Below are 56,963 nucleotides of genomic sequence, written 5' to 3'. Positions count from 1 at the left end.
AATCTCCCCCGCCTTCCGCAGGCCCAGATCGATCGCTTCCGTCGCGAAGTGCTCGATCGCGTTGCCGGCTGGCAGATCAACACCCGCCATCATGCCCGTGACGCCGTGGTGTACATTGCTCGCCTGGGGCGTGAACGGCTGGGCCTGAACAACACGGTCACGATTCTGGAATACACCTGTGGCGCGACGAGCGGTCTGGACGCGTACTCGACGTTTCTCACCGCCGACCAGTTGAACGAAGTCTATTCGCAGATCGAAGGCAACTTCGTCGGTCTCGGTGTCGAATTGAAGGCCAGCGACCGGGCCCTCTTGATCTTGAAGGTCATCACCGGCAGCCCGGCCGAAAAGGCGGGCATTCATGCCGGCGATCGTATCGTGGCCGTGGACGGTCAATCGACCACGGACCTGTCGACCGATCAGGCGGCGAATTTGTTACAAGGCAAGGAAGGGACGTTCGTCGAGGTCACGCTCATTGCTCCCGACTCGACTAACCGACAGCTGCGCATTCGCCGCGAGCAGATCGAGGCTCCCAGCGTCGACGGCGGCCGGATCTTGGACCCGGCGACGGGCGTGGCCTACCTGCGGCTGCATCAGTTCCAAAAGACGACCGTCCGCGAGCTGGACGCCGAACTGTGGCGCTTGCACCGGTTGGGCATGAAGAGCCTGATCCTCGATCTGCGTAACAACCCGGGCGGCCTGCTGGCGGTCAGCGTCGAGGTGGTCGATAAGTTCGTCGAAGGGGGCGTGATCGTGTCGACCCGCGGTCGCGGCCCGCAAGAGGACTATAAGTACACGGCTCACGCCGATGGCACCTGGCGGATGCCGCTGGTGGTGCTGATCGATGGCGATAGCGCCAGTGCCAGCGAGATCGTGGCCGGAGCCATCCGCGACCACCGCCGCGGCATCATCGTCGGCTCGACCAGCTACGGCAAATGGTCGGTGCAGGGCATCTTCCCCTTGAACCAGGCCAACGCCGGCTTGCGACTGACAACCGCCAAGTTCTACTCGCCGCTGAACCACTCCTACAGCGGCATCGGCGTCAAACCGGACGTCGAGGTGCAGCAAGTCGCCAAGCCCGTGATCGACACCTCGGGCGAGGTGTCGCAGGCCGGTGCCGGCAACGACCCGCAACTGGAAGCGGCCCTCCGGCTGTCGCGTGACCAGCTCGCCAAACGCCAGGAGCAAACCCTGGCCGGCGGTCGCCCGCAATAAGGGCGGGCTATAATCGGGACCGGTTCCATCGGTCTCGATTTCCTTGCAGGAAAGCCTTCGTGCCGCCGCCCGCTCGTAATCTGCGCGAGGACGCGCTTGCTATCTGGCGCGCCGCTGTGGCGGCGGTCGATTCGCGCACGCTTGTACGCAAGGCCGTACACGTCGAGAACGGCCAATTACGCATCGCCGACCAGGTGTTCGACCTGGCACGCATTTGCCGCATCATCGTCGTGGGTGCGGGCAAGGCAGGGGCCGGCATGGCGCAGGGAATGGAAGAAGCCCTCGGTCCCAAGCTGCTCGCCGAGAAGCAGGTTACCGGCTGGCTAAATGTCCCGGCCGATTGCGTCCGTCCTTTGTCGGCAATTCATCTGCACGCGGCCCGGCAGCCTGGGCAGAATGAGCCGACGCCTGAAGGGGCGGCCGGAGCCGCGGAGATTCTGCGTCTCGTGCGCGAGGCCTCGGCTGATGACTTGTGCATCGCGCTGATTTCCGGCGGTGGCAGCGCGCTACTGCCGGCGCCGGCCGAGGGGATTACGCTCGCCGACAAGCTAGCGGTCACGAGACACCTGAGTGCCGCCGGCGCCGACATCCGCCAGCTAAACACAGTTCGCAAACAACTCAGCGCGATCAAAGGGGGCGGGCTGCGGCGCGCCTGCCACGCCGGCCACCTGGTCACGCTGATCATTTCGGACGTCTTGGGCGACCCGCTCGACATCATCGCCTCGGGGCCCACGATCGACGATCCGGCGACGCCGGCCGATGCCCTGGCGGTGCTCGAACAGTTTCGCGCCGCCGAGGCGGGGATCGCGCCGGCGGTGTTCGATTTTCTGCGCGCCAAGTGCGTCGAGCCGGCACGCGGCGAAGGCTGCCCGGCGACGAATCTAGTGATCGGCAATAACGCCACGGCCGTTGATGCGGCCGAACACGAGGCTTTGGCGCTTGGCTATCGGCCGCGGATCCTGCCGACCGAAACGCACGAGGGGCTTGCCGAGGATGTCGGCCGCCGCTTGGCCGCCATGACGGTCGAGATCGCGCGGCCGTGCTCGGGCGTCGATTGCCTGTTGAGCGGCGGCGAGCCGGTCGTGCAGTTGGTGCCCGCCGAAGAGCGGGGCAGGGGAGGGCGAAATCAGCAGCTCGTTTTGGCAGCCGCCGAGTCGCTGGCCCCGTCCGGAAGCGGCGATTTCGTGCTCGTTTCGGGCGGAACCGACGGCGAAGATGGGCCGACCGACGCCGCGGGCGCACTGGTCGATCGCGCGATGCTCGACGAGGCGGCCCGGCGCGGACTGTCGATCGCCGATTTTCTCGCCCGCAACGACGCCTATCACTTCTTCGAGCCCCTGGGCGGCCTGATCAAGACGGGACCGACGCATACGAACGTCTGCGACGTCCGCGTGATCCTTGTCGACCGCTCCGGGCATTAAGATGAACGTCGGTTTGCGGTCACAGCTCACAACCGTGATGGGACGATACGACGTATGACGGCAGAATTTCAAAATCGCGTGGCGCTGGTTACCGGTGGATCGCGCGGCATTGGTCGGGCGACGGCTTTGCGGCTGGCCAGCGAAGGAGCCGACGTGGCGATCAGCTACGCCTCGCGCAGGGCGGACGCCGATCAGGCCGTGGCCGAGATCAAAGCGCTCGGTCGCAAGGCCATCGCCGAGCCGTGCAACGTCGCCCGGCCCGAGGACGTAAAGCGGCTGGTCGAGCGGACGCGGGCCGAGTTGGGAACAATCTCGTACTTGGCACATTGCGGCGCGATCAGCAACCTGGCCGACCACAACTCGCTCAGCTATGAGATCTGGCGCGAGATGATCGACGTGAATCTCAACGGCGCGTACCTGGCGATCTTCGCCGTGAAGGATGAGATGATCGCCCAAGGCTTTGGGCGGATCGTGATGGTTTCGTCGATCGCGGCCCTATTGCCGCGGCAGATGCAGATCCATTATTCAGCGTCGAAGGCGGGCGTGATGGCCCTCACGCGCTGCTGCGCTGAAGCCTTCGCGCCGCACAACGTGCGCGTCAATTGCGTGGTGCCAGGGCTGGTCGAGACCGAAATGGCCGACGTGCTACCGCCGGAGCGCAAGGCCGAGGTGATCGCCGCCACGCCGATGCGGCGCATCGGCAAGCCCGACGAGCTGGCCTCGCTGATTCGCTTTCTGTTGAGCGAAGAATCGAGCTACATGACCGGCCAGAGCATCGTGGCCTCGGGCGGCCGGCTGATGATGAGCTGATACAGCTCTCAGCCTTTTCCGACAGCAAGCCAAGGACGTGCCACGGCGCGGGGCGTCCGTGTGGCAGGAGCAGGCGCGCAGAAAAGAGGCCGACCCGTCGCGCGGCGTAGTCGCATCGCCGCACGACGGATTCGGCCCGAGGCTAAAGACGAACAGTACGCTTGCCCTGCTGCGGGCAGTATTTCACAAAGGACCTGCCCTCACGACACTGCCCAACGAACCTCGCCGCCATCGTTTACCCATCGGCAGCGGCACTGGTCACGAGGTCGTCACTGGTCATGATCCTGGAGCACTGTCTCGCAGCGTTTCGTACGTCGCCTTTGCTACTTGATGAACAACATCTCCTGGTAGGTCGGCAGCGGCCACAGGTCGTCGGCCACCCAGCCTTCCATCTCATCGGCATACTTGCGGACGGTGGCCATGGCCGGCAGCACTTCTTCGCAGAAGTGACGGGCTTCCGCCTCCAGGCTGTCGCCGCCGTGATGGCCGAGCGCCTTTTCCAGCACGCCCAAGCTGTCCTGCAGGTTCTTGACAAGGTCGGTGATCTTGTCCAGCGTGTCGGTATCGAACTCGTAGCCGACCAGCTTCAGGTTCGCGCAGGTCGAGGCCAGCTCGTTCTGATAACGAACCACGGCCGGGAAGATCAGCGTGCGAGCCATTTCCATGGTCAGCGCGGCTTCGACCTTTACCGTCTTGCAATACTGCTCGAGGTAAATGTCGAGACGGCTTTGCAGCTCGCGCTCGGACAGCACACCGTACTTGGTGAACAGGGCCTTGATGGCCGGATCAGCGAGCATCGGCAGGGCGTCGATCGAGGTCTTCAAGTTCAACAGTCCGCGCTTGGCCGCGTCGGCGTGCCAGGCGGCCGAATAGCCGTCGCCATTGAAGATGATCGACTCGCACTCGTTGATGATCTCGGTCAATAGCTTCTGCACGGCGCCGTGCAGAGCTTCCGGCTTGCCGGCAGTCATCTGTTCGAGCTTCGTGGCGCACCAATCGAGCGACTCGCACACGATCGTGTTCATCGCCACCAGCGGACCGGCGATCGACTGATTCGCACCGACCGCACGGAACTCGAACCGGTTGCCCGTGAACGCAAACGGGCTGGTGCGGTTGCGGTCGCCGGCATCCATCGGCAACGGCGGCAGGATGTCGACGCCAACGGTCAAATGGCCCTTCGAGATCGAGGAGTTGGCGCCGCCGGCCTTCACCTGTTGGAAGATGTCGGTGAGCTGGTCGCCCAAGAAGATCGAAATGATCGCCGGCGGGGCTTCGTTGGCGCCCAGTCGGTGATCGTTGCCGGCCGAAGCCACGACGGCCCGCAGCAACCCCTGGTACTTGTGTACGGCGCGAATGACGGCGCCGCAGAAGACCAGGAATTGTGCGTTGGTGTGCGGCGTAGCGCCCGGGTCGAGCAGGTTGCCTTGCGAGGCACTGCCCAGCGACCAGTTGACGTGCTTCCCCGAGCCGTTGACGCCGGCAAAGGGCTTTTCGTGCGTCAAGCAAGCCATGCCGTATTTCTCGGCCACGCGCTTGAGCGTGATCATGATCAACTGCTGATGGTCGGTGGCCAGGTTGGCCGATTCGAAGATCGGCGCGATTTCATATTGGCCGGGAGCTACTTCGTTGTGCCGCGTTTTGACCGGCACGCCGAGCTTATAGAGGTCGCGCTCGACTTCGAGCATGAACGCCAGCACGCGCTCGGGAATGGCGCCGAAGTAGTGATCTTCGAACTCCTGCCCTTTCGGGGGCTTGGCCCCGAACAATGTGCGGCCGGCGGTGAACAGGTCGGGCCGGGCGAAGTAGAAATGGCGGTCCACCAGGAAGTATTCTTGCTCGGGCCCGGCGGTCGAGGCGACGAACGCGCCGTCGTCATGGCCGAAGAGCTTGAGAATACGATGGGCTTGCTTGTTCAGGGCCTGCATCGAGCGGAGCACCGGGGTCTTCTTGTCGAGCGCTTCGCCCGTCCAAGAGACGAACGCCGTGGGAATGCACAGCGTGGTGCCGTTGGGATTTTCGAGGATGTAGGCCGGGCTCGTCACGTCCCAGATCGTGTAGCCGCGGGCTTCGAACGTGGCGCGAATGCCACCGGTGGGGAAGCTCGATCCGTCCGGCTCGCCTTGGATCAGGGCCTTGCCGCTGAACTCGAAGATCGCGCCACCTTCACCATCGGGAGACAAGAAGCTGTCGTGCTTCTCGGCCGTCAAACCGGTGAGGGGATAAAAGACGTGGGCATAGTGGGTAGCGCCCTTCGAGATCGCCCAGTCCTTCATGGCCGTGGCCACGACGTCGGCGATCGAGGGGTCGAGCTTCGCTCCGGTTTCGATCGTCGTGACCAGGGCCTTGTAGACCGGCTTGGGAAGCCGCTCCTTCATGACCTTCAGGCTGAAGACGTTTGACGAAAATAGCTCGGGGGCCGGAGTTTCCGCAAAATTCAGCGGCGGAGAGATCGGTCGCCACGTCGTTACCGCGGCGATCGCTGCCGTGCGGGCCGAGCCGCTCGCCGAAGGCCGAGGCGTCGCCGCCGCAGCTGCTGAACCCTTGCCATTAGATGACACGCCACTGAGAACCTGTGTACCCACGGATCATTCCTTCCAAAAAAACAGTCCGCCGCGCTGTAGTCCCCCACGTGGGGACTTCGAACTGCCAGCGAGTCGAGGGAGTGTGCGATCGCCGTCCGTGGCAAAGAATACGGCAACATCATGGCCGTTGCTCGGCGTTTAGGCAATCGGCATGCCGCGGCGGGCAAGAATGTTCATTGCCTCCCGCGGCGGTAACAAAAGTTCCATGAGGGAAGCGACTTACTGCTGCAGCAATTTCTTACGAGAGAGGAGCACTGTCCGCCGATGCACGGACATTTGCAGCCTGGCTAGGCAACGCCTGCACGCCACCCGGGCGTCGATGTCGCGGCGTTTTCCAGGCCAAGAAGATCCGGCGTGGGGGGGGCTAACAGCCTGTTGAAAAAAGCCCTCGTGGCTTTTTTCAACCTCGCCAAGTGCGAAGCAAAGCTTCGCACGGCTCGCAAAATAACGACTTACGTCGATATTCTGCCATCGCATCCCTGCGATGTCGCAGCCCGTTGAGTTCTTCAACAGGCTGCTAAGCGCGGGTCAGCTCGTGGAAGCGATCCTTCAGCTTCCTGGTAATAGGTCCTGGCTGGCCGGATCCAATGACCCGCTGATCGACTTTGACCACCGCAATGACCTCGGCCGCGGTGCCCGTCAAAAACATCTCGTCCGCGACGTAAACGTCATGGCGTGTCAGTGGCACCTGGCGGACCGTGATGCCGTCCTTTTCGGCCAGTTCGATGACGGCTTGCCGGGTCACGCCGGCCAGGATACCGGCGTCGGTCGGCGGTGTGGAAATCGCGCCGTTGCGCACCAGGAAGATGTTATCGCCGGTGCATTCGGCGACCTCGCCCTTGTGATTCAGCATCAAGGCTTCGATGCAACCCGCCTGCAGGCCTTCGATCTTGGCCAGGATGTTGTTCAGGTAGTTGAGGGATTTGATTCGGGCATTGAGCGCGGCGGGATGGTTGCGCTGCGTGCTGGCCGTGATGATCTCGAGCCCTTTGTCGTACAGTTCGGGCGGGTAGAGCTGGATTTTATCGGCGATGATGATGACTTGCGGATCGCTGGTACGATTGGGGTCGAGCCCGAGGCTGCCGGCGCCGCGCGTGACGACCAGGCGGATGTAAGCATCGCTCAGGCCGTTGATTTTCAAGGTTTGATTCACGGCATCGGCCATGGCGCGCTTGGCGATGGGAATCTCGAGCCAGATGGCCTTGGCCGAATCGTACAAGCGGTCGATGTGCTCCTCGAGACGAAAGACGCGGCCGCCGTAGCTGCGCAGACCTTCGAAGACGCCGTCGCCGTAGAGCAGGCCGTGGTCGTAGACGCTGATCTTGGCGTCTTCCTTGTCGAGCAGTTGGCCGTTGATGTAAATCTTGAGCGACATGCGAGCGCAACCGCCTCGATGGATGTAGCGCAGGCGCAAGCGCGCAAGCGCGAAAAAAAGACAAGCCCGACCCCCAGCGGATCAGGCTCCTGCGACCCCACCTTCGGTCAATCGCACGATGCGGTCGGCCTCTTCGGCGATTGCCAGGTCATGGGTCACCATGACTATAGTGAGGTTCTGTTGAGCATTCAAGCTTCGCAGAATGCGCAAGATTTCCCGTCCCGTGGCCCGATCGAGGTTGCCCGTCGGTTCGTCCGCCAAGAGGACCTGCGGCCGCATCACCAGGGCGCGGGCGATGGCGGTCCGCTGCATTTCGCCCCCGGATAGTTCGCGCGGCAGATGCCGCAGGCGATGGCCGAGGCCGACGACGTCGAGCAGATCCTTGGCTTCCTGCGCCAGCCGCCGGCGGTTGCGCAGATAGCTCAGCGTGCCGGCGGCGATCATCTGCGGCGCGAGCACGTTTTCCAGCATGCTCAGCTCAGGCAGCAAATGATAGAACTGGAAGATCATGCCGAACTGCCGATTGCGCAGCGCATCGCGCCGCCGCGCGGGCAGATTATCGATTCGTGCACCGTCAAAACGCACTTCGCCCACGTCCGGTCCGTCGAGCAGCCCAAGCAGGTGCAAGAGGGTGCTCTTGCCCGAGCCGCTAGCGCCGATGATCGAGACGAACTCGCCGGGCTGGACATCGAAATTCACGCCTTTGAGAACGGGGATTTCGACTTGCCCCTTGCGGTAGCTCTTGCGCAAACCCACGGCCTGCAAGCGTGGCGGCACGGTGGCGGCAGTCTTGTCGAATGCTGATTGCGGCGCGTAGTGAGGAGTGCCCGGCGGCGCTCCGCGATCGCGCGTTGCCGAGGGCCCGGCGGAGTTGATGGCAACAGGATTATTCATAGCGTAGCGCCTCCACAGGATGCAGGCGTGCCGCGCGGCGCGCCGGCAGAACGCTTGCCAGCACGGCGATCGCGAGCGCCCCGGCCACGATCCAGGTCACGGTTCCCATTTCGACGATCGTCGGGATCTGCTGGAAGTAATAGATCGAGGGATCGAACACCTCTTGCCCCGTGATCATGCCCAGCAGATCGGCGATTTCATTGATGTAAGCGACGAACAAGAGGCCAATGATCATGCCGGCGCCCGCGCCGACGACCCCCAGCGACAGGCCATACCCCAGGAAGATTCCCAGGATCCCGCGCCGCGAGGCGCCGAGTGCCTTGAGGATGCCGATATCGCGGGTTTTCTCGACGACGATCATGAAAAAGATCGCCAGGATGCCGAAGCCCGCGACGGCAATGATCATGAACAAGAGCACGTTGAGGATCGCCGTTTCCATCTGTACGGCGGCCAGCAGCGGGCCTTGCTTGTCGCGCCAGGTCGAAATGTTGTAAACCTGCGGCGCGAACGCGGCCCGCAGCATGTCGCGCACCTTGTTACCGTCGGCTCCCGGCTTGAGTTTGATCTGGATGCTCGTGGCGTAACCAATCTTGGTCTCGGGATCGAACATTCCGCGGTATTGTTGCAGGACTTCGATCGGCACGAACACGAAGCTGGCGTCGTACTCGCTCATCTTGCTTTCGTACAAATCGACGACGGTAAACGACGCGTGGCTCACCTCGGGCGGCGTGCCCGCGGTGGGAAAGCTCAGCCGCACGTCATCGCCAGGCACGGCCAGGAAGAGCGTCTTTCCGGCGGCCAAAGGATGCGTCACCGTGGCGATGCCCAAGACCGCGCCCGGATGCTGCTGCTTCAGCGGATCGAAGGTGTCGGCCGGTTGCGGCTGCCCGGCGAATGGATCAGCCGGTCGTGGCGTTGACGCGGCATTTTCGTCGGAGGGCGCGGCGGTCGATTCCACGGCGGCAACGGCCGCTTCTTCGATCGGTACCACCGCTGCGTCTGTGGGTAACGAATCGTCGGCCGCGGTTTCCAGGGCCGGCGGCTCGGAAGCATCAGGGATTATGTGGCCGATACTTTCGCGAACGATCGTACCCTCGGTGCGAACCGCCTCCGCGGCGGCAACACGGAGCGGGTTTGCGCCGTCGGGCGCTTCTTCCAACTCGGGCGGCTCCGCGCGACTAAGCGATTGCGCGTCGTCGCGCTCGGATGCCTCGCGAATGGGTACGCCGGCCGCGGTCAGTTGCACCGGTTCGGCGAACGGATCGTGTGAGCCCGCCGCGCCGCGGTCGGCTTGCGGTTGCATGGCGTCGAGCATGCGCTGGCGCTGGACCGATTTGCGGCGATGGGCCCAGCCGGCCTCGGCCATGTCGGGCCGCGGCTGCGAGGCGGGGCCCGCTTGATGATCGTTGACGTCGTAGCCGCTCTCGCGGAGCTCGAAGCTGATTTTTTCGCGATTCTTCGGGTGCTGCAGATAGTTACAGAAGTCTCCCACCTGGCTTTGCGTGCGCTCGTCGATGCCGATCAACTGCACGGGGCGCGTGATCGAGCTGCCGTTGAATTCGTAACTGAGCATCGCCGGTACGACGACCGTGGGGGTCATCCCCTCGATCTGGTCGCCCGCGACCTGGCGAATCTGCTCCATGTGCCAGTCGGCATCGTAGAAGCCGGCCAGGCTGTTCGATTCGAAGACCAGGTCCGAAAGGATGCCGTGGATGCGCGATTGCATCTCGTTGCGAAAGCCTTCCATGACGCTGTTCACGACGATCATCGTGGCCACGCCCAGCGTGACGCTGATGATCGAGGCCAGCGCAATCCAGCGCGTTCGCAGATACCGCCAGCAAAGCAGTAGTTTGTACATGCTCAGTCCTTTGAGCTGTTCGTCGACGCGCGGGGGGCGTCAGGTTGTTTCGGGCCTCAATAGCGGGAAGAGAATCACGTCGCGAATCGATTGACTGTTCGTCAGCAGCATCACCAGGCGGTCGATGCCAATGCCCATGCCGCCGGCCGGCGGCATGCCGTACCGCATGGCACGGAGGAAATCGTGGTCCATTTTGGCCATTGACTCTTCTTCCGGCAGCCCGGCCAGTTGCGTGCTGAACAACTCGGCCTGCAAATCGGGATCATTCAATTCGGTGTAGGCGTTGGCCAGCTCCATGCCCTCGACGATCAGCTCGAAGCGTTCGGCCACGGCCGGGTTCGACGTCTTGCGTTTCGTCAGCGGGCAGATGCTGGCCGGATAATCGGTAACGAAGATCGGGCCGATGAGCGCGTCCTCGACCTTGGCCTCGAAGATCTCGCTCTTGATCACGTCGGGGTGCTTGCCGGCAATGTCGATGCCGAGCGATTGGGCCAGCCGCTTCATGGCCGGCTCGTCGGTCGCGGAAATACCGGCGTGTTCGGTGAGTAGCTCGTCGTAGGTTTTGCGGGCAAAAGGAGGCGTGAAATCGATCGTCTTGTCGCCCCAGGGCAATTGCAGATTTTGCCCGGTCGAGCGAATCGCGTCGACGATCAAGTTCTCGGCCAGGTCCATCATCGTGCCGTAGTCGCCGTAGGCCTGATAAACCTCGAGCATGGTGAACTCGGGATTGTGCCGTTGGCTGATCCCTTCGTTGCGATAAACGCGCCCCAGCTCGTAGACACGTTCCACGCCGCCGACGAGCAGCCGCTTCAAATGCAACTCGAGCGCGATCCGTAAAAACAGCGGAATGTCGAGCGCATTGTGATGCGTCTTGAACGGCCGGGCCGCGGCGCCACCGGCGATCGAATGCAAAGTCGGCCCTTCGATCTCTACATATCCCTGGCTGGCCAGCGTCTGACGAATCGAATGGACGATCCGCGTGCGATTGACAAACCGGTCGAGCGAGCCTTCGGTGTGGATCAGGTCCAGATAGCGCTTGCGCTGCCGCTGCTCGGGATCGGCCAGGCCGTGGTGCTTGTCGGGATGCGGTTCGAGCGACTTGGTGAGGAAGAACAGGCGGGCGACAAAGATCGTCAGCTCGCCGGTGCGCGTGTGCTTCAGCTCTCCCTCGACCCCGATGATGTCTCCCAGGTCGAAACACTCGGTCAGCGCCCAATTCTCGTCGCCGACTTGCGACTTGCCGATGAGCAGTTGAATCTGCCCTGACCAATCGGCAATGTTGGCAAAGATCGATTTGCCGCCGTGCCGCATGAGCATGATGCGGCCTGCGGCGCGCACCGTAGGGCCGTGCTCCTCGGGCCCGCGCTCGCCTTCGGCGGCCGGCCTGGATTGGATCTCGGACTCGCGGCGGCGGATTTCCCCGATTCGTTGATGGTCGTCGAAGCGCTGCCCCCAGGGGTCGACGCCAAGCTCGCGAAGCTTGCGCAGCTTTTCACGCCGCGCGGCCTGGTGCATCGTCAGGTCGGCGGCTGCTGCGTCTTGGGGCGCTCGATCGCTCATCGTCGATTGGTTCATTGCTCTGCTCTACGGCAGACAAAAGATTCCCGTGCAGTGTTCGGTCACTCGGCTGTCAGGCGTAACGCGTGCAGCCTGTCACGGCGCAGGGAAACTGATTGTGGTTGACCCCCACCGAGAAACAATAACCTCAAAGAGCGCAACATTTTAGTGGAACAGCGGATAGGGTCAATGTCAGACTGGTTGCGGGCAAAGCTTCGCCTCGCTCGCGATTTCCGGCCGAAGTCTTCGCTGCCGCCCCCTCGGAGTTCCCGCGGTTGCGATGCCCGCGATTTCCGGTCTCGTGCGAGGGTCTGTGCGCCACTTTTGGCGCTGCGGCGATTCATGGCCTTTTGCCAAGGCTTCTGCCATACTGACTTTACGGAAGCTCGCGCGAACCGCCTCGCTTGGGAAAACGGGGAACTTGGCTCGCCGGGTCAAACGCGGAACAGACGCCTCATTTGCACGAAGGATGCTTTGATGGCCACGTGGGATTTTGCGCTTGTGCTGCCAGGATCGGCGGCGCGGCGGTATGCGGCAGTTTGCTGCACAGCGGTCTGTGGCTTGTTCGCGATTGCCGGCTGTGGGGGAGGCGATTCGAAGGCGACGTCGCCAACGGCAGCGCCAGCGGCTCCCGCCCCCGCTCCAGCGGCCGCCCCGCCCGCGGTTCCTACAACGCCGACTCCTGCCAGCACTCCAGCTGCAGCGCCCAGTGCAGGCGCGGCTGCCCCAACGGCTACCGGGCCTGCGCCTCCTGGCGGTGGCAGTCCTCAAACAACTGCGGCGTCCACCTCGCCCGCCGGCGGCGCGACGCCCGCCAATCCCAGCGGTGCCGCGGCGCCGATGGCGGGGGGCAATCCGAGCCCCGCGGGGAACATCATGGCGGCCGTTCCTCAGCAAGCGCTGCAATCGATTCCTGGTCTGTCGGGCAGGACTGTGGGAGCGGGCGGCCGCAGCAACAATCTCGGCAGTTGGAAGCCGGACGACTACCGCCATGCCCGCGCCGAAAACGATCCGCGCCTGGTCGCGGCCGTGGCACATCTAGGGCCGTCGAAATCGAGCAGCGAAAACGCGGCTCGTTTGCTGGTCGAGTTGCTGAAGGCGCCGGCGGGCGCGGGAACACCCGCCGCGGCGATCCCGACACCCCCGGCAGATGCCGCAGCGCCGGCGGCCACTCCCGCAGCGGCTCCTGCGGCACCGGCAGCCGGCGCGGCTCCGCCAGGTTTGCCACCGGGTGTGCCTTTGACGCCGGACGGAAAGATCAAGTTGCCCGACGGCTCGACCGTTGATCCCAACGATCCGCAGGTCCGCGCGGCCATCGCGCGCATGCAGGCTGCTGGGGCAATTCCGCAGTCTTTGCCGCCTGTGACGGAAGATGCCGTCGTCGCGGCCATTATTACGTCGCTCGGCGGCAATCACACGGCGACGGCGCGCGGAGCCTTGAAGCGACTTTTGCTGGGCGAATTGAAAACGGCTCTTCCCGACGTGGCCGTGACCGGCCTGGCGGCGCGGGCGATTCTGATCAAGCCCTCGAAGGACGAGCAAGACATGCTGCTGGCAGCGGCGGTGAATAATTCGCTCCTGCGGCCCGGGGGCGCGGCGGATCCGGCCTTGCAGGCGCAATTGCTCGCAGCGATCGACGAGACGGCCTCGAGCGAGGTGCGCGCGGCACTGGCCGACGCAGCCTTGCGCAAGGCGGCCTCGGCCGACCAGCGCGCGGCAGTGATGGCCTTGATCATGAAGCCGCAGCCCAGCAATCTTCCGGCGCAGGCCAAGCTGTTCAACAGCACGAAGCTCGACGATAGTTCGCGCCAAGAGCTGGAGCGTCGCTTCGTGGGGATGAGTGCCGCGGCGGTCGACCAATTGCTGGGCTTGAGCTCTGGCGGCTCGTCCTCGGCCGGTGCCGCGACGAGTGACGCCGGTGCCGGAGCGAACGATTCGGCGGAAAGTGCCACGCTGCGCGCGGTGATCAATGGGATATGGAGCGAGGACGTCGTGGACAGATTGAGCAAATCCGCCGAGGACGCCGAAGATTATGCCGACTTCACCGACGGCCTGCAATTGGCCGTCTCGATTCCTCAGACTGCCATGCGTACGGCTTTGGGCGAATTGAACCAAGAATGCTGGGGCGACGGTCCCGAGGCAACCAAACTCGGCGCCACGTTTGGCGACCTGATTCATGACCCCGGAGCCTTGGTGCTGGTAAAGCGCATCCCGCGCAAGGAAGAACCTCCCAAGCAGCAACCGCGCACCAAGCGTGGTAAGCAAAACGCTGACCGCAAGCAGAAAGGAGCAGGGGGCAAGGAGAAGTGGTCGGAAAAGGAGGAAAAAGCCCGCTATGCCTGGATGAAGGCCACCGAGGATTTCGTGAAAATTCTCAACAGTCGCTTCTACGCGGCGGCGCAGGCGGGGGTCGGCCACGAGCATCTGATTCACCGCTCAAGCGCGAGTAAGCCAGCAACCGCGAGTGTGGCCGGCAAAACGTCCACAGCATCAAACGCCGATGCCGAGGTGAGCGTGGCGAGCCGTGCGGGCAGGTTCCCGCTCGAACTTCACGAAGGAGCGCACATCGTCGCCGAATATCACATGTGCTGGCCCGACGACTTGCCCAAGCGGCTGCGCGCGCTGGACGTGGCGCCGTTGGCGGTGCATTACGTGCGCATGGAAGACACGGCCAGCCTTTACAAACTGAATACTCACTATTTGAAGCAGCTCAAGGGCGTCACCAGCCGCCCGCGGCCGTACGGACGCTGGATGGACTGGATGGGGCAGGGGGTCGAGCACGGGCAGGATCGCACCGTGGATGTGATGTTCACGCGACATGAGGATGCCGCGCCTGAGGAGGAAGAAAACGACGACGGCAAATCAACCGATCGCCGCGAGTTGGAAAAGCTCGAGCCGCTGACGATCGAGATTCTGGTCGTCGAGATTCCGGAATACCGCGCACCACCGTCAGAAGACGGCGAGAGTTCCAAGCGCAAATGGAAAAGAGGCGGAGCGGATAAGGAGTATTGAGACGCCGATCGATGGCGTGTAAGGCTGCCGGCAATCTTTTAAGTAACTGGCGCGGCAAGCAGTCACAGTCTGCACGTCACTGCGGCGTCACACGTTTTAGCGCTCGGGGCGAGGCGCGCTTGGACGGCTTCCTGACACCGTTCTCGCCGTCGGTTGCCATGCTGCCCGAACCGACGGCGGTCCCGCCGTGTTTCACGAGCTGTGCGTTCAGTTTTGCCAAGAGTCCGAGCTTGTCGAGTCGATTGAACTCGGCTGCCAGCTGCGCGCGCTGGCGGTCGGTCGTTTCCTTGGCTTGCAGGTAGCGATTGGCCTGCTCGCCGACGAATTCCTGCCCGGCCAGGTTCTGGACCTCGGCTTCACGTCCTTGCCACATTCGCGCCATCGTGGTCCAACTGGAACCCTTTTTCTGTAGCGACTCGGCGTCGACGATCAAGCGCGAGCGGTCGAGTAACTGGCTCTGCAGCGACGCCAGGTGATTGAGTAGCGCGACGTGCTGGAAGGCCCTGGAATCGTGCGACGCCCGGTTCTCCGGCGTATTGCCCGCCTCGCCGCTGAGCGTCGCAGCGGGTTCTTGCGGCGGGAGCGCCTGAGGCAACGCGCTCGGCGCTGAGCTAATGTCCGAAGCGCGCGGCACGGGCGCGGCGCCGTGTTGCTCGACCGGCGCGACCGGTTGCGGCGGTGCCACGGGCGCCGGCGGCGCGTTTTGTGGGCCGAGCTGTTTTGATTGTTCCACGGCGGCCAAGAGCGCGCGGCCGTCGGCCGTCTTCTTGAGCGCCTCGCCAAGTTTTCCGGTCCGGTCGCGGGTCAAAACTTCCGCCAGGGCATTAGCTATGATGGCAGGGACACCGGGAATCGTCCCGCATCGCATTGATTCCTGCTTTAACTCGGCTGCCTTCTGACGCATTCGTTCGGATAGGCCGGCGAATGTTTGGGGAAGCAGTGCGCCAGCAGCCTGGTCGTGCAGCTCGGTGAACTTTTGCTCCAAGTCGGTGGCATGGAGCAAAAGTTCGATATAGGCAGGCATCTGCGCTCGCGCCGACTCTACGTCGTGAACTTGGCGCAGTGTCTGCGTTAACTTTTCGGTTTCCTCGATCAGCTCTTCGGCAAGCCGCATCATTTCTCGCCCCCGGTCACCGCCGATCGCTGGCGCAAGGTGCTTGTCGAAATAAGGACGAACGTGATCGCGATAAAGTGCGGGCGCCGACATCGCAACCCAGACGAGCAGCAGCCCCAAAAGCGTGCCCGCCGCCACCAGAGCGGTTGACCAGGTCAAGAGCCAGTGAGGCGGACGGTTCCGGCGCGATGCGACATTCGTTTGGCCGGTGAGAAAAGGCGAAGCGGCGGGTGCCCTGGCTTCGGCCAGGTCGACGTTGTCGAGCGCGTCGATCAAGCTATCGGAGCTGCCGCCGAGCGCACGCCGGTCGAGGGAGTGGGGCGGCGTTTGATCCAGCCGAGCGCTCGCCGTATCGGCATACCGCTGCTGCCCGGCCGGAATGCGTTGCTGGGTGTGGCAAGAGGGGCAGGTCACGAGCCGGCCTGCGGACGCAATCGCGGCACTCATTTTGGTGCCGCAACTGCCGCAGAAGAATTTCACGCGCCCCTCGGGCGTGGTCTCTGGCTGCCGAGGCTTCTGCCCCGGCGTCTCGGTGGCGGCGCCGCGCGTGGGGCGCAAATGGGCCTGCCAATCGTCGAATGGAGGCTGCGCCGCAGCAGACTGCTGAGATGCGGCAGGCGCCATGTCGTCGCCTGTCGCCGATTCGTCCACGTCCGGAACGACCATCAAGCCGTGGCAACGCGGGCACTTGACGCATTCGCCCGCGTGCCGGTCCTGCAAGCGCAGGTCGGTCAGGCAATTTGGACACGTAAACGCAATCGTCATGAATGCCCCGGCCCTGAGCGTGCCACCCTCCGTACCCCACGTTAGTATGCCCGACCGAGAGGGGAAACGCAAAGCGAGACTTAAGGGGCCGGCCGGACTTAATGAAAGTCGCAAACCGTGCTGACTTTGCCTATTGAAAAACACTAAGCAGCGACGGGATTAATGTTTGGCAGCGGTCGCCAAAGCCGTCATTTAGCGGCGGGATTCGAAAACCTATAGTTATCCCCCAGGATGGATCGTGTCATGAAGACGATTTCCTGGGTGTGGCCGGTCATGTGCAGGAGCGTGTGAAGGATGACCCCGAGCACGTTTAAGTCGAAGCGTTGATTGATGCCCTCGTAGGAGCGCGGTTCGAGCAAACGCCCCGGCGACAAATTGACAAGGATGCCATCGCACTGGGCGACAACTTGTCGTAGTCGCTCGAGAAGCTCGTTGCGCGGGATCGGTCCGCGTTCGGCGAATTCCTGTGGACGGTTTCGCCGGCTCGACTCACCGCCAACGAGGCTCACGATTCGTTCGTGAAGGTTGCCCGTAATGTGCAATAGCAGGTTGCCGATGCTGTTTTGACTGTCACGGGGGCGCCACCAGATTTGCTCATCGTTCAGTTGGGCGGCGCAATGTTGCAGTAGCGCGTGCGCCGCCGCCAGGCGGTCGCGCGCCTCGGCAAGAAACGCCGCGCCTATCGCAAAATCGTCGATCGTAGCAGCGGTCATAGGTTTCGCCGCAAATGGGCTTCGCGATCAGGCCAGGATGTCGCTGATGACGTGGCCGTGAACATCGGTCAGGCGGCGATCGGCCCCATTGTGCGTGTAGGTCAACCGCGTGTGGTCCAAGCCCAACAGGTGCAGGATCGTGGCGTGAAAATCATAAATCGTCGTTGGCTTGTCGACGGCCCGATGGCCAAATTCATCGGTGGCACCGTGGCTGTAGGCGCGCTTCACGCCTGCGCCGGCCAGCCACGTCGTGAAGCCATCGGGATTGTGATCGCGCCCTTGTGCGCCCTGTTGGAACATAGGCATCCGGCCAAATTCCGTCGTCCATACGACGAGGGTGTCTTCGAGCATGCCGCGAGCTTTCATATCGCGCAGCAGCGCCGCGGCCGGTCGATCGAGGATCGGGCCGTGGCGATCGTAGTCGCTTTTGAGCTGCTTGTGACCGTCCCAGTTGCCGACCCCTTCGCCCATCGCGTACGAGCCGTTGAACAGTTGCACGAACCGCACGCCGCGTTCCAGCAGCCGGCGGGCCAGCAAGCAATTGCGCGCAAAGCCGGCCAGAAAAGGGTTGGCATCGTTCACGCCGTACATCTCGGCGGTCGCCGTGCTTTCGCGCGACAGGTCGCTCACCTCGGGCGCGCTGAGCTGTAGCCGGGCCGCGAGTTCGTAGCTGGCGATCCGTGCGGCCAGTTCGGTGTCGCCGGCGTGCTGGGCCAGGTGGCGATCGTTCAAGAATCGTGCAAAGTCGCACGACGCGACGTCGTCGCGCGCCGACAGACCGGGCGGGGTCGCCAAATGCGTGATCGGCTTATCGGCCGTGAAGCTCGTTCCCTGGAACACCGCCGGCAGAAAGCCGCTCGACCAGTTGGCCGGCCCCGTCTGCGGCACGCCGCGCGGATCGGGAATGGCCACGAAGGCGGGCAGGTTGTCGTTTTCGCTTCCCAGGGCGTAGCTCACCCAGGCGCCGATGCTGGGAAAACCCTCGATCGTGAAGCCGGTGCTCATCTGGTTTTCGCCCGGCCCGTGCGTGTTGCTCTTGGCCGTCATCGAGTGGATGAAGCACATGTCGTCGACTTGCTCGGCTAGGTTCGGCAACAAGTCCGAGACGTATTTGCCAGACTGACCGCGCGGGCGGAACGCATAAGGGCTCTTGGTCAAGTTGCCCGAGGGACCCTGGAAGGTGACCAGCTTGTCGAGGCCGGGGTGCGGCTGACCGTCGCGCTTGATCAGCTCGGGCTTGTAGTCCCAGGTATCGAGCTGGCTGCACGCTCCCGAGCAAAAGATCATCAGCACTTGCTTGGCGCGGGCGGGAGCATGCGCCGGTCGCGCGGCCAAGGGCGCGTCGGCCCGGATCGGCGCGGCTAGCGCGTTGCGCTCGTTCGTGGCCGCGAGCAAGCCGTGCTGCTCGAACAAGCTCGAAAGCGCGATCGCTCCCAGCCCGCCCGCGGCACTGCCGAGAAACGAGCGGCGATCGAGCAGGCCGCGGCCGGCGTGGGTCAATCGCGTGGCGTCAGTTGTGTTCGGCATAAGCGATCAATCCACGTAAAGGAATTCGCTCGCGTTGTAGAGGGCGCGACAAAGCGCTTGCAGGCCGTGCCCTTCGATCAATGCCACCGCACGCGCCGTCTCTGCGGGGTCCGGCGCGCGCGCGAAGGCTAGCTGGAACGCCCGCTGGGCCTGGGCTTGCGCATCGGCACCGGCTTCGCCAGCGACGCGCGCCGCGAACTCGCGCGCTTGTTCGACCATGAACGGACTGTTCAGCAAGTTGAGCGCTTGCATGGCGGTCGTTGACAGATTGCGGCGCGGCGTGACCTGGCTGGCGTCGGGGCAATCGAACACTCCGAACGTCGCGTCTTGCAACACGCGCGGCTTCAATTGATACACCATGCGACGCCATTCAGCCGGGCCGAACGATTGCTTCGCGATGTAGATGTGTACGTAACTATCGTCAGGCTCGAAGGGGTCGTAGCCGGGCCCTCCGCGCGACAGGTCGAGTTTCCCGCTCACGGCCAGGATCGCGTCGCGGATCGGTTCCGCTTCGAGCCGTCGCGGTCGGTAGCGCCACAGGAGGCGATTATCGGCATCGATCCCCGCGGCTTGTTCGTTCGCTGTGCCCGCTTGCCGATAAGTGGCCGAAAGCATGATGAGTCGGTGCATCGCCTTCAGGCTGCCGCCGCGCGCGAGAAACTCGCTCGCCAACCAATCGAGCAGGGCAGGGTGCGACGGACGGCCCCCATGAAAGCCGAAATTGCTGGGCGTGCTCACCAGCCCGTGACCAAAATGGTAATGCCACAAGCGGTTCACCAGCACGCGTGCCACGAGCGGATTCTGCGCGTCGCCTAGCCACCGTGCCAGCGCCAGCCGGCGCTCGCGCTCCGGCGCGTCGGCCGCCAACGCAAGCGACTGACCAACTGCCCGGATTGCGCCCGGGCTTACTTCTTCGCGTGGCTGCATCGGGTCGCCGCGGTGCAGACGATGGGTCGCCTTCGGCTCTTCGAACGTGCCGGCATAGATTTTGCGCATGCCCGCGGTTGGCAGCCGCGCGAGCCACTTGTCGCGGTCGGCGACAAGCGTCTTGAATTCCTCGGCGCGCTCGGTGGGAACGGTATCGGCGGTAATCGACTCCGGTTTCGCATCGGCCGCGTAGGGGCGTCGATCCTCGCTCGTGGCCACGGTTTGCCACTGGTCGGAGGCGACGGCCACTTCCACCTTGTACTTCGTGGGCAACCGGTCGGCGTACTTTCCTTCGCGATCGCGTGCCCAGGCGACGCGCGCGATCTCGACCGGCTCCGCCAGTTCGACCATCACCCAACCGGCGCCGCTCTCGGAGGAAATCCAGCTACGCCCGTTGCCGTATTGTCCATCGTTGACGTGTTCGAGCTTGTGCAGCGGCGAGGTGCCATTGGAGTACACGCCCGAGGCCGATGTCTTGGCCCCCGCCGAGGCCAAGGCCACGTTGCGCGGACTGGCCTCGGCCGTGTAAATCTCGAGCTCGTCAAGGCACGGTTCGAGGTTATTCGTCGCCTGCACGGTGAAACGCACGAACCGGGCTGGCACGGGCGAGAACCGATCGATATTGCCCGTGGCGTGTACCGGCGGACGTTGCGGTGTTGCAGTCGCCACTTGCGCGAGCGGCTCGAACTCGGCCAAGCGCCGCTCGATGGTGGCCAACTCGCGACGCACGTTCGGCTCGTCGCGCAACCGGTCTTCGTAGTCGACAGGCTTCAGCTCGCGCTCGCCATGGCGCACGCCGGCGAAGATCGCTTGCAGCGAGTAATAGTCGCGCTGCGAGATCGGATCGAACTTGTGATCGTGACAGCGGGCACAGCCGACGGTGAGACCCAGGAAGGTCGTGGCCGTCGTGCTGAGAATATCGTCGAGATCGTTGGCCCGCTGCTGCAACTGCCCCTCGATATTCTGGATCCCGACGACGTCGTGCGTGCCGCCGACCAGAAAGCCGGTGGCGGCGTCGGCGCCCACCTGGTCTCCCGCCAGTTGCTCAAGAATAAACTGCGCGTACGGCTTGTCTTCATTGAGTGCGTCGATCACGTAGTCGCGATAAGGCCAGGCCGTGCGGCGCGGCTTGTTGGTCTCGTAGCCGTCGGTTTCGCCAAAGCGCACGACGTCCAACCAGTGGCGTCCCCAGCGCTCGCCATAATGCGGCGAAGCCAGCAAACGATCGATCAGTTGCTCATAGGCGTCCGCCGACGTGTCGGCCAGGAACTGCTCGACTTCCTCGGGCGTGGGTGGCAGGCCCAACAGATCGAACTTTGCTCGCCGCAGCAGCGTGCGCCGATCGGCCGGTGGCGAGGGCTTTAGACCCGCGGCTGCCAAGCGCTCGTCGACGAAAGCATCAATTGGATTCCGCCCCCAATCGCCCCGCGCGCTGGGTACCGCCGGTCGCACGAGCGGCTGCAAGGACCACCAATCCAGGCCGGCACGCTTCTCGGTGGTGAATTCATACGGACTCAAGACGCGATTGTCGGGCCAGGTCGCGCCCGCGGCGATCCACGTTTTCAAGGCCGCGACCTCGCCCTCCGTCAAACGTGGTCCCTTGTCCTCGGGAGGCATCTCGCCATCGCGCACGCGAGCCAATAGCGGGCTCTCCTCAGGCTTGCCCGCGACGATCGCCGTGCCGCTTTCGCCGCCCGCCAGTGCGTGGTCGCGGCTGGTGAGGTTTAGTCCGCCCGCCGGGTCGGCGCCGGCATGGCATCCGAGGCAGCGCGATACGAGCAGCGGAGCGATTTCCTTCGCGAAGGTCGGAACCGCGGCCGCCGCGTTCGGTATGGACGCTGGCTCGTCAGCGGCCCGCAATCGCAGACTCAAAAGCGACCCGAGCAGCAAGGCGAGCAGCATCGCTTGCACTAGCTTGCGTCGCCGGCCGGGCGTGTCGGGACGGGCCATGCGGACCTCGGAGGCGGGATGCGTGCGGGGTTCCGGTCCGGCGTGGCCGCGACCGGGAGTTTGCTGGCGGCCGATGTCGCGCGGCGGCGGTGATTCGCCGGCCGGCTGCCACACAAGTTGGACCTACGAAATTCTAACAACGCCGCGAAGCAGGAACAATCTTTGCGCGTCGCGTCCCGGCGCTTGCGGATCAGGCGGGGCACTCACCGATTGCCGTTCCGTCAAAGCACTTAGCCCGTTATGATTCCGGCCCGCCATGCTGGCGCCGCGAGGTTTTCGCGCGCTCGAATCGGGAGCATCGGCCGGACCTTGCAGGCACAAGGGGCGGTCACGAACCCGGAGCCAACTTGCGATGCGGATTTGCCTGTATACCGAAACCGCGCTACCGAAAGTCGGCGGCCAGGAGCTGGTGATCGATGCCCTGGCGCGACAATATCTGGAGCTCGGGCACGAGCCGCTCGTTTTGGCGCCGCCGCCCAAACGGCGCCGCGTGAAGGCGCACGACGCGCAGCTTCCGTATCCCGTGCTGCGGCACCCGCGTTTTGTCTCGACGCGTTATTTCGTGGATTGGTATACGACCTTTCTGCGCCGCGCGTGGCGCCGCCATCGCTTCGACGTTTTGCACTGTCACGCAATTTATCCGTGCGCGTACCTGGCGGCGATCTGCAAAGACGACCTGGGCGTGCCCATCGTCATCACGAGTCATGGCGGCGATGTGAACGAGCACGGGCGCCGGCTAGCCAAGCGCGGCTTTCCGGCGCGCTACGCGCGCGGGCTGGCCGCGGCCGACGCCCTGGTCTCGATCAGCAAGTTCACCACGGCCGGCTACCAGCGGCTGTGCCCGACGGCGACGAACATCGAAGCGATTCCCAACGGCGTCCACTTGGCGCCCTTTGCCCGAGCCGCCGAGCGGCCGGAGACTTTGGACGCGCGCGTGTGCGCGAATGAGTACATGCTGTTTCTCGGTCGATTGAATCGGCGCAAGGGGGTCGACGTGCTGATCGACGCTCTGGCCCAACTTCCGGCGGGCGAGGATGCGACGCTCGTGATTGCCGGCGACGGCGACGAGCGCGCCACGCTCGAGACGCAATGCGCGGAGCTGGGCCTGGCGGATCGGGTGCATTTCGTGGGAGCGGTCGCCGGCGCGACGAAAGTGTGGCTCTTGCAAAACGCTCGTTTCGTCGTGATTCCCTCGCGCGACTGGGAGGCGTTTCCGCTGGTGGTGCTGGAAAGCTTTGCCGCCGGCAAACCAGTCGTGGGCACGATGATCGCCGGCCTGGCGGACTTGATCGAGCCTGCGCGCACGGGCTTACTCGTGCCGCCGGAATCTCCGCGAGCATTGGCCGGGGCGCTTGCCTCCCTGCTAAGCGATAACTCAGCGGTGCGCGCGATGGGCCGGCATGCGCGACACGTTGCAAGAGAGTTCGACTGGCGCAACGTTGCGAAACAGCATTTGCAGCTGTACCGGCGACTGTGCCATCTGCCGGAGGGCGAATCGCCTTCTACGGCGGCACACGTCACATCGCCGGAAGCGTTGCCCCTCGCGCAGAGTCGCTAAGCCGTTCTTTTCAGGCAACTGCGCCCAGCGCCGATCGAAGAACCTATCCGCGCTTGCGGCGCAAAAGTCCTGCTATCCCCATGCATGCCAACGTGGCGCCGGCGAGGATAAAAGTGCTCGGTTCGGGCAGGACGGTTACGGTTTCGTACGCCGAGGCGTTGAAAAAATTGGCGTGGATGTTGTAAATCGCATCCGGCTCAACGACAGTCGTCGAACTCAGAAAGGGCGTTAACCGCGTCAAGCCGCCTCCCCGAAGCGTGATCGTGTCCTGCTGCAAAGCGGCGTGGGAAACGGTGTCGTGCATGTCGTCGGTGATCTTATAAAAGTCGGCCGGTAATAAGGAAATGTTGCCATGGGCGGCTCCCGCCGATATGAAGTTCCCGGACGGGTGCGCCCCGCTGGGGTATTCCCATTTGACGTTGAAGGAGTTCGGGACGACCGAGCCCGGCGCGGGATAGATGAGCACCGGAACTTCATGAAAAATGGCGTCGAGCGGAAACGGGTTCAGCGTAAAGGTCGTGGGTGTGCTGGCATCGGCAATTGTCCACGTGCCCATGAATCGTGCCTGCAAGTCGGCAAAAGATAGATGGCTGACCGTTACAAACTTCGATGGGTCTAGAAGGGCGAATAGCTCCGCGGGGAACTGAGTGCCATCCGGCGCCTGGAGCGTCGCTTCAAGCGTGTGGGATTGAATGGAATAACCGACGCTGCCGTCAGGTTCCACGTCCTGATAGATATCCAGTTCAACATCCACAATCGGGGGCAGTGGTTGAGCTTGCGCCCACGAACAAAAGAGCGCAGCGGCCAGAGAGGCAGCTAGGATGAGAGCGACTTGCCGGACTGGCTTTAGCGAGGCTGCTGTCTGTCCTAAGTGATCATTCGTGCGGAAGTAGTCGTGCAGATTTGTAATCGGTCGTGGTTGATGCCAATACATTAGCTTGTGCCCCTAAGATTAAATAATTGGTGAATGCGAGATGTGGACGGCATCCTTGTGAAGGGATGCGTGAGCGCGAGGCGTATCAGACGCGGGACTGCGCTCGGCTTGCCGGGTGAGGATGCGCAACGTCGCAATCGTGTGCGGCGCTGGCTACCGGTCTAAGAGATCACTGGCGTGTTCCTGAGACGCGCGATTGAAAAGGCCTAAGGTAGTGGACCTGGAAATCGCAATTTCTCAGTAACAAAATAGTTCCAGCCGCCAATCCAGGCAAGCAAAAGCGTGCGACCTTTGCCGCGGCGCGCGCTGGCCCCTACCGGTGTGCGTATTGGCCGAGTCGCGCCTGCAGGCAGCTTCACGCCACCTTGTCCGGCACCGTGAACGGTGCGCGGTAGTTGCGGGTCAGCATCGCTACGGCGTCGGAATTGTTGGTGATCGTTTCCTTGGCCGCGTCGACGTCGAGCTTCCGGCCCAGGCGGTACTTCAGGCCTTCGAGCGGGATTGAGTTCGTCTTGGCCAGGTACTCCTCCATGCGGCCGAGCGTCTCGTACGCTTCGGCGTTGTCGCCGAAGGCCTTGGTCCGCGGCACGAAGGGGACTTCTTCGCCCAGCCGGTACGACATGTTGGCCAGGTGGCACAGGGCGCTCGAAAAATGCCCTTCGAGAATGTCGGCGTTCAGCTCGGCCTGGTTGCGGCTGCGCATGGCGGCGATGAAGTTCTGGAAATGACCGCCGCCCGGGCCACGCGGGGCGCTGGCAATCGCGACCGGTTCGGTGCTCCCCTTCGGGTAGAACTTGCCTTCGGTGACCAGGCCTCCTTCGCAGTGGAAGAAGTTGCCGATCTTTTCGCCGTGGTAGTCGGGCGTACGCAGGCCGCGCACCTCGAAGATCAACTGCGGGCCGCCGAAATCCATAATTGCAATTTGCGAGTTCGGCGTTTGCCCCTGGTCTTCATAGCCAAAACGGCCGCCGAGGCTGACCACGCTCTTGGGCAGCGTGGCGCCCGGGATGCCCCACCGAGCAATATCCATCTGGTGCACGCCCTGGTTGCCGATGTCGCCATTGCCGGTGTCCCAGAACCAGTGCCAGTTGTAGGGAACGAGGTTCTTGTGGTACGGCTGCTCGGGGGCGGGACCGAGCCACAGGTTGAAGTCCAACTGCGGCGGCGGATCCGAAGGCTGTTGGAACTTGATGCTGCCGCGCCCCTTGTAGCACAGAGCGCGGGATACCAAGAGCTTGCCGGCGGCGCCGCTCTTGATGAAATCGACGGCGCCGGCCCAGCCCGCGCTCGAGCGGCTTTGCGTGCCATGCTGCACGATGCGATTGTGCTTGCGCGCCGTTTCGACCGCGATGCGCCCTTCGTGAATGTTGTGGCTGCACGGCTTTTCGACGTATACGTCCTTGCCCGCCTGGCAGGCCCAGATGGTCATCAGCGAATGCCAATGATTGGGCGTGGCGATCGTGATGGCATCGACGTTCGGGTCGTCGAGGACTTCGCGAATGTCCTTGACCAGTTTGGGCGTGACGCCGGTCTTGTCTTTGATCGTGTCGGCCGGCACGGGTGAACCGGGAATGCGCGTGCCGAAGGCCCGTTCGTCCGGATCGACGAGGTACGTGATCTGGACGTTTTCCATGTTCGAGAATTGTTTGACGTGCTCGCGGCCGCGGCCGTTGAGACCCGCAATCGCGATGCGAATGGTGTCGTTGGCGCCCAGCACGCGCCCCGAGGCCTTCGTGCCCGCGATGGCAAAGGCCGACGTGCCGGCCGCGGCAGCCAGGGATTGCTTCAAGAACGTACGACGGCTGGAAGACGTCATGGCCGAGAACCTTTCATAAAGAAGGCGGGGGCGGCAAGGGCCGCCAACGGGTGTGCGCGTTTCGGTAGGGGCCGGAACCGTGTCTTCCGGGCCAGGCGGGTACCGAGCGGGCGGAGACGGTTCGGTACGGACGGCGGACTAAACCGTAGGCTACCCGCCCCTCCCCCGACTGGCAACTATTTCGCGGTTTCCGGCGCGCCAGGTGCTGTTTTTCCCGGGCCCTGGAGGGCACCCGCTAGCTTTCACCAAATACTCGCCGCGGGCTCACGATCGGCTCATCCAGGCCCGCTATCGTGCCCCCGACGGCGCAAGACCGCGCCGGTGGTCCCTGTCAAAGTCTTGAAGGGAGGAGACCATGCTCGTGCTGACGAGAAAATCCGGGGAAGCCATTCGGATTGGCGAAACGGTAACGATTACCGTGGTTCAGCTCAGCCGCAATCGGGTGCGCATCGGCGTTGCCGCTCCGGGCGAGGTCGCGGTCCACCGCGGCGAGATCTACGATCGCATTCAGCAAGGTCTGTTGGCCGAATCGAGCGCGCCGGCCGGTGCCGCGCCTGCCTGCCGATAAGGCGTCCACGCCGCCGCAGTCGCGGGCGAAGCAGCTTACGCCCTCGCTCGTGCGTAAAACCTGCGGCGTGGGAGTGGGAAAGCAACTCCGGGACGCGATCCGCGCGGCTGCACGAGAGACTGCTTCACGAATCGTCGCGAGTGTCGGCTGGCGCTACGTCAGCCCTTTACACATGGCTCTTTGCTAGCGGGCGTTTTTTTCGGCGACTTTGCCGATCGTGCGGGTTGCGCGGCCTCGCTGTTACGGTCGTAGTGGTGCATTCGCCCCACGAGTCGCGCGAACGCTGCACGCAAGCGAGCGAATCTCTTGATCGCTTTGCAAGAGCTGTTAAATTCAAAGTTCAAGGCACGCGATCAGCATCTCTAGAGCGCAGGCTGGGTCATCCACACTATGGCCGAAGTCCCCCTTTCACGACCGGACGACGTCGAACACCTGTTGCGCAATGCACAGCTGCGCGATGAGCTGGAACCGTTTCTCGACGACTCGATCAGTCAGCTCAACGTCGGTGAGCTGCCGACGCGCGTCGAGAACGAATACCTGGCCAGCATGCTGGCCTGGGAGCGGGCACCGGTGTTGCCGATTTGCGAGTGGTTCGAGCCGAAGCTCGAGCTGCCTCGCCCCGACACCCTCACCGACGAGCAGTTGCACGACCTGTTGTGGGACACGATCCAAAGGTTGTACGACAAGCGGATCGTGCTGGACTTTACGGATCACTTATCCGATCGGCAGCTTTATTGCCTGATCTACCGCGACATCCTGCCATCGCCTGAGAAGAAGCTGGACCGGGCGGACAATTATCTGCACTGGGACTGCGCCGATGCCGGCGGTGATCCCGAGGTATGGCTGCGTTATTACGCGAGCGAAGAGGATCGCCGCGGCTGGAAGGAATCGGGCTCGGGACCGCTGCCGCCGAGTGCTCCGCTGCCCTACCCGCGACAACTTCCGCGCCGGCCGTTGTAAGGGCGCTGCTGCGGAAGCGCCGCTCAACGCGCGCAGATGTTATTTCGGCTTGCGGGCCGTTTCGGTTGCCGACTCGCCGGGATGATAGGGGCGCCGGCAAGCCGCCTTTACGTCGTCCCAGTAGAACAGGTGCGGCTTCGTTTTGCATTCGCTCAAGAGCTTTGCCTGGTCGAAATAGTGGGGCGAGTTCGGATCGCCGCTGGCGCCAAACTGCACCAGCGTGCCGCCCGTGATCTTGTCGCCGAACTCGAACACGCCCAGGTACGTCAATCCCACGACGCCGTAGTGCTTCTTGAGCGACTTGACGAAGGGGATCTGGATCGTGGGCGTGTAGTATTGCGTGAAGACCACGCCCATCGGCCCGTGCGAACCGATGCACGGCAGGCTGGGGAGCGCGTCGTCGAAGGGAATATCGATCAGCTCGGCGACGTTGGCGTGCCGTTGAATGCGATAGATATCACCGTAGGCGACTTTCCAATTGCCGTACGTTGTCTGCAGCTTCGAAGCCGCTTGCACGAGCGCCGTCAACTGCAGCGCCACGTTTCCCCGATAGGCGGGCTTCAGCGTTTCGCCGGGATAGTTGCCGCCGTACAGCTCTTCGTACCACTCGACGCACAACGGGGCCTGCGTCGATTCGAGCGTCACGCGGTAATCCCAGTCCAGCAGGTGCGCCAGATACGGCGCCACGCGTTCGGCGATTTGTGGATCCGTGGTTTTCAGTTGTTCCAGGGCTCGCTCGTAGCGGGGCAGCTCGACCTGCGCCCAGTACAGCGTGGTATCAAAGGCGGCGCGCTCCAGGTCGCCGAGCGTTACGTCGTGCATGCTGCGTAGCAATTGCCGCGATATCTTGGCGCGCCGCTTATCGTCGTTCTGATCTTCGGCGAGATAGATCGGGAAATCGCCAAGCGAAGCGTTTCCTTCGTCGGTCACGGTGAAGGGGCTGGAGTTGCAGTTTTGCACGAAGCCCGATTTCGGATTCAACACCTGCGGCAGATCGTCGATCGTGTGATAGCCTTGCCAATCGGTGCGCGGATCGCTGCCGTCGACCGGCTGGCTCCAATGGAATTGCGGGTCGCGCCGCGGAACGATGCCGTTGTACAGGTAAAAGATGTCCCCGTGCCGATCGGCGTAAATCGCGTTCATGATCGGGAAATTCAGGGTCCCCATGCCGCGGCGGAAATCCTGCACGTTCTTGGCCCGCATCAACATGCTCATCTGCCGCAAGAGCATGGCGTCGTACAGCTTGCCGATTTGCGCGGTGAGTTGAATCTTTCCTTCCTTGGCCACCACCGGCCCGTGATGCGTCTTGCGGAAAATGTAGGTCTTGTCTTTGAGCGTCGTCCCTTGCCGTACGCGCAAGGTTTCCTGCCATTCGGTGGCGCGCCGATAGCCGTCGCCGTAGCGGTACTTGAGCGGGTCTTGCGGATCGTCGAACGTCTCGCGCCACACGTCGGCGATGTCGGGTTCGTTGACCGTGAAGCTCCAGCCGGCATGCTCGTTGTGGCCAATCGTCGGTAGCGGGCTGCCGTAGAACGTTGCACCGCTGAAATTCCAGCCGTCACCGCTGCGCAAATGCGCCTCGAGCAACTGGCCGAATCCGAACCACGGCTGGTGCGGATTGGCCATCAACATGGCGTGGCCGTTCTTGGTGCGGCTGGGAGCAATCGCCCAGGCGTTCGAGCCGACGGCCGCCGAGATCGAGGGCGCTGTGCGCGGCATGAAGTTATTCGTCAGCCGCGTGTAGCGAAAGCACATTTCCAGCGTCAGATGCCGGCCAAAAGCCAACACGTGCCACGGCTCGAATTTCGTGATCAGCCGCGGTTTTACCTCGGGATGCGTGGCCAGGTAGTAATTCAAGCCGGCAACGAACGATTCGCAGATCATTTTCACGTCGGGCTCGAGCTGGTCGTACTCGGCGAGCGACCGCGGCACGATTTCAAACGCGTGGTTGAGCAAGTCGGAATTCAGCCCCTTGGGACCAAGCACCTCGGCATAGCGCCCGAGAGCCAGGATGTATGTGTCCTCGATCTGCCAGAAGAAGTCCTCCGCCTGGGCGTAGGCAAAGCCGAAGACGGTGGCGGCGTCGTTGGCGCCGTCGATGTGCGGCGTGCCGTAGCCGTCGCGATAGATCAACACTTTGCCGGCCAGCTGCGCGGGATCCGTCGAAGGACCGGTCGCCTCGGCGCCGGCCACGTTGCTCGCCAAGAGCGCCAGGCAGGCAAAGAATCGCAGTAGCGCTGCGAGGCGACGGGTCGAGCGATGTCGGTGCGTTGCACTGGACGAGAATCTCATGACCAAACCCTCTGGCAAACGATGGAAAAACACGCCTGGCCGTCAGCAGCGACGAGCGTGCGAAAACCCAGAATTGAAAACGCTCTGATCGCTTGCCCGCGAAAAGAGAGCGAGGGAGGCAGCGCGGCCGTGATCGAAGCTATCGATGAGAAGGGGCAAGCTGCGGCAGATCGACCGGATCGTCTTTTCTGCTTCACCATCCGTGCGCAGCTCCTGTCGCCTTGGCGAGCGCCCCCCTGCGCCCGACGACTGCCAAGAGCCTAACAAACGAAGGCAATAGTGCCTAGCTGCGGCATTTTCGCGCGATTCGTCGCATGGTTTCCGCGTTGCCGCGGGATGGTGTTTTTACCTGGCGCACCGTTTGCATCGGCACTGGGGAGCACCTGCGATTGCCACCCTGCGGGGCAAAACCTATACTTCTTTCGGCCGAGCCTGCCGTGACGCCACTCCCCGCCGATCCCGGCTGGTCGCCTGTCCGACCGGTCTTACCTGGTCGCCTCGCTTCTCCCAATGTCCCAGTCCAAGTTCATTCCGGTTGACCAGGCTCAGGCGCCTCTGTTCGTGGGGGTGGATTTAGGGGGAACCAGCATTAAGGTTGGCGTGGTCGATGACCTTGGTCGGCCGCTATCGTGGCTTAGCGTCGCGACCGAGGCCGAAAAAGGACCCGAGGATGGCGCCCGGCGGATGGGGGCCGCGGTTCATGAAGCGATCGCCAAGGCCGGGGCGCGACGCGACCAGGTGGCGCGCGTCGGCCTCGGTTCACCGGGGACCATGGATATTCCGGCGGGTCTGCTTTTGGATCCGCCGAACCTGGCGGGCTGGACCGATTTTCCGATCCGCGATCGATTGTCGGCGCATGCCAACCTGCCGGTCAGTTTCGAAAACGACGCGAACGCCGCCGCTTACGGAGAGTTCTGGGTGGGCAGTGGTCGCACACTGCGCAGCATGGTCATGTTCACTTTGGGCACCGGCATCGGTTGTGGCATTGTCGTGGACAATCTCGTATTGCGCGGAGAGCACAGCCACGGCGCTGAATGCGGACACATCATTATCGATTGCCGGCCGGACGCGCCGATCTGCTCGTGCGGCCAGCGCGGCCATCTGGAAGCTTTTTGCAGCGCCAAGGGAGTGGTCCGCCGCGTGAACGAGGCGCTCGGCGAAGGACGCACTAGTTCCCTGAACGCGCTGGGCAATGAACCGATGACACCGCTCGCACTGGCCGAGGCGGCCGAGGCCGGCGACGAGCTGGCCCTGGAACTTGTCCTGGAGACGGCCCGCTACCTGGCCGTGGGTGTGGTCAATTTATTGCACACGATCGACCCCAACGGAGTCGTGCTGGGCGGGGCGATGACTTTTGGCGGCCACGATCGTCCCTTGGGCAAGAGCTTTCTGGAAACCGTGCGGGCCGAAGTTCGCCGCCGCGCGTTTCCCGTCCTCGCCGAAAAGACCACGATCGACTTCGCCTCGCTGGGAGGGGATGCTGGATTCATCGGCGCCGCGGGCGTCGCGCGGCAGGAGCACTTGCGCGGCGCTCGGACATGACGGCATGAGAGGGCAGTTCCTCGACGATTGGCGATACGCCGGCCGCGATTCGCTTCATCGACAAGCACCAATACACACAATCGTTCAGGGATGAACAGGGATGGCCACGTTGGCAAAGCTCGACTGTAAACACATCCGCAACTTTTCGATCATCGCCCACATCGATCACGGCAAGAGTACGCTTGCCGATCGATTGCTGGAGGTGACGGGTACCGTCGCCAAGCGCGAGCTGCGCGAGCAAACGCTCGACGACATGGAGCTCGAGCGCCAACGCGGCATCACGATCAAGGCTCGCGCCGTCGCGATGCGCTTTCGTCACAATGGCGAGACGTATGAACTGAACCTGATCGACACGCCGGGCCACGTCGACTTCCAATACGAGGTCTCTCGCAGCCTGGCCTGCTGCGAGGGGGCGCTGTTGCTGGTGGACGCTTGCCAGGGAGTCGAAGCACAAACCGTGGCCAATGCCTTGGCTGCCATGGCCAGCGATCTGTCGATCGTGCCAGTGCTCAACAAAATCGACCTGATCAACGCCCGGCCCGACGATGTCATGCAAGAGATGGAAACCGTGCTGGGCATCGACGCGGCCGAGGTTTTGCCGGCCAGCGGCAAGACAGGGCAGGGGGTCGAGGCGGTGTTGGCCGCCGTCGTCGAGCGCATTCCGCCCCCCGACGGTGACCCGCAAGCGCCGCTGCAAGCGATGGTCTTCGACTCGCACTACGACGAGTTTCGCGGCGCCATCACCTACGTCCGCTTGATGAACGGCACCGTCCGCAAGGGGCAAAAGATCCGCTTCATCAAGACGGGCTACGTCCACGAGGTGCTGGAGCTGGGCCAATTCGTGCCGCAGCGCCGCTCGTGCGACGAGTTGCAGGCCGGTCAGGTGGGCTACTTGATCTGCAATATCAAGGCCCTCAATCAGGTACACATCGGCGACACCGTGACCACGGCCGCCGAGCCGATGGCCGCGGCGCTGCCCGGTTATCAAGAACCGAAGCGAATGGTCTTTTGCGGCTTGTACCCGTCGGACGGGCAGGATTTCGAAGAGCTGCGCGACGCACTCACGAAACTGAGCATCAACGACCCCAGCTTCGAGTTCGAGCCCGAGACGAGCGACGCGCTGGGCTTCGGATTTCGTTGCGGCTTTCTGGGGCTGTTGCACATGGAGATCGTGCAGCAGCGGCTCGAAGGGGAAGCGAATCTGGACCTGGTGCAAACGGCGCCGAATGTCACCTACGAGATCCTCACGAAGAATGGCGAAACCCTGCGGATCTACAACCCGCAAAAGGTTCCCGATGCCGGTGAGATCGAAGAGTTTCGCCAGCCGATCGTGCGCGTCAGCTTCGTGCTACCCAGCGAAGTCATCGGCCCGGTCATGCAACTCTGCAATGATCGCCGCGGCATTTACGTCCGCACCGAATATCTGTCGCCGACCCGCGCGATGCTGGTCTATGACTTGCCGCTGGCCGAAGTGATCTACGATATGCACGACAAGCTGAAGAGCTGCACGCGCGGCTACGGCACGATGGATTACGAGCTATTGGGTTATTACCCGGCCGACCTGGTAAGAATGGATATCCTGGTCGGCGGCAACCGCGTCGACGCACTCTCGATCATTTGCGATCGCAAAGATGCCGACCGGCGGGGCAGGGCAGTGGTCAAGAAATTGCGCGGCGAGATCGACCGGCATATGTTCGAAGTCGCGATTCAGGCCGCCATCGGCAGCCGGATCATCGCGCGGGAGACGATTTCGGCGATGCGCAAAAACGTGACCGCCAAGTGCTACGGCGGTGATATTACCCGTAAGCGCAAGTTGTGGGCCAAGCAGCGCGAAGGAAAGAAGCGGATGAAATCGGTGGGCAGCGTCGACATCCCACAGAAGGCATTTCTAGCCGTGCTCGATACGAGCGGCGAGTAGCTGACACGCGACGAGGGCGGCGCCTATTTCGCCGCGGCGGAGCATGCGACATCGGGGCTTGCCTGACCCGCGGACCAGGCCACGGCGAAATGCCGGTTTCCGTTCGTGTTGCTTATCATCCCTGACGGCGGCATGTTTGTTTCTTCTTGTGATCGCATGCACGTCGATCACAGCACGGGCCGCGGAACCAGCTCCGAATTCACCGAAGTTCTTGTGCGAATGGGGCGGCCAAGGCGCTAGCGAGGGGGAGTTCAACTTTCCGATCGGCATCGCTATCAATCGTGCCGACGAAGTTTTTGTCACCGATTTCTATAACGCCCGCGTGCAGAAGTTCTCGAGCGACGGCAAGTTCCTGACCGCGTTCCCGGTTTCAGCCTTCCCGGGCGGAATGGCCTTCGACCGCGAAGAGAACCTGTACATCGCGCACGCCGGCATTCCGCCCTCGCGTTATGAAGAAGCGCGGAAGCGCGACAAGATTGCCGTTTTCACCACGGCCGGTGAGCCGCTGCGCGAATGGGGCAAATTCGGCCAGGGGGATGGCGAGTTTGACATGCCGGGCGGGCTGGCCATCAGTCGCGACGACCGCGTTTACGTCGCCGACCAGTGCAATCGCCGTGTTCAGGTTTTCGACACGCAGGGAAAGTTCCTTACGAAATGGGGACGCAAGGGATTCGAGCACGGCGAATTCGGCGGCAACCCCCACCCGAAGGCATTCTTCGCCGGCCCCACGTTCGTGGCCGTCGACGAGCAGGGGAACGTCTACACGACCGAGGCCGTGCTGGGCCGCGTGCAGAAATTCAGCCCGAACGGCAAGTTCCTAGACGCCTGGGGTGATAACGAGGTTGCGCCGGGCAAATTCGGCGGGTTCTTTGGCGCCTTCGAGCAAAAGAATATGCAGGGGCCGACGGGCCTCGCCTTCGACACCAAGGGGCGACTATGGGTCAACGCGATCGGCGGCCGCATCCAGCGTTTCACAGCCGATGGCGCCTACCAGGTTGGCTTCGGCGAGGAGGGAACGAAGTCCGGCCAGTTCTACGCCCCGCACGGCATAGGCATCGACAGCCACGGCTGCCTGTACGTCGTCGACGCGTTCAACCACCGCATTCAGAAATTCGCCGCCACGCCGTAGGCGAGGACTTCATTTCTCTGCGGCCTTGTAAGCTGCGTTGACAATCGGTCCCACGATCTCGTTCCAGATCGCATAGCCTGCGTCGTTCATGTGCAGGTTGTCGGCGCGCAATAGTTCGGGGCGTGGCCCGCCATCGGCGGCTGTCATACGGGTGCGCGTGTCGATATAGCCAAGGCGCGGATCGGACTTGGTGAACTGTTCGATCAGCGTGTTGACCTGCTTCATCTTGTCGTCGAGTTTTTGTCTGGCAACCGTGGGAAACAATGACACGAAGTAGATCTTCGTCTGGGGCAGGGCGACGTGTACTTTCTTCACGAGCGCCTGAAAATCGTCGGCTACCTGCTCGGGCGATTTGCCCGCGGCAATGTCGTTTCCTCCGGCGTACACGACCACAACGCGTGGCCGATAGGGGATGATGATGCGATCGGCAAAGTAGGCCGAATCGGCCATGTGCGACCCGCCGAAGCCGCGATTCACGCACGGCAAATCAGGCAGCCCCTTTTTCAGGTCCCACAGTCGGATCGAGGAGCTACCGATAAAGACGATTCCCTCCTGGGCCGGCGCTGATTGCTTGTCCTGTTCCTCGAAGGCCGCGATGGCCTTTCCCCAGCGTTCGGCACTTGGGTCGGCCGCAAGCGCGGCCGTTGTAAGCAGCAAGGCAACAAGCGTTGCCACGGGACCGGGATTTAAGTATTTCATGACGGCTCGATATCGAAAGGGCAGGGGAGTGAGTGCGGCGGATTGGCCCCAATCGTACAACCCCGACCAGCAGAAAGCGAGTCGCCTGATATTGGGTGGTGGGTGGTTAGTGTGTGCGCGCGAGGGGCGTCATTGAGGTTGTGTGGTGCCAATTGGGAGTGGTGCATCCGACAGAATCCGTGTCCAGGATTTCTGTTTCTGCTCCTAACCCGCGCGTTGCGAACTCGCTCTCCCTCCGGGAGACGGCCGGGGTGAGGGGCTCGGCAATCAGCGTCGACCTCGAATGTCCCTCACCCTAATCCTCTCCCGGAGGGAGAGGGGACCTTTCGCTCGGCCAATACGACACACGCTAGTTTCCCACGACGTGATATCGCGACTCTACAGCCGGGGCCTGTGACCGCGATAGCCGCACGATCAATCCCGGCCTCGCAGAGGCCGGCCACAGAAGAAACTTTTCAGCGCCGCAAAAGTTTCGACCACAGGGCGTCGCTCACGAGCAGCCCCGCGCGCGAAAGCCGCAACGTGCGGCCGTCGTCTTCGATCAATCCGTGCGCCGTAAAATCAGTGAGCGACGCGCCGCCGAGCGCACCGATGGAATAGCCAAAGCGGGCGGCGAATTCGTCGCGGGCGATTCCCTCGCGCCTGCGCAAAGCCAGCACCAGCCCCTCACGGGCCCGATCTTCGGGTGAAAGCGTTTCCGATTCGGCCACCGGCGACTCGCCGGCCAGCACGCGTTTGATCCAGGTCGTCGTGCTGCGGTGATTCATTTCGCGGCGGCCGCCGACGTAGCGTGCCGCGCCCGGCCCCGCGGCGTAATATTCTTCGCCCGCCCAATAGACTTCGTTGTGCCGGCAGCGGTGGCCGGGCCTGGCGAAGTTCGAGACTTCATAATGTTCGAAGCCCGCTCCGGTCAGCGTATCGATGGCGGTCAGGTACATGTCGCGTTCCAACTCCTCGTCGGCAGATCGCAATTCACCTCGCGCGCGGCGGCCCCAAAAGGTCGTGCCGCGTTCGAACGTCAAGCCGTAGGTCGAAACGTGGTCCGGCGCGAGCGCCATGGCCTGAGCCAGATCATCTTGCCAGCCGGCGAGCGTCTCACCAGGAGCCGCGAAGATCAAATCGAGCGATACTTGTACGTTGGCCGCCCGCAGATCTTCGACCGCGGCGCGAATGGTGTCGGGCCCGTGGTCGCGTTCCAGCACTTTTAGCTTGTCGGTGTTGAACGATTGCGCGCCGAGGCTGACGCGGGTTACGCCATGTTCGACCAGGCCCCCGACGATTTCAGGCGAGATATCAGCCGGGTTGGCCTCGACCGAGAATTCGCCTCCGCCCGCCAGCGCGAACCAGCGACGGATGATTGCCAGTAGTTTGCCCAGCGCCGGCGGCGGCAAATGCGTCGGCGTGCCGCCGCCTATAAACAGCGTGTCGACCGCGCGCGGTGTCTCTAGAACGGACAGCTCGCGCTCGATCGCGGCCAGGAACTGCTCGATCAGATCATCGCGGCCGGCCACGACCGTGAAATTGCAATACCCGCAATGATGCCGGCAGAACGGGACGTGAATGTAAGCGGCGCGAGGGGGCATTCGAGGCAGGTCAGCTCGACAAAGTACGAAGCAGACGAATGCTCCATCTTAGTCGATGCGAGGGGAATAGCTTACGTCACGGCCGCGCGCCGCCAGGAGAACTGCAAAGTCGAGATTCTGCGCGCGTATCTTCTGTAGCCGGCCTCTGTGAGGCCGGGATTTCACGTGCGGCTTCCGGCCACAGACCCCGGCTGCAGGCTTTGCAGTTCTCCTGCGCGCGCCGCTTCACACGCGACGCAGCGGGAACACTTCCACCTCGACGCCGGGGCAATACGCGGCGTGGCAGGGCAGGGGGGCACCGAAAATCCCGTTGGCGGGAAGCAGCGTTTGCCGACAGGCCAGCAGGCTCGCCTCGTGAATCACGTACGGCGCGTGGTGCACGATGCCTTGGTAGAGTGGCCCGTCGCCGGCTTGCGAGTACAGGATGTAGCGATCGAGCAAGAAATGTTCGAGCGTGCCCGGCAATGTGCGGCCCGGCGGCAGCGGGCGGTCGCGTTCATCGGCGCCCAGGAGCGGGCCGATCTCGGCCACGAGTTGTGCGCCGGCCCGGCGGCCGCCGCCGCGGCGGGCCGCTTCGTAATGCGCCACGGCGCCGGTGACGCGCACGTTCATCGCCGTGCGGTGATAGTTCAAGCCCCACCACCAGCGAGCCACGCGCACAGCCAGAGAGTTCGTGGCGTCGAGGCTGAAGAACCACACGCCCGGATCGCGACCGCGGTAATGGACGTAGGTGCGGACGTTGATTTCGTTGAATGCGCTCACGCCTGGCAGTGCGGGAAACCACCACGGCCGCAGGCCAGAAATCGAAAACGGCACCAGGCCGACCCAGGCACTACCGTCGAACGTGTCGAGCGTCACGCCGCGCGGCAGCAGCGGTGCTACAACGTCTGGCTCGACGCGCCAATGCACGAACAGCAGATCATGCCAATGGTGATAGCCCGCCAGGCGTCCGCCAGGGCGCTCGGCGGGCGCGGCACGATCCATTTCCTCGACAATCGTCGCCATGGTTGGCCCCCTTCCGTGTTTGCATCGCCGTGTGGACGTCTGCGGTGGTGTAACCGCAGAGAAAGCGGCGAATTAACCGCGCGGCGAAAGGGCCTGATCTGCGCGCACTAAGGGCGCGTCCGCGGGCAGATAACACGAGATGGCCTGTGGCGCCATTTCGAAGTGAAAGTTTTCGGCCTGCAAGGGCTCGCCGTCAAGATTCATGGCCAGCCCGGCCGTAGAAGATATCTCGACCCAGGGGACCTGCCGATAGATCACGCTTTGATAATTCGTGTGGGGCGGCGGCGACAGCAATTCACGCAGCAGGTCGAGTGCCTGATCATAGGGAACGTCGGGCACGATCATCAGATCCAAAAGTCCGTCGTTGAGTAGCGCGTGCTCGCACATCTGAAAGCCGCCGCCCGCCTGCCGCCCGTTACCGACGGCGAACACGTACGTGGCGCCTTGCCACTCGAAGTCGGGCGCGCGGACTCGAATCGTCCGCGCCTGCAGCCGGCCGATTGACACCACGCCGGAAACCAAATAGGCCACGCGCCCCAACAGGCGTTTCACTTCCGGCGGAGTTTCGACCGTGACCTGGGTGCCAAAACCACCCGTGGCGACATTCACGAAGGTCCGCCCGTTGACGCGGCCCGCGTCGATCGGCGTCGCCACGCCCTCGGCCACGTTCAGTAGCGCTTCGGTCAGGTCATCGGTCGGTACGCCGCAGCCGCGGGCAAAGTCGTTGGCTGTGCCCATCGGGACGATGCCGAGCGCCGGGAGCCGGTTGGGTGGCGAACTCGATTGTGAAAGACCGACGAGGCCTGAGACGACTTCGTTGATCGTGCCATCGCCGCCAGCGGCGACGACGCCGTCGGCACTCGCGATGGCGGCAGCGCCGACCAAACTCGCCGCGTCGCCTGCTTCCCAGGTTACGCTGACGCACACTTGATGCCCACGCTCGCGCACCACGCGCACCGCTTCGCGGAGGCGCGGATCGCCGGCGATTTTGCCGTTGGCGATAACGTGCAGCGTGCGCGGCTGGGATCGGGAGCTATCTGCCATCGGCCGTGGGTTGCCTCGTTCCGCGTGGCAACTCGGAATGCGGGGCGGGTACGCTCGAAGCGGGTGCTCCGGCAGCGTCGGCGCGCGCACGCGCTGCGATGGGCAAGCGGTTGCCATTGGCCGCGGCCCGTCGCGCCCCGGCGTTCATCTCGCGCTTGAGGTGCGCCATGAAAGCGTCGAAATCGACCTGCATCGTGTGCCGTTTTGATTTCACGTAGCGGCGGAACATGGCCTGGCGATCGGTTTCGATCGCTTTCTGCATGGCGTCGGCCGTGGGAAGCGCATAACGCCCGCACAGGTATTCACCGGCCAGGCACGCCTGCTTCTCGGTCGCGGGAAAGATCGCGCCCAGCGGCTGGAACAGCCCCATGAAGAACAGGTTATCGATCTCGGGCTTGAAGATCCGCAAATACAAAGGCAGATCGTTGTCGGGCGCGGAGATGAAGTCTTCGTCGAAGAACGGAAACGACACCTTATAGCCCGTGCAGTAAATGATGGCATCGACCGGTTCGCTCGAGCCGTCGACGAAGCGGACGCGTTTTCCCTCCAAGGCCGCGATGTTGGGCTTGGGGACGATGTCGCCGTGGGCGATGCGGTCGAGGATCACGCTCGACACGCTCGGGTGCGCCTCGAAAAGCTTGTGATCGGGCTTGGGCAGCCCATAATCCTCCATGCGACCGACCTGCAATCGCAAGAGCGGCGCAAGGAACTTCCGGCCCAGCCACCACGGCAGCCAGGGTATGACCCACTTGTCGGCGGGGCGACCGAGCAGGTACTTCGGGATGATGTGGGCTCCGCGCCGGGCGGCGAGGAACACCTTGTTCGCCACATAGCTGCACTCGACCGAGATATCCATGGCGCTATTGCCCATGCCGAGAATGAGCACGTTCTTGCCGCGGAAGTCCTCGGCGTCGCGATAATAGTGCGAGTGGATCGCCGCGCCATCGAAGGTGCCGGGAAAAGCCGGCTCGGGCCAGCGCGGATCCCAATGATGCCCGTTGCAGACGAACAGCGCGTCGTACCGTCGCTCTTCGCCGGTCGACAAGCGCACGCGCCACAGTCCATCGGGATCGCGCGTGGCATGCTCCACGCCGGTGTTGAAGGTCACGCGCTTGCGCACGCCGAAATGGTCGGCATAACTGCGAAAGTAAGCGAGTACCTGCGTGTGATGGGCGTAGTTCGGGTAGTTTTCCGGCATCGGAAAGTCGGAGTACTGCATCCGCGACTTCGACGTGTCGATGTGCAACAACCGATAGGCGCTACTGACCTGGTTGGGATTGTTGAAGTACCAGTTGCCGCCGACGTCGTCGCTGCGGTCGAAACAGTCGAAGGGCAAACCGCGTTCGAGCAGTGCCTTGGCAGTCGTAATGCCGCTCGAACCCGCGCCGATGATGCATGAATACGGAAGTTGGCTCATGAGATCACCACCTGAGTTCATCAACCGAGTGTGCTACTGGCAGCTTGTCGACCAGTGCCTGCGGCGTGTACTTCACTGGTGGGCAAGCCACCCGTGGCACCCATCCGACCCTTTGAAATGGCAATTATCATCCGGAGACACCTACGTCACTCCGCCACGCTGGTCGCGACAGGAGCCTTGCGATAATCCAAAGGAGGCTTTTGCCCCGGCACGAGCAGCGTCTGATAACCCTCGGCGCCGACGCGCCGCGCCAGCTCGTCTTTCGCGGCCGCCACCGCTTCGGGATTGGTGCTCAGGTCGTAAGCCGTGGCCGCCAAGACTTTCGCCGCCAGCAGCATGCCTTTGCGTCCGATCGTCGTTCCGCCGGCGGCCGTCGCCTGCCAACTGTGGCCCGGCGTGCCGGGCACCCAGCAGACGGTCGAAAAGCCGGTCGTCGGCACCACGCAAGAGACGTCGCCCACGTCGGTCGAACCCTTGTTCTGGCCTCCTTTGAAGTCGGTCACCTCGCGCAGGCCATCGAGCGGCGCCGGTTTCGCGAGCGTCGTGGCTATGCGGGCCGCGAAAAGCTCCTCCTCGGGCGTAAAGCTCAGGTCGTTCAGCTCGCGCAGGTTGGCGAGCGTAATCCGCGACAGGATATCGTTCGGCACCAGCTCGTGCGTACCTCCCAGGTAATCGACTTCCAGCTTCGTTTCGGTGGCGAGCGCTCCGGCTTCGGCACACTTCAACAAGCGTTGATAAACCGATTTTGCAACATCGGCCTGCGGATGCCGGACGTAAAACCACACTTCGGCAAAGTCGGGCACGACGTTCGGCGCGCCGCCGCCGGCCGTGATCACGTGGTGAATCCTGGTCAGGTCGGGCGTGTGTTCGCGCAACAGCTCCGAAGCATGATTCGTCAGCTCGACGGCATCCAGGGCCGAGCGCCCCTGCTCGGGCGAGGCCGCCGCGTGGGCGCTTGTGCCGCGGAAACGAAATTTCGCCGCGATGCGGGCCAGACACGTGGCGTCGCCCGCCGCGTTACGGTTGCCGGGGTGCCAGTGCAGCGCTGCGTCGACATCGTTGAACAAGCCGGCGCGAACCATGAACGTTTTCGCCGCGCCCCCTTCCTCGGCCGGGCAACCATAAAAGCGCACCGTCCCGGATAGCTTTTCTTTCTTTAGTTCCTCGGCCACGGCGATCGCGGCAGCGGCCGAGGCAGCGCCAAATAGATGATGCCCGCACGCCTGGCCGTAGCCGCCCGGCACGCGCGGCGCTCGCTCGGGCACGGCTTGTTGCGACAAGCCCGGTAGGGCGTCGTACTCGCCCAGGATCGCGATCACGGGGCGCCCACTGCCGGCCGTGGCCGTGAAGGCGGTGGGAATTCCGGCTACGCCGCGTTCGACCTCGAAGCCCTCGGCCTCGAGCATGTTGGCCAACAGGGCCGAGGATTTTTCTTCCTGGTACCCGGGCTCGGCCCATTCCCAGATTTGCAGGGCGGCCTTCCAGGTGGCGTCGGCACGCCGATCGATGGCCGAGGGGAGGGCGGCCTTGTCGGCGCGGCTGGCGATCGTGTTGCCAAGCAATGCGGCGGCAAGAATGGCCACGATCAAACCAGCCCGGGCGATGCGGCCGTGAGCGGTGGATTCTTTCATGGCCTCCAGTGTACACGCAGCGGGAATCGCAGCCAAAAAACGGGCGATGATCTTGTTCACCCGCCGCGCCCCGGCGGTTGTGCTACGCTTTTGCAACCCCGTGCGCGCAAATCCCCTCCTGGCCGCAATAGTTGACGCCCATGCATTTCGATTTGGAGACGGTTCGCCGCGTGCTCGAGCCCGACTTCGGGATGGGGTGGAACGCCGTGCTGGCCCTGGTCCCTTTGGCGCTGGCGATTCTGCTGTTTCCGCCGCGCTGGCGGCGCGGGGTCCTGTGGTGGCTGGGGGTTGTGGTGTTTTGCCTCTTTCTGCCGAATTCGGCCTACACGCTGACCGACGTCTTGCACCTGGTACACCGTATTCGCCGTGAGCCGTACATTCCCGTGTGGAGCGTGGCGCTGGTACTGATTCCGCAATACGCGGTCTTCATGCTGGCCGGCTGGCAGGCCCATGTCCTATCGATCATGCGCGCGACGGACTACTTGCGCGCCCTGGGGCGCACGCGACTGGTGATACCGAGCGAGCTGACGCTGAACCTGTTGGTGGCGCTGGGGATTTACCTGGGGCGCTTTCAGCGCTTCAACAGCTGGGACGTCGTCGGGCGGCCGGAGAAGCTGGCCTTTACGACAATCGACGATTTCACGCGCCGCTACCCCTGGGAGCTGATCTTGGCAACTTTCGGCGTGCTGTGCGTGTTGTACTACGCCACGAAAATCATCGACCGGGCACTGATCGAATACGGCCAACAACGCTTTTAGCTACTTGTCGTCCGTGACAGGCTCGGCCGCGGATGGCTTACCCTTCTCGGCCTTGGCTTTCGCTTCGGCCGCCAGGTCCTTGCCCGCCAAGAGCGCGTCCAGCTCCTTGCGCAGTTGATTCTCCAGATCGGGCAGCAGGCCGACGTGAACAACCTGCACGGTACCGTTCTTGCCGACGAGCACGGTCTGCGGAATGGCCTGGGCTTGATAATCACGCGCCGCGGTTCCGGCGGAATCGAGGGCAATCGTGGCGGTAATGCCCGACTGCTCGGCGAAATGTTGCACGTCTTCCGCAGATTCTTCAAGGTTCACGGCGTAAAGGCGGACGCCCTTTTTCTTATATTCGTCGGCGACTTTTTCAATGATCGGCATGGCCCGTTTGCACGGTCCACACCACGTGGCCCAGAAGTCGAGGATCACGATGTTCTTGTCCTTCAGACTGGCCAGGTCGAGCTTGCCGCCTCCGAGCAGATCGAGATTGATCGGCGGCGCCACTTTTCCCAGCAGCGGGTGCAGCGGCTCGACCTGGTCGGCCGGGTTATCGATCTTGACGGCGCCCAGGGGTGGGCTGAAAGCGAAGGTGTCAGCCGCAAGCGTGGGGTTCTCCTTCCAATCGGTAAAGACGGACGTCGATTTGATGCGCAAATCGGCCGGCGCCTGCCTGCCTTGTGCCGCGGCCAGTTTCGCCATGGCCTTGTTCAGGTCGGGAACGAATTGGCGCAAGAGCGGCTTAGGGCCGGCGTCGATCCACAGTTGCCAGTCTGTGTCCTTGCCGACGGCCTGGATCAGATGGCATTTCGTGCCGTCGAGCATGACCTCGCCGCCGTAGGTGGCTGATTCAATGGACGATAGCAGCTTCGCGTTTGGGTCGTCCGCGAACAGCGCGGCCATGATGGCGCCTGCGTTCCCTTGCGTAATGATGGCGGCGGCGATGGGATTCTCCAGGATCTTGGACCAGCTGCTGACGCGTTCTGCCGTTTCGTCGATGAAGTACTTCTTGGCCGTGGTCAGCGACACCGTAAGCGATTTGCCATCGCAAACCAGGTCGGCCGAATCCTGACCGGTTTTCAAGTTGAGAGAAAGCTTGTTGGGACGCTGCGCCGTCACTTGCGTGGTGACTTCGCGCTCTTGCGACAATTCTCCTTGCCGGGCCTCCATCGAAGCCTTGATCGTCGCGCTAAATCCTTGCAACTGGGCCGTGTACTTGCCCCAGTCGCTCAGGACCTTGGCTGCCTGGGGATCGATGGCCGGGGCGGCGGGTTGTTCTTCGGCCAGAACGCGCGCGCAGGTGGCGACGAGGAGTAACAGGCTGGCGAAAAGGCTCAATGCCTGGTGATTCCAACGCGGGTGCATGGCGCACTCCTTAAGAGTTGAATTACAAGACATCGGGCCAGCGACTCCCCCGATGCGCAGAGGGTGTGTGGGAATTATAGGTGCTGGGGCCGTGGAATGCGAATGTGGCCCGTCCGGGGCAGATTGCGTCGCGCGCGATCCGACCCGTGGCGATTATTTCGCCTCACCTTGAACCGTTAGCGGTTGGTGAGCTTGGGCGGCGCGCTCCTCTTCGCTGAGCAGGCCGCGCATCAAGATTTCCAGCAGCGACTGATACTGCTCGTTCAGCGAAACCGCTCGGCCGACGAAATGGTTCGTGAACATGGTGCCGTACAGCAAATTGCCGATGGCGTCCATGATGCGCTCGACGGGAATGTCGCCGCGATAACGCCCTGTGGCGATCATTTCTTCATGTACCGGTCGCCACTTTTCCCGGTTCTGGTCGCGGTACTCGAAATACGTGGGCCGGCTGCGGCCCTTGAAATTCGCCCGTTCTTGAATCAACAGCTCGACGTGCTCGGGATGGTCCTCGAAGAATTGCAAATAAGCGCGAATGCCTCGGGCAATTCGATCGACCGGATTGTTCGCTTCGTCGGCCGCCTGCAACACGGCGCTTTGCATCTGCTTCATGCCGGCATCAACGCAGGCGTAGAAGAGCGCCTCCTTGCTGGAAAAGTAGAGATACAGGGTTCCCTTGGCGATGCCCAGTTCGGCGGCGACGCGCTCCATTTCGCAAGCCGTGTACCCCTGTTCGGCAAAGAGGCGGGCCGCGGCCTCGATAATGGCCTGGCGACGTTCCTCACGTTTACCCGGTGCGCTGTCGGCGGTCGCGGGCGTGCGGGTGGCCGCTTGTTCGGCCACCTTTTGAGTTGTGGTTGACTGTGCTGGCATGGAATCGCTCGCCGAAAAGCCCCTGAGTCCCCCGACCCCTCGCTGATTCCCCACCCCTTGGCCGCCGGGCTCCCCCGCGAGGCGGACTTTGATGCTTGAACCCTCCTGTCACTGGAAATGTCTTGGCAGGCAGATATTGCAGAAGGAGTGGCTCTGCCTATAATCTACCAACGGGGCTACTGACTGACTAGTCAGTCATCCGTAAAATCCTGCCGTTGCCCCGCTAGCCTGCATTCAACGGCTGCCAAGAGCCGGCGAAACATGCCGCATATAGCATCGTCCCGCGACAAATTGTCGACTTTCGCCCACCCGCTGCGCGCGGCGAGTGTGGTGTTTTGCCTCATCGCGATCGGTCTCTTGGCGGCGGGGTGCAATCGCAAGCCGGCCGGACCGCCGCCACCCAAGGTGCAGCAAGTCCTCTTTACTCATCCCACCGAAGAGACGGTGTCGGAGTACGAGGAATTCACGGGCCGCACGGCTGCCATGAAGACGGTCGAGATTCGAGCTCGGGTCAGCGGCTACCTCGACAAGGTCCTCTTTGCCGACGGCGCCGAAGTGAAGGCGGGCGACATGTTGTTCCAGATTGACCCGCGCTGGTTCCAGGCGGCCGCGGATCAAGCTACGGCCAACGTGAGCCAGTATGAATCGCGCATCGAGCGGTTGAACCGCCAGGTGGCTCGTGCCACGCCGCTGATCGAAAACCGCGTGAAATCGCAGGAAGAGTTCGACCAGTACACCTTCGACCACGCCGAAGCAAAATCCACGCTCAAGGGAATGCAAGCCGCGAAGGAATTGGCGGATTTGAATCTCAGCTACACGCGCGTCCTTTCGCCGATCGACGGACGCATCAGCCGACGCATGGTCGATCCGGGCAACCTGGTGCGCGCCGACGAGACGATTCTGACGACGATTGTTTCGATGGACCCGATCTACGCGTACTTCGACATTGACGAACGCACGGTGTTGAAGCTGCGCCGCCTGGTCCGCGAAGGGCGTATCAAGTCGCATCGCGAGACGCAGATCACCGTGCAGGTGGCGCTCGCGGACGAAGCGGAGTTCAACCTGTCAGGCGTAGTCGACTTTGTCGACAATCAGATCGACCCGACGACTGGTACGCTGCGCTTGCGGGCCGTGATCAACAATCCTGCCCGGTTGTTGTCACCCGGCTTGTTCGTGCGTATCCGCTTCCCGGTGGGCGATCCTCATCCGGCCTTGCTCATTCCGGAAGAAGCTCTGGCGACCGATCAGGGCCAACGGTTTGTGTATGTCATCGATGACAAGAATCATGTCGTCTATCGCCGCGTGAAAGTGGGAATGTTGCTGGCCGGCCGCCGCGTGATTACCGAAGGACTGGCGCTCGACGATCGGATCGCCGTCACCGGACTACAGCGTTTGCGGAAGGATTTGGAAGTCGATCCTCGCCCGCTTGAGCGTGATACCGTGGCCAGTGCCCCGCGTCCCTCGGCGGAGGGGCCGTCGGCGGCGAGTCCGTCGGTGGCGGGTCCGTCGGTGGCGGGTCCGTCGGTGGCGGTGGCGGAAGCCAAGGCGGCCTCGGCGCCGCCGCCCAGTGCTCCCACAGCCCGCTAGTCACGACCCGGAGCGCGCGGCCGCTCCTGCTGGTGAGCATCGACCGAGCAGCGTGCCGGGACCAGCAACGCCCGAACCTCGCGGGCTGGTGACGATCGTAATCAAGTGAGCGACACAGCGTGTTCTCGCGATTTTTCATCGACCGGCCCATCTTTGCCTCCGTGCTGTCGATCCTGATCACGCTGGCCGGCGGCATCGCTTTCTACACGCTCCCCTTGGCGCAGTTTCCGCCGGTCACTCCACCAACGGTGCAGGTCGACTGCAACTACCCTGGCGCCAGCGCGCAAGTGGTGGCCCAGACCGTCGCCGCGCCGATCGAGCAGCAGGTCAACGGCGTGGAAGACATGCTGTATATGGCTTCGCAGAGCACCAACGACGGTTCGTACACGCTTACCGTAACGTTCAAGCCGGGGGTGAATCTGAACCTGGCGCAAGTGCTCGTGCAAAACCGCGTGGCGCTGGCCATGCCGCTTTTGCCCGAGGTTGTGCGGCAAACCGGCGTGACGACGCGCAAGCGCTCTCCCGACATTCTCCTGACGGTCAGCCTTAACTCGCCTGACCGCCGCTACGACCAGCTTTACCTCAGCAACTATGCGCTGATGCGCATTCGCGACGAGCTCTCGCGACTGCCGGGCATCAGCGAGGTGCTGGTCTTTGGTCAGCGCGATTACAGCATGCGCATCTGGCTCGACCCCGATAAGCTCGCCTCGCGCGATCTCGAAGTCACGGACGTGGTCAATGCCATCCGCGAACAGAATATGCACGTGGCGCTGGGGCAGATCGGCCAGCCTCCGGCCGTCGACGGCCAGGTCAAGCAGATGCCGCTCTCGGTGCGTGGGCGGCTGACCGTGCCCGAGGAATTCGAAAACATCGTCATCAAGTTCACGGCCGACCGGCGCAGCGTGCGGATCCGCGACGTGGGCCGCGTTGAATTGGGGGCCCGTAGCGAGGACATCAGCAACCGTTTCGACGGCAAGCCGACCGTCGGCCTGGCCATCTTTCAGTTGCCCGACGCCAATGCGCTCGATACGGCCGACCATGTGAAGGCCAAGATGGCCGAGTTGTCTCACGATTTTCCGGACGGCGTGGTCTATGAAATCGGTTACGACACGACGCCGTACATTCGCGAGTCGGTGAGCGAAGTGTTCAAGGCGCTGCGCGATTCGGTGTTCTTGGTCGCGCTGGTGGTGCTGGTTTTCCTGCAGGGGTGGCGGCCCTCGATCATTCCGCTGATTGCGGTGCCCGTGGCCATCGTCGGAACGTTCGCCGCGATGGCCCTCGTGGGTTTCAGTCTCAACAATTTGACACTCTTTGGCCTGGTGCTGGCCATCGGCATTGTCGTCGACGATGCGATCGTGGTCGTGGAGGCCGTCGAATATCACATCGAGCATGGCCTGCAGCCGCGCGACGCCGCGATTCGCGCCATGGACGAAGTGGCCGGACCGATCATTGCCGTGGGCCTCGTGCTGTCGGCGGTGTTCATCCCTTGCGCGTTTATTTCGGGCATCGTCGGACAGTTCTTCCGGCAGTTTGCCTTGACGATCGCGATTTCGACCGTGATTTCCACGATCAACTCGCTAAGTCTCAGCCCGGCCTTAGCGGCGCTGTTGTTGCGGCCGCGTGAAGGAAAGCAGGATGTACTGACGCGGTTGCTCGACTTGCTATTTGGCTGGTTCTTTCGGTTCTTCAATTTCGGCGTGCGCACCTCGACGCGCGGTTACCTGGGCGTGGTTGGCGGCTTGCTGCGCGTGCCAGTCATCGTGCTGGCTATCTATGGCGGCCTGCTCTGGCTGACCTACTGGGGCTACGGCCAGTTGCCGGCCGGTTTCATTCCCTCGCAGGACAAGGGATATCTCGTCGCCAGCGTGCAAATGCCCGACTCGACGAGCCAGGGACGCACCTCGGACGCGATGGCCACGATCGAGCGGATCGTGATGGAGACGCCGGGCGTCAAGAACGTGAACTCGGTGATCGGCAATTCCTTCATGCTGAGTGCTTATGGCTCGAGCTTTGGCTCGATGTTCATCATTCTCGACGATTTCGACGAGCGACAATCGCCCGATCTGACCGCCGACGCGATCATGGCGTCGCTGCGTAAGCAGTTTGCGGCCGAGGTGCGCGATGCCTTGGTGAATGTTTTTCCGCCGCCCGCGGTGTCGGGCTTGGGGCGCGCCGGCGGTTTCAAGTTCATGGTCGAGGACCGCGGCGACCTGGGGCTCGTCGAGCTGCAGCGCCAGACCGACAACATGGTGGCCAAGGGTAACGAGACTACCGGGCTGGCCGGCTTGTTCACGGTCTATAAGACCGATTCGCCGCAGTTGTACATCGACGTCGATCGCAAGGCCTGCCTGTCGGCGGGTATCAGCCTGGCCGAGTTGTTCGATGCGTTGCAGTCCTATCTTGGCTCGCGGTACGTCAACGATTTCAATCGCTTCGGGCGCACCTGGCAGGTGATCGTGCAGGCGGACACGCATTTCCGCGACCAGGTCGAGGACGTCAAACGGTTGCGCATTCGTAATCCCTCGGGAACGATGGTGCCGCTGGGAACATTGGCGCAGGTGTCGTCGGTCGGCGGGCCGCTGGTTCTTACGCGCTACAACATGTACCCGGCCGCCGGCATCAACGGCAACGCGGCCCCCGGTTTCAGCACCGGCCAGGCGATCGCAGCGTTGGAAAACGTCGCGCAGCACGAACTGCCGAATTCGATGTCGATCGAATGGACCGAGCTGGCGTACCTCGAGCAGCTTTCGGGCAACACGGGCATGGTGGTGTTTGCGTTCTCGGTGGTGTTCGTGTTCCTGGTGCTGGCCGCGCTGTACGAAAGCTGGTCGATGCCATTGGCCGTGATCCTGGTCGTGCCGATGTGCGTCCTGTGCTCGATCGCCGGCGTGGCGATCGCCAACATGGACATCAATATCTTCACGCAAGTCGGCTTCGTGGTGCTCATCGGGCTGGCTTGTAAGAACGCGATTCTGATCGTCGAGTTTGCCAAGTACCGGCGCGAAGAAGGCATCGTGCTCCGCGATGCGGTGATGCAGGCCTGCCAACTGCGTCTGCGCCCGATTTTGATGACGTCGTTCGCCTTTATCCTTGGCGTGCTGCCGCTGGTCGTGGCCACCGGCGCTGGCGCCGAGATGCGCCGCGCTTTGGGCACGGCGGTCTTTTCTGGCATGCTGGGCGTAACGTTCTTCGGGATTTTGCTCACGCCCATATTCTTCGCGGTGATCGACCGCATGTCGCATTGGCACGTTTTCACGCAAGGCCCGCTGGCACGCGCCGCCGCCGGTGCACTGGCCGTCTTGCAGCCGCGGAGCTGGTGGCACGCCGGGCGCTGGGCTGCCACGCGCGTGATCCCGCGGCGCAAGTTGGCGGTGCGACCGACGACACGTCCGCCGGCATCACCGGCAGCCGACCCACGGCCGGAACGTGCGCATTCTACGAAGGACGCGGCCGTGCCGTCTGCGAACGGTCCGTCCGTGTCGCCCAGCAACGGTGCGACGCCGCATGGTCCGCCCCAGCAAACGCCTCATCGACGCGAGACGTGAGAATCCAGGACGTCCCGCTACGGAATACCGCATTAACAGTCCCCACCTACTGACGACGAGCGACCGTGTTTTCTAAATTCTTCATCGATCGACCGATTTTTGCCACGGTGTTGTCGGTCGTGATTACGCTGGCCGGCGCCATCGCGATTTTCGCTCTACCGGTTACGCAATATCCCGAGATCACGCCCCCCACGGTCGAAGTTTCGACGACTTATCCCGGCGCCAACGCGCACGTCGTGGCCGACACGGTCGCCGCGCCGATCGAGCAGCAGGTGAACGGCGTCGAAAGCATGATGTATCTTTCGAGCCAATGCACCAACGACGGCAACTACGTGCTGACCGTCACGTTCGAGCCGGGCACCGATCTGAACATGGCGCAGGTGATGGTGCAGAACCGCGTTTCGCTGGCCGAGCCGATTCTGCCCGACCTGGTCAAACGCCGCGGCGTGACGGTCAAGAAGAAATCGCCCAGCGTGCTGATGATCGTGAACTTGTTCTCGCCCAACGGCTCGCGCGACAATCTTTATCTGAGCAACTACGCCACGATTCAGCTGCGCGACGAGCTGTCGCGTCTGCCGGGCGTGGGGGCGATCGCCTTTCTAGGACAGCGCGACTACAGCATGCGCGTCTGGCTCGACCCGCAGCAGATGGCCATGCGCGGCATCAGCTCGGCCGACGTGGTGCGGGCGATCGAACAGCAAAACACGCAAGTAGCGGCTGGGCAAATCGGCCAGCCGCCGGCTCCGACGGGCCAGGTCTTTCAGTACACCATGACCACCCTGGGCCGACTGGCCGAGGAAACGGACTTCGGCGACATGATCCTGCGGGCCGACACCGACCGGCGCATTATCCGCTTACGCGATGTGGCGAAGATCGAGCTTGGCGCGCTGGCGTACGACCAGATCTGCACGCTCGACGGGCAGGCCTCGGTGGCGCTTTCGATCTATCAGCGCCCGGGCTCGAACGCCCTCGATACGGCCGAGCAAGTGCAGAATAAGATGGAGGAACTGAAGAACAGGTTTCCCGAAGGGGTCGACTACGCGATCGTCTACGACACGACGCCATTCATCAGGGAATCGGTCAATGAAGTTTTTCTAGCGCTGCGCGACGCCGTGGTGCTGGTGGCCATCGTGGTGCTGGTCTTTCTGCAAGGTTGGCGCGCCGCGATCATTCCCCTGGTGGCCGTGCCCGTGGCCATTGTCGGCACTTTCGCCGCCATGGTCGCTGCCGGCTTCAGTCTCAATACGCTGACGCTGTTCGGCCTCGTTTTGGCGGTGGGCATCGTCGTGGACGACGCCATCGTGGTGGTCGAGGCGATCGAGCATCACATCGAGCACGGTATGTCGCCGCGCGACGCCGCCGTCCAGGCGATGCAGGAGGTGGCGGGGCCGGTGATTGCGGTGGGACTTGTGCTCACGGCCGTGTTCGTGCCGTGCGCGTTCATCTCGGGGGTCATTGGGCAATTTTTCCGGCAGTTTGCGGTGACGATCGCCATTTCGACGATCATTTCCGCGTTCAATTCGTTGACTCTCAGCCCGGCGCTGGCCGTGCTGTTGTTGCGGCCGCGATCGAGCGGCCACGGCGAGGCGCTGCCGCGTATCGGCCTGGCCCTTGCCGGCGTGTGGGCCGGCAGCCAGTACCTGGCGCCGTGGTTGCCGATTTGGTTTCCGGCCGCTGTCCTGAATGATTTGCCTTTGGGGCTTGGTTCCCCTTGGCCGTGGATCGGCGGGGCGGTCGGGGGCGTGGTGATATGGTTCGCGGCGGGACTGATCAATGCCGCGCTCTTGTTCGTTTTCCGCGTTTTCAATGCCGGCTTTAATTTGCTGACCGGCGGCTACGTGGCCACCGTGGGATTCATGCTGCGAACGAGCCTGATCGTGCTCGTCCTGTATGGCGGGCTGATGGTGCTTACCTACAAGATGTTTGCCGAGACGCCGACCGGCTTCATCCCGTCGCACGACAAGGGCTATTTGATCGTCAACGTACGGCTGCCCGACTCGGCCTCCTTGGCGCGCACCGAAGAGACGATGCACGCCATTGAAGAGCTCGCTGGCAAGGTCGATGGCGTCAGCCACACGGTGGCCATCGCCGGGCAGTCGCTGCTGATGGGCGCTAATGCGCCGAATTTCGGCTCGATGTACGTCATGCTCGACGAGTTTCACGAGCGCGCCCCGCATCATCTGACGGCGGATACGATCGCCGATGAGCTGAAAGTGCTGTTCGAAAACGAGGTGCGCGACGGCGAGGTCAATATTCTCGGCGCTCCGCCGATCGACGGGCTGGGCACCGCCGGCGGATTCAAGATCGTGATCGAAGATCGCGCCGATACCGGGCTGCCGGCCTTGGAAGCCGTCAGCACCGACATCGTCAAGCAAGGCGCCGACACACACGGCTTGCGCGATCTGTTCACCAGCGTCCGCGCCAATACAACCTGGCTGTACCTCGATATCGATCGCGCGGCCGTGAAGGCGATGGACATCTCGATGACCGATGTCTTCAACACGCTGCAGGTGAACTTCGGTTCGCTGTACGTCAACGATTTCAATCGCTTTGGACGCACCTGGCAGGTGAACGTGCAGGCCGACGCCCGCTATCGCATGCAGCCCGACGATTTGAAACGGCTGTACGTGCCGGGCAAACAGGGGCAGATGGTGCCGTTTTCGGCCTTCACGCAGGTGCGCGAGATCAGCGGGCCCGTGATGCTGGTGCGCTACAACCTGTACTCGGCTTCGTTCATCAATGCCGACGCTGCGCCCGGGACCAGCTCGGGCGAGGCGATCGACCTCTTGCAGGAAGTCGCCGAATCGAATCTCGCTCCCTCGATGCGTGCCGAATGGACCGAGCTGGCGTTCTTGCAGCGGCGCGTGGGCAACACGGCCATGTTCGCTTTCATTCTGGCCGTGGTGCTGGTGTTTCTGGTTTTGGCGGCTCAGTACGAAAGCTGGTCCCTGCCGCTGGCCGTGATTCTCGTGGTGCCGATGTGCTTGCTCTGTTCGGTGGCGGGCGTGATCGTCGCGCGGATGGACATCAACATCTTTACGCAGATTGGTTTCGTGGTGTTGGTCGGGCTGGCGTGCAAGAACGCGATTTTGATCGTCGAGTTTGCCCGCTCGCGCCAGGTGGCCGGGGTGAACCGCTTCGAAGCGACATTGGCGGCCTGCCGGCTGCGGTTACGGCCGATTATCATGACCTCGTTCGCATTCATCTTCGGCGTCGTGCCGCTGGTGCTCAGCGAAGGGGCCGGCGCCGAGATGCGCCGCACACTGGGGACGGCGGTCTTTGCGGGCATGCTCGGCGTGACCGTGTTCGGGATCTTCCTTACGCCGGTATTCTTCTACGTCATCCAGTGGTTCGCCGACTGGCGCGAAGCCCGCCGCGAAAAGGCGTGACGCGAGCCCTCACGAAACGACAATCACCACGACGGCGCCGCGAGGCGGGCTCCGCCGTGGTGAATCGCGCTAAAGCTTACGGCATTGGGGTGCCCATCGTCCCGCTCAAGGACGACGTTGTGCCGCTGCCGCTAGTACCGGATGCTCCCGATGCTCCCGACGTCCCGGAAGCGCCACGATTCGCACCCAGCCACGCCGCACGCTCGTCGCGGTGCAATGTGCGCCGCGCGGCATTTAGTTGGTGGTCATCGCGGCGCAGGGTCCGTTCGTCGCGGCCTACCTGCTGACGATCCGTCCGTAATGCTTGTTGCGCGGTGCGCAGTTGCGACAGGTCCTGCTTGAGCTGGGCAGTATTGCCGCTCTTCATGTCTTGTCGCACAGCGGCGCGATCTTTATCGACGGTCTGTCGCTGGCCGCGCATGGCCGTGATCGCGCTATTGAGATTTTGCCGGGCTTGCGCCGTGGCCTGGGCGTCGTTGCGGACGGCATTCTGGGCGCCGCTCAATGTTCCGCCGCTCGCGCCGTTCACGCTTGTACCGTTCATGGTCGTGCCACCGAGCCCGCCTGCGAGATTGCCGGTCCCGGCATGATGCTCGTGATGGTGATGATGCTCGCCGTGATGATCATGGTGGTGTTCGTGATGATGGGCGGCATGATCGTGATGTCCGCCGCCGCTGTGATGGCCCACGCCGCCACCGCCACCGCCGCCGTGGTGCCCGCCGCCGCCACCGCCTCCACCACCCCCCTTACCCCCTCCGCCACCACCGCCGCCATGAGCAAGCACTTGAAGGGGGGCCAGGAACAACGCGGTAGCAAAGACGAGGCTGGCGACGATCGTGCGGCGAGTCATGGGTGGTTCTCCTCAGGTAGATGCGTCTCGGTGGTGACTGCCCATCGAAACGCTATCTTTTTCGCGCCCCGGCTGGCGGGGCCGAGGTTTCCCGTGGATTACCTCTTCGTAAGAGGGCTGGCCGGCCCGGTGAGCTTTTGACGCGCGCAACGACTGTAGGACGCGAGTGGCCGACTCGCATTGCCCAGATTCCCGCGGTTTAGTACGCTACCCCCCCGCGCCCGCCGCCAGCATCCACGCGTCCGTCACACCGAGACTCCTCAGGGGCAAAAAATCGCATGGAAGTTTCCGCTCCTCTTCGGCCTGTCGCACGTTCGTCGCCGCGCATTGCGGCGGGGAAGATTGCCATGTTGGCCGGATCGATCATGGTCGGTCTGGCAATCGCGGAAATCGGCTTGCGCCTGGCCGGTTACAGCCCTGCCTATGTCAACGCGATGGGCAGCTTCCACGAATCGAATCCGGTGACCGGCCACCGCGGCAAGCCGGGCTTTCGCGGCCGCTTCAAGACACCGGAGTTCGACGTGCTGATCGTGCACGACGATGCCGGATTTCGCCGCCAGGAGTTTCAAAAGCCGGAAAGCGCGGGCGTGCGCCACCTGGCCGTCTTCGGCGATTCGTTCGTGTGGGGCTGGGGGGTCGAGCAGGGGGAAGTTTTCACCGATCAGCTCAGCCGGCGGACGACCGACTGGCGCGTCGAAAATTATGGCATCAACGGCACCGGCACACTGGCGCAATACGAGTTGTTCGCGGCCGAGCGCCGCGAACATTTGCAGCCGGGAGACGTCGTGCTGCTGGCGTTTTACGGAAATGATCTGGCCGATAACGTCGAGGGAACGCGGACGGCGAAGATCGTTGATAGAAAGATCGTGCCGCAACCGGTGGTCAGTCCCTTGCACGGGGGCTGGCGACGAACGCTGCAGGAGTCGTCGTACTTGTTCAACTATGTGGCGTACGTTGCGAACCGTTGGCAACTCGAAAGACGGCTGCGTCGCGCCGAAGCCAAAGCGATTGCGGCCGCCGAGGCCGCGAAGGGGGCGGAGACGAAGCAGGAGGAGGAGCGCCGGGCGAGCCTGGCGGCTAAGTCGGCGCACGCGGTTGTTTCCGCGCCGGGGACGGCCGACGGTCGCGCGACGGCCGAACGTGCGGCGAGTGCCGCATCGTCACCGATGGCATCGGCGCCGCTGAGCAACGAAGCCGCCGTGCAAGTCGCCATCGCGCGGCATTACCTGGAATGTTGGCATCGCGATTGCGCCGAGCGCAAGGTGAGGTTCATCGTCGCCTATGTTCCCGGCGTGGCAGAGTTGGACGAGGGACGCGACGAAGCGTCGACTCGGCGAGAAGCCGCCTTCCGGCAGGCATTTGGGGAATGCACGAAGGACACCGATATCGAAGTGCTCGACCTGTTGCCGGGAATGCTCGAGGCCAAGGCGTCGGGCAAGGTCGATCGCTTGATCATTGCCAAAGACGGCCACTGGAATCCGGCCGGCCATCGAGTCGTGGCCGAGATTATCGCCGCCCGGCTCGCTGACACGACGACCGCGCGCCGCATCGACGGCCAGCAAAGGTCCGATCAATAGTCGTCAAAAGGGGCGAACGATAGCGGATGCTGCGCGATGCGCCCCATTTCGTCCAAAGAGCGGCGCTGACCGACCGAAGGCCAGGCCGACACGCCTTCCAGCTCGGGCATGATTTCGAGCAGTTGTTCTTTCAGCCGTTCGGCCAGCGCCTTGGTTTCCGGATGCTGCGCGGCTTCCAGAATCGTGGCCGCTGTTTTCATCACCTTGATCATCGAAGCGCGTTTGGAAATCGGTTGCGACAACTGGCGACTGGGCTCGACCAGCAATTCCATAACGGGGACGTCCAATGCGCGCTGCCATTTGTACAGCTCGCTCAAGAGCAGGTCGTAGTCTTCCTGCTCCTGGCGCTGGACGTGTTCGCTGGTCAATCCCAGCGATTGCCGCGCCGCCCGCAGCGATATGCCCTGCTGACGACGCACTTCGGCAATGCGGTGCAAGGGGGCGGGCGCGTCGGCGGGGGTTGGCGAGCCAAAGACGGGTTCCTGGGCTCGCGATTCGCAGCGACATTCTGGTTTCTTGTTGGGCATGGACATTTCCGTGTTCCTCGTGCGCACTTTGTCAGCAATCCTGTGTTGGTTGTTGGTTGATTTTTCCAACGCTTCACCCGGCCTCGGTTCGCTCCCACAGCGCTCGCGCGGCCGCCAGAATGACGACGGTTACATACGCCGCCAAGGCAGCGTGGCGCCTGTCGCCACGCGCCTCGGCGTCGCATGCCTCTCTGTCCGGCACCTCTTCATCGTTCCGCGCCTCGCTCTGGGCTCTGCTCGGTTCCGTCCGCAGTTCCAACTGGTCGCAAGGACCCAGGATCGCTCCGCAGCGAATGCATCGCGTCTGTGGTTTGCGGGTCGACACGACCATCCCGCAAGTACATTGAAAGACGCACATCGCACACGCCTCCGGCGCTGGATCCCTGCTTTCGTCCCTGTGGCGTCGCCCCGCAGGCGTCACCGTTTGGGGTTCACCAGATAACGCGTCAACGGCGACGAAAGTCCGCAAAAAAGGTGAAAGTTCCACGGATCTGCCAGTTGACGGGCTAGGCCCGAGTGGCCGGCCGTGCGGACGAATCGGGGGCGTGCGGCGGCTTAGCAGCCTGTTGAAGAACTCAACGGGCTGCGACATCGCAGGGATGCGATGGCAAAATATCGACGTAAGTCGTTATTTTGCGAGCCGTGCGAAGCTTTGCTTCGCACTTGGCGAGGTTGAAAAAAGCCACGAGGGCTT

37 protein-coding genes are annotated in these 56,963 nt (G+C 63.2%); 15 read left to right on the top strand and 22 right to left on the bottom strand.

Annotated elements, in window-relative coordinates; genetic code table 11:
- The 3 genes from VHD36_16330 to VHD36_16320 form a co-directional block, all read left to right on the top strand.
- Positions 1–1,212: S41 family peptidase (locus VHD36_16330; GenBank protein HVU88892.1), on the top strand; the 1,212-nt coding region annotated here is incomplete at its 5' end.
- Positions 1,213–1,271: 59 nt separating this feature from the next.
- Positions 1,272–2,633, top strand: coding sequence for a DUF4147 domain-containing protein (locus tag VHD36_16325; protein HVU88891.1), 1,362 nt, complete (start codon positions 1,272–1,274; stop codon positions 2,631–2,633).
- Between the two features lie 54 nt (positions 2,634–2,687).
- The gene (locus VHD36_16320; protein HVU88890.1) at positions 2,688–3,443 is read left to right on the top strand and encodes a 3-oxoacyl-ACP reductase family protein; all 756 of its coding nucleotides are present in this window, start codon (positions 2,688–2,690) and stop codon (positions 3,441–3,443) included.
- A gap of 323 nt (positions 3,444–3,766) precedes the next feature.
- On the opposite strand, the gene VHD36_16315 is transcribed toward VHD36_16320, so the two are convergent.
- From VHD36_16315 to lysS, 5 genes are all read right to left on the bottom strand, one after another.
- Positions 3,767–6,025 (bottom strand): glutamine synthetase III, encoded by a 2,259-nt coding sequence (locus VHD36_16315; protein ID HVU88889.1) that lies wholly within the window; start codon positions 6,023–6,025, stop codon positions 3,767–3,769.
- 517 nt (positions 6,026–6,542) lie between these two features.
- Positions 6,543–7,400 carry a branched-chain-amino-acid transaminase gene (gene ilvE / locus VHD36_16310; GenBank protein HVU88888.1) on the bottom strand — a complete coding sequence of 286 codons (858 nt, stop codon included), beginning with the start codon at positions 7,398–7,400 and terminating at the stop codon, positions 6,543–6,545.
- 81 nt (positions 7,401–7,481) lie between these two features.
- The gene (locus VHD36_16305) at positions 7,482–8,294 is read right to left on the bottom strand and encodes an ABC transporter ATP-binding protein (GenBank protein HVU88887.1); all 813 of its coding nucleotides are present in this window, start codon (positions 8,292–8,294) and stop codon (positions 7,482–7,484) included.
- A complete protein-coding gene (locus tag VHD36_16300; GenBank protein ID HVU88886.1) occupies positions 8,287–10,152 on the bottom strand; it encodes an FtsX-like permease family protein in 1,866 nt (621 codons plus the stop codon). Before VHD36_16300 ends, VHD36_16305 begins: the two co-directional genes overlap by 8 nt.
- Before the next feature lie 39 nt (positions 10,153–10,191).
- Positions 10,192–11,727 carry a lysine--tRNA ligase gene (gene lysS, locus VHD36_16295; protein HVU88885.1) on the bottom strand — a complete coding sequence of 512 codons (1,536 nt, stop codon included), beginning with the start codon at positions 11,725–11,727 and terminating at the stop codon, positions 10,192–10,194.
- Between the two features lie 858 nt (positions 11,728–12,585).
- Here lysS and VHD36_16290 point away from each other — a divergent pair.
- Entirely contained in the window at positions 12,586–14,721 is a 2,136-nt protein-coding gene (locus tag VHD36_16290; protein ID HVU88884.1) for a hypothetical protein, read from the top strand.
- Between the two features lie 76 nt (positions 14,722–14,797).
- On the opposite strand, the gene VHD36_16285 is transcribed toward VHD36_16290, so the two are convergent.
- From VHD36_16285 to VHD36_16270, 4 genes are all read right to left on the bottom strand, one after another.
- A complete protein-coding gene (locus VHD36_16285; GenBank protein HVU88883.1) occupies positions 14,798–16,600 on the bottom strand; it encodes a zf-TFIIB domain-containing protein in 1,803 nt (600 codons plus the stop codon).
- Between the two features lie 188 nt (positions 16,601–16,788).
- Positions 16,789–17,313, bottom strand: a complete 525-nt coding sequence (locus VHD36_16280) for a DUF1572 family protein (protein HVU88882.1) — start codon at positions 17,311–17,313, stop codon at positions 16,789–16,791.
- Between the two features lie 27 nt (positions 17,314–17,340).
- Positions 17,341–18,840, bottom strand: a complete 1,500-nt coding sequence (locus VHD36_16275) for a DUF1501 domain-containing protein (protein HVU88881.1) — start codon at positions 18,838–18,840, stop codon at positions 17,341–17,343.
- A 6-nt stretch (positions 18,841–18,846) separates the two neighbouring features.
- Entirely contained in the window at positions 18,847–21,717 is a 2,871-nt protein-coding gene (locus VHD36_16270; GenBank protein ID HVU88880.1) for a DUF1553 domain-containing protein, read from the bottom strand.
- Positions 21,718–22,069: 352 nt separating this feature from the next.
- Between VHD36_16270 and VHD36_16265 the strand changes: the two genes are divergently transcribed.
- The gene (locus VHD36_16265; protein ID HVU88879.1) at positions 22,070–23,275 is read left to right on the top strand and encodes a glycosyltransferase family 4 protein; all 1,206 of its coding nucleotides are present in this window, start codon (positions 22,070–22,072) and stop codon (positions 23,273–23,275) included.
- 43 nt (positions 23,276–23,318) lie between these two features.
- Here VHD36_16265 and VHD36_16260 read toward each other — a convergent pair whose 3' ends face one another.
- Together VHD36_16260 and VHD36_16255 are read right to left on the bottom strand one after the other, a co-directional pair.
- Positions 23,319–24,209, bottom strand: coding sequence for a hypothetical protein (locus tag VHD36_16260; protein HVU88878.1), 891 nt, complete (start codon positions 24,207–24,209; stop codon positions 23,319–23,321).
- A 355-nt stretch (positions 24,210–24,564) separates the two neighbouring features.
- Positions 24,565–26,025 carry a Gfo/Idh/MocA family oxidoreductase gene (locus VHD36_16255; protein HVU88877.1) on the bottom strand — a complete coding sequence of 487 codons (1,461 nt, stop codon included), beginning with the start codon at positions 26,023–26,025 and terminating at the stop codon, positions 24,565–24,567.
- Between the two features lie 355 nt (positions 26,026–26,380).
- Between VHD36_16255 and csrA the strand changes: the two genes are divergently transcribed.
- Both csrA and VHD36_16245 read left to right on the top strand, forming a co-directional pair.
- A complete protein-coding gene (csrA, locus tag VHD36_16250; protein HVU88876.1) occupies positions 26,381–26,593 on the top strand; it encodes a carbon storage regulator CsrA in 213 nt (70 codons plus the stop codon).
- 390 nt (positions 26,594–26,983) lie between these two features.
- The gene (locus VHD36_16245) at positions 26,984–27,553 is read left to right on the top strand and encodes a hypothetical protein (protein HVU88875.1); all 570 of its coding nucleotides are present in this window, start codon (positions 26,984–26,986) and stop codon (positions 27,551–27,553) included.
- Positions 27,554–27,592: 39 nt separating this feature from the next.
- Here VHD36_16245 and VHD36_16240 read toward each other — a convergent pair whose 3' ends face one another.
- Positions 27,593–29,845 (bottom strand): penicillin acylase family protein, encoded by a 2,253-nt coding sequence (locus VHD36_16240; protein ID HVU88874.1) that lies wholly within the window; start codon positions 29,843–29,845, stop codon positions 27,593–27,595.
- A gap of 510 nt (positions 29,846–30,355) precedes the next feature.
- Between VHD36_16240 and VHD36_16235 the strand changes: the two genes are divergently transcribed.
- The 3 genes from VHD36_16235 (at position 30,356) to VHD36_16225 (ending at position 34,434) form a co-directional block, all read left to right on the top strand.
- Positions 30,356–31,387 carry an ROK family protein gene (locus VHD36_16235; protein HVU88873.1) on the top strand — a complete coding sequence of 344 codons (1,032 nt, stop codon included), beginning with the start codon at positions 30,356–30,358 and terminating at the stop codon, positions 31,385–31,387.
- A gap of 100 nt (positions 31,388–31,487) precedes the next feature.
- Complete coding sequence (lepA, locus tag VHD36_16230; protein ID HVU88872.1) at positions 31,488–33,305, top strand: translation elongation factor 4; 1,818 nt, start codon at positions 31,488–31,490, stop codon at positions 33,303–33,305.
- Positions 33,306–33,441: 136 nt separating this feature from the next.
- Complete coding sequence (locus VHD36_16225; protein ID HVU88871.1) at positions 33,442–34,434, top strand: hypothetical protein; 993 nt, start codon at positions 33,442–33,444, stop codon at positions 34,432–34,434.
- A gap of 9 nt (positions 34,435–34,443) precedes the next feature.
- On the opposite strand, the gene VHD36_16220 is transcribed toward VHD36_16225, so the two are convergent.
- The 6 genes from VHD36_16220 to VHD36_16195 form a co-directional block, all read right to left on the bottom strand.
- On the bottom strand, positions 34,444–35,133 hold the full coding sequence (locus tag VHD36_16220; protein HVU88870.1) for an SGNH/GDSL hydrolase family protein: 690 nt from the start codon (positions 35,131–35,133) through the stop codon (positions 34,444–34,446).
- A gap of 455 nt (positions 35,134–35,588) precedes the next feature.
- Entirely contained in the window at positions 35,589–36,716 is a 1,128-nt protein-coding gene (gene hemW / locus VHD36_16215; GenBank protein ID HVU88869.1) for a radical SAM family heme chaperone HemW, read from the bottom strand.
- A gap of 225 nt (positions 36,717–36,941) precedes the next feature.
- Positions 36,942–37,721, bottom strand: a complete 780-nt coding sequence (locus tag VHD36_16210; GenBank protein ID HVU88868.1) for a DUF2071 domain-containing protein — start codon at positions 37,719–37,721, stop codon at positions 36,942–36,944.
- A gap of 72 nt (positions 37,722–37,793) precedes the next feature.
- A complete protein-coding gene (gene yegS, locus VHD36_16205) occupies positions 37,794–38,765 on the bottom strand; it encodes a lipid kinase YegS (protein HVU88867.1) in 972 nt (323 codons plus the stop codon).
- The gene (locus VHD36_16200; GenBank protein HVU88866.1) at positions 38,755–40,182 is read right to left on the bottom strand and encodes an NAD(P)-binding domain-containing protein; all 1,428 of its coding nucleotides are present in this window, start codon (positions 40,180–40,182) and stop codon (positions 38,755–38,757) included. The genes yegS and VHD36_16200 overlap by 11 nt, the downstream gene beginning before the upstream one ends.
- 146 nt (positions 40,183–40,328) lie before the next feature.
- Positions 40,329–41,813 (bottom strand): amidohydrolase, encoded by a 1,485-nt coding sequence (locus VHD36_16195; protein HVU88865.1) that lies wholly within the window; start codon positions 41,811–41,813, stop codon positions 40,329–40,331.
- 140 nt (positions 41,814–41,953) lie between these two features.
- Between VHD36_16195 and VHD36_16190 the strand changes: the two genes are divergently transcribed.
- Positions 41,954–42,571: a DUF1361 domain-containing protein gene (locus tag VHD36_16190; GenBank protein HVU88864.1), complete on the top strand. Its 618-nt coding sequence runs from the start codon at positions 41,954–41,956 to the stop codon at positions 42,569–42,571.
- Here the strand turns inward: VHD36_16190 and VHD36_16185 are convergent, their stop codons facing one another.
- Both VHD36_16185 and VHD36_16180 read right to left on the bottom strand, forming a co-directional pair.
- Complete coding sequence (locus VHD36_16185; GenBank protein ID HVU88863.1) at positions 42,572–43,924, bottom strand: DUF2092 domain-containing protein; 1,353 nt, start codon at positions 43,922–43,924, stop codon at positions 42,572–42,574.
- Between the two features lie 153 nt (positions 43,925–44,077).
- Positions 44,078–44,794, bottom strand: coding sequence for a TetR/AcrR family transcriptional regulator (locus VHD36_16180; GenBank protein ID HVU88862.1), 717 nt, complete (start codon positions 44,792–44,794; stop codon positions 44,078–44,080).
- Between the two features lie 261 nt (positions 44,795–45,055).
- Between VHD36_16180 and VHD36_16175 the strand changes: the two genes are divergently transcribed.
- The 3 genes from VHD36_16175 to VHD36_16165 all read left to right on the top strand — a co-directional run bounded on the left by VHD36_16175 (position 45,056) and on the right by VHD36_16165 (position 53,315).
- On the top strand, positions 45,056–46,381 hold the full coding sequence (locus VHD36_16175) for an efflux RND transporter periplasmic adaptor subunit (protein HVU88861.1): 1,326 nt from the start codon (positions 45,056–45,058) through the stop codon (positions 46,379–46,381).
- Positions 46,382–46,500: 119 nt separating this feature from the next.
- Positions 46,501–49,926, top strand: a complete 3,426-nt coding sequence (locus tag VHD36_16170) for a multidrug efflux RND transporter permease subunit (protein ID HVU88860.1) — start codon at positions 46,501–46,503, stop codon at positions 49,924–49,926.
- Positions 49,927–49,991: 65 nt separating this feature from the next.
- A complete protein-coding gene (locus tag VHD36_16165; GenBank protein ID HVU88859.1) occupies positions 49,992–53,315 on the top strand; it encodes a multidrug efflux RND transporter permease subunit in 3,324 nt (1,107 codons plus the stop codon).
- A 76-nt stretch (positions 53,316–53,391) separates the two neighbouring features.
- Here the strand turns inward: VHD36_16165 and VHD36_16160 are convergent, their stop codons facing one another.
- On the bottom strand, positions 53,392–54,165 hold the full coding sequence (locus VHD36_16160) for a hypothetical protein (GenBank protein ID HVU88858.1): 774 nt from the start codon (positions 54,163–54,165) through the stop codon (positions 53,392–53,394).
- 347 nt (positions 54,166–54,512) lie between these two features.
- On the opposite strand from VHD36_16160, the gene VHD36_16155 reads away from it, so the two are divergent.
- Positions 54,513–55,742 carry an SGNH/GDSL hydrolase family protein gene (locus VHD36_16155; GenBank protein HVU88857.1) on the top strand — a complete coding sequence of 410 codons (1,230 nt, stop codon included), beginning with the start codon at positions 54,513–54,515 and terminating at the stop codon, positions 55,740–55,742.
- Here the strand turns inward: VHD36_16155 and VHD36_16150 are convergent.
- A complete protein-coding gene (locus VHD36_16150) occupies positions 55,736–56,275 on the bottom strand; it encodes a hypothetical protein (protein HVU88856.1) in 540 nt (179 codons plus the stop codon). The two genes, VHD36_16155 and VHD36_16150, sit on opposite strands and share 7 nt — an antisense overlap.
- Between the last annotated feature and the right edge of the window lie 688 nt (positions 56,276–56,963).

The sequence above is a fragment of the Pirellulales bacterium genome (assembly GCA_035546535.1).
Taxonomy (GTDB): Bacteria; Planctomycetota; Planctomycetia; order Pirellulales; family JACPPG01; genus JACPPG01.
Note: the sequence above shows the minus strand (reverse complement) of the source record. Positions and strands in the feature narration are given on the sequence as shown.

Coding starts and splice junctions, on each gene's coding strand:
- VHD36_16320 (HVU88890.1), top strand. CDS start 2,688: ATGACGGCAGAATTTCAAAATCGCGTGGCGCTGGTTACCGGTGGATCG.
- ilvE (HVU88888.1), bottom strand. CDS start 7,400: ATGTCGCTCAAGATTTACATCAACGGCCAACTGCTCGACAAGGAAGAC.
- VHD36_16305 (HVU88887.1), bottom strand. CDS start 8,294: ATGAATAATCCTGTTGCCATCAACTCCGCCGGGCCCTCGGCAACGCGC.
- VHD36_16300 (HVU88886.1), bottom strand. CDS start 10,152: ATGTACAAACTACTGCTTTGCTGGCGGTATCTGCGAACGCGCTGGATT.
- lysS (HVU88885.1), bottom strand. CDS start 11,727: ATGAACCAATCGACGATGAGCGATCGAGCGCCCCAAGACGCAGCAGCC.
- VHD36_16290 (HVU88884.1), top strand. CDS start 12,586: ATGGCGGCCGTTCCTCAGCAAGCGCTGCAATCGATTCCTGGTCTGTCG.
- VHD36_16285 (HVU88883.1), bottom strand. CDS start 16,600: ATGACGATTGCGTTTACGTGTCCAAATTGCCTGACCGACCTGCGCTTG.
- VHD36_16280 (HVU88882.1), bottom strand. CDS start 17,313: ATGACCGCTGCTACGATCGACGATTTTGCGATAGGCGCGGCGTTTCTT.
- VHD36_16275 (HVU88881.1), bottom strand. CDS start 18,840: ATGCCGAACACAACTGACGCCACGCGATTGACCCACGCCGGCCGCGGC.
- VHD36_16270 (HVU88880.1), bottom strand. CDS start 21,717: ATGGCCCGTCCCGACACGCCCGGCCGGCGACGCAAGCTAGTGCAAGCG.
- VHD36_16265 (HVU88879.1), top strand. CDS start 22,070: ATGCGGATTTGCCTGTATACCGAAACCGCGCTACCGAAAGTCGGCGGC.
- VHD36_16260 (HVU88878.1), bottom strand. CDS start 24,209: ATGTATTGGCATCAACCACGACCGATTACAAATCTGCACGACTACTTC.
- VHD36_16255 (HVU88877.1), bottom strand. CDS start 26,025: ATGACGTCTTCCAGCCGTCGTACGTTCTTGAAGCAATCCCTGGCTGCC.
- csrA (HVU88876.1), top strand. CDS start 26,381: ATGCTCGTGCTGACGAGAAAATCCGGGGAAGCCATTCGGATTGGCGAA.
- VHD36_16245 (HVU88875.1), top strand. CDS start 26,984: ATGGCCGAAGTCCCCCTTTCACGACCGGACGACGTCGAACACCTGTTG.
- VHD36_16240 (HVU88874.1), bottom strand. CDS start 29,845: ATGAGATTCTCGTCCAGTGCAACGCACCGACATCGCTCGACCCGTCGC.
- VHD36_16235 (HVU88873.1), top strand. CDS start 30,356: ATGTCCCAGTCCAAGTTCATTCCGGTTGACCAGGCTCAGGCGCCTCTG.
- lepA (HVU88872.1), top strand. CDS start 31,488: ATGGCCACGTTGGCAAAGCTCGACTGTAAACACATCCGCAACTTTTCG.
- VHD36_16220 (HVU88870.1), bottom strand. CDS start 35,133: ATGAAATACTTAAATCCCGGTCCCGTGGCAACGCTTGTTGCCTTGCTG.
- hemW (HVU88869.1), bottom strand. CDS start 36,716: ATGCCCCCTCGCGCCGCTTACATTCACGTCCCGTTCTGCCGGCATCAT.
- VHD36_16210 (HVU88868.1), bottom strand. CDS start 37,721: ATGGCGACGATTGTCGAGGAAATGGATCGTGCCGCGCCCGCCGAGCGC.
- yegS (HVU88867.1), bottom strand. CDS start 38,765: ATGGCAGATAGCTCCCGATCCCAGCCGCGCACGCTGCACGTTATCGCC.
- VHD36_16200 (HVU88866.1), bottom strand. CDS start 40,182: ATGAGCCAACTTCCGTATTCATGCATCATCGGCGCGGGTTCGAGCGGC.
- VHD36_16195 (HVU88865.1), bottom strand. CDS start 41,813: ATGAAAGAATCCACCGCTCACGGCCGCATCGCCCGGGCTGGTTTGATC.
- VHD36_16190 (HVU88864.1), top strand. CDS start 41,954: ATGCATTTCGATTTGGAGACGGTTCGCCGCGTGCTCGAGCCCGACTTC.
- VHD36_16185 (HVU88863.1), bottom strand. CDS start 43,924: ATGCACCCGCGTTGGAATCACCAGGCATTGAGCCTTTTCGCCAGCCTG.
- VHD36_16180 (HVU88862.1), bottom strand. CDS start 44,794: ATGCCAGCACAGTCAACCACAACTCAAAAGGTGGCCGAACAAGCGGCC.
- VHD36_16175 (HVU88861.1), top strand. CDS start 45,056: ATGCCGCATATAGCATCGTCCCGCGACAAATTGTCGACTTTCGCCCAC.
- VHD36_16160 (HVU88858.1), bottom strand. CDS start 54,165: ATGACTCGCCGCACGATCGTCGCCAGCCTCGTCTTTGCTACCGCGTTG.
- VHD36_16155 (HVU88857.1), top strand. CDS start 54,513: ATGTTGGCCGGATCGATCATGGTCGGTCTGGCAATCGCGGAAATCGGC.
- VHD36_16150 (HVU88856.1), bottom strand. CDS start 56,275: ATGTCCATGCCCAACAAGAAACCAGAATGTCGCTGCGAATCGCGAGCC.